The sequence below is a fragment of the Paenibacillus nanensis genome (assembly GCF_003583765.1).
GTDB classification, from domain to species: Bacteria; Bacillota; Bacilli; order Paenibacillales; family Paenibacillaceae; genus Pristimantibacillus; species Pristimantibacillus nanensis.
The window spans coordinates 1-57671 of the sequence record NZ_QXQA01000015.1 but is presented as its reverse complement, the minus strand read 5'-3'; the positions used below and the strand labels follow the sequence as shown (position 1 = coordinate 57671).

Genomic DNA, 57671 nt, shown 5'->3' with positions numbered 1-57671 from the left:
GGCTTGCTCCCTATGTTCACAGCGGGCAATTGACGATATGGAGGCGGTATGTGCCGGTAGGAGCCGAAACATCAGGCGACGAGATCGTTTCTGTCACGGTAAAAAGTTTAGACACCGGGAATACCATTACGCTTAAGGCGCCGTTCTTCCTCGATGCGACCGAATGCGGCGACTTGCTGCCGCTCGCAGGCGTGGAATACGTGACGGGAGCCGAGTCGCGGCAGGAAACCGGAGAGCCGCACGCGGTGGATGGGGAAGCGCTTCCGCAGGACATGCAAGGCTTCACGTACTGTTTCGCCATGGATTACTTGGAAGGCGAAGATCATACGATCCCTAAGCCGGAGCAATATGAGTTCTGGCGTCAATACAAGGCGGAGTTTTGGCCTGACCGATTGCTGAGCTGGACCGGCGTGAAGCCTTCCACGAATGAGCCCGTCCAATATGAGCTGTTCCCAGGTACGGGACGATTTTCTTTATTCCAATACCGGCAGATCGCGAAGCGGGAGCATTTTGTTCCCGGAACCTATCAGAGTTCGATCTCGCTGGTGAACTGGCCGCAGAACGACTACTGGCTCGGTTCCATTATCGACGTAGCGCCGGAAGAACGGCAGCGCCATCTGGATGCGGCGAAGCAGCTCAGTCTTTCCTTGCTTTTTTGGCTGCAGACCGAGGCGCCGCGTCCGGACGGCGGTACGGGGTACCCGGGGCTGCGGCTTCGCCCCGACGTTGTTGGAACGGAAGATGGGCTCGCGATGTATCCGTACATACGGGAATCCCGCAGAATCAAAGCGGAGTTTACGGTGCTCGAGCAGCATGTCGCGACGGATTGCCGCCCGGACGGGAAGGCAGAGCGGTTCGGCGACTCGGTCGGCATCGGCTGCTACCGCATCGACTTGCATCCAAGCACGGGTAACCGGCCTTATATCGACATTTCTTCTTTGCCGTTCCAAATTCCGCTAGGCAGCTTGATTCCGGTACGGGTGAACAACCTGCTGGCGGCATGTAAAAATATCGGAGTGACTCATATCACGAACGGCTGCTACCGGCTGCATCCCGTGGAATGGAATATTGGCGAAGCGGCAGGCTACTGCGCCAGCTTCTGCTTGGACCGCGGCTTGAAACCGCGGGACGTTCGCGGCTCTTCGAGCGAGCTCGCCGACTTTCAGAGTCTGCTGACTGCGGAAGGCGTCGAGCTGGAATGGCCGGAGCTGCGCCCGGTTTAATTATAAATCTATTAACGAGGTGAGGAATCCATGAGCGGTACTGTCAGAATCGGCGTAATCGGTTCGGGCTCGATTTCGGAAATGCATTTCGGATCCTATAACAAAAATAAAACCGCGGAAATCGTCGCCGTCTGCGATTTGAACGAAGAGCGGGCGAAGGCCAAAGCGGAGAAATATAACATCCCTCACGTATACACGGATTACCGGGATCTTCTGGCTAATCCGGACATAGATGCGGTAAGCGTCTGTACCTGGAACAATTCCCATGCGGAAATCAGTATTGCGGCGCTGCGAGCCGGCAAACATGTGCTTTGCGAAAAACCGCTGAGCAAAACGTTGGAGGAGGCGCTTGCCGTGGAGCAAGCCGTCAAGGATTCCGGCAAGACGCTCCAGGTCGGATTTGTCCGCCGCTATGCTTCCAATACAAGAATCGTAAAGTCGTTTGTCGATAACGGGGAGCTTGGGCCCATCTATTACGCCAAGGCTTCCTGTATCCGCAAGCTAGGCAATCCCGGTGGCTGGTTTGCCGATAAGGAGCGGTCTGGCGGCGGCCCGCTGATCGACATCGGCGTTCACGTGATCGATCTTTGCTGGTATTTGATGGGCAGACCGAAAGTAAAGTCCATTAGCGGAAATACGTACAACCGGCTAGGTAATCGTTCGAATATTAAAAATTTGAAATTTTATAAAGCGGCCGACTACAATGCCGAGCTGAATTCCGTTGAGGATATGGCCAATGCGCTGATCCGGTTCGAGAATGGCGCTTCGCTGCTGGTGGATGTCAGCTTCACCCTGCATGCCAAGCAGGATGAGCTGACCGTCAAGCTTTTCGGCGAGAAGGGCGGCGTCGAGCTCGAGCCGGAGCTGACGCTGATTATGGAGAAATATGATACCATTCTGAACGCGACGCCGCAGATCGACAATCTTTCCTTCGAATTCGTTCAAGGGTTCCAGGACGAAATCGACTACTTCATTGAAGTATGCCAGGGCAAAAAGACGACGCTAAGCCCGGTGCAGGACGGCGTAGAGATGATGAAAATGCTGTGCGGCGTATACGAATCCGCCGCGCAGGGCCGGGAAATCTGGTTCGAGTAGATTCGATATGCTGCAATCTATCCCGTAAGGAGACAGTCATCCTGTTTCTTTACGGGCTATTGCCGTTCTATCGAGAAGCCTCTTAGTTGAAAACGCTTTATTTTATATTATGCGGTGCAACCTATTGATACGTTCTGTAACCGTTAATAAAATATGAATAACATAGATGAGAGGAGGACATCCATCATGGGCGACCAATCGGAACCCCGGCTGGAGAAATACGACAATCAAATGGCGGCGACGCCGGCTGTTCATGAGCAAAGCGAGGAAATGGATCTTTGCTGGCATGATCCCGCCGGCATGCCGTTTCGCTTAGAAGGATTTGCTTGGTTTCATCAGGATCGTCTCTACCGGCGTCTGCCGCTGCAGCCGAGCGAGCCGATTCCCGAGGCTGTCAACTGGCTGGCCAACCATACGGCAGGCGGCCAAATCCGGTTTATGACGGATTCCGATGTGATCTACATCAAGGCACAGCTGCTGAAGAGAGCCGATATGTACCATATGGCACCGACCGGACAATGCGGGTTTGACTGCTATGCGGGCGTCTTCGGCGAGCAGCAATTTGCGGGAACGGCGGCTTTCGCTCCGCATGAAGACAGCTATACGGCGCTGCTGCATCGGGACAAGCGGCGGCGGCTGCGCTTGATTACGATTTATTTCCCTTTATATCAAGCCGTCAAGGAGGTGTCTATCGGTTTGCGAGCCGGCGCTTCGCTTATGGCGCCACCGCCGTTCGACGACGAGGGGAGAGTCATCGTGTACGGCACCTCGATTACGCAAGGGGCTTGCGCGTCGCGGCCGGGGATGGCTTATCCCAGCCAGCTTAGCCGGCGCGTGAATCTGGAGTTTTTGAATCTTGGATTCTCAGGCAGCGGCAAGGGAGAGCCGGAGATGGCCCGAATGCTTGCGCAGATCGACAATCCCGCTTGTCTCGTGCTGGATTACGAAGCCAATTGCGGTGGGCTCGCTAAGCTGCAGGAAACACTGCCGTCCTTCATCTCGATCTACCGCGAGAAGCACCCCAAAGTGCCGATACTCCTTATATCCCGCATCTTGCCTCCAAGTATCGACTGGGATGAAGAGCTGAAGCTTGAGCTGGAGGAGCGCCGGGCGTTTCAGCAGTCGCTGGTGGAGGAGCTCGCGCGGCAGGGCGATGACCGGCTATTTTTCCTGGATGGCGGCAAGCTGCTCGGCAGCCGTTACGGGGACAGTACGGTTGACGGCGTTCATCCGACCGACTTCGGCTTTGTCCAAATGGCGGACGCGATATTGCCCGAACTGAGAAGATGCCTCGAAATCGGATCGTAAAAGGGGAGACGGCGATATAGCCGAATCATCCGGGCTTTACAGCTAAATAGACGGAGGGGGTACTTATGAAGCGCAACAAATTGATTTTTGTTCATGCTTTAATCATCTTGACTTCCTGTATGGCCGCAGGCTGCGAACCGCTGGATAAGGACGTGCAGGCTGAGCAGAGCCGAGTCCCGATCTCCATGGTCATTAACGACCTGGGCATGGTGTTCCCCGAAGGCCTGGATGAGAACGATAACCCCTATATCCATTACATAGAAGAGGAGACCGGACTGGATTTGCGAGTAAGCATTCCGCCTCAGGAGGTTTACGAGGAAAAGCTGAATGTTATTATGGCTTCCCGCAACCTGCCCGATCTGATTCACAGCTACAATCCGGTATGGTACGACGAATACGTCAAAAAAGGCGCTTTTCTTCCGCTGGACGATTACATTAACGAGTTCGGACCGGATCTCCAAACGTACATTCCCGAAGAAGCTTGGGAACGCATGCGTTATAACGGCCACATTTACGCCATCCCCAGCCTGACGGAGGTGCAGGGCATCGAGCTCATGTATGTGCGCAAGGATTGGCTGGACAATTTGGGGCTCGCCCCCCCGCAAACGCTGGACGAATACTACGAAGTGATTAAGGCCTTTGCCAAAAACGATCCCGACCGCAACGGACTGCATGATACTATGGGTCTTATCCTTACGGAAAATATGGGGCGAACCGCTCCGTTTTTCGGCGCCTTTGGGGTACAGCTGAATTCATGGCTCGAACGGGATGGGAAGCTGGTGAACGGTAGCACGCTTCCCGAAACGAAGGAGGCGCTCGCTTTCCTCGCTAAGCTGTATCGCGAAGGGCTGGTGGACCCGGAATTTCCGCTTAACCGCAACAGCGTATTTATCGAAAAGATCGAAAACGGCAGGGTCGGCATGTTCTCCGCCGCATGGTATGATACGCGCGGCCCCATTGCGCTTAACAAAAAGAAAGATCCGAATGCGGAATGGATTGCGCTGGAATATCCCGTCGGACCAAAAGGCTACAGCGGCGTGTATGATACCGATTTGATACGCGGCTTCAATGTCGTGCCTGCGGGGACAACGCATCCCGAAGAGGTCATTAAGCTGCTCAACTTTATAGCAGGCAAAGGAAGAGAGACTTTGAAATTCGGCTTCCAGAACGAGATTTGGACCATGCAGGACGGCAAGATGGTGACCAATTTCGCCGAGCACGACAAGCATTTGTACCGCGGCATTTATCAGGCTCTCGTAGACGTGATTGATCCCAAGATGGCGAAGGCTAGATTGGATTCGCTCGGCGACTTTCACCTGTACGAAAATTTGCAAATCATCGAGCGGAATTTGATCCGCAATCAGTTTTTCGGCACGCCGACGCCCGCCATGAGCAAATATGCCGGACATCTCGAGGATCTGCAGCAAATTTTTACGGAAATTGTGATGGGCATTGTTCCTTTAGACGAGTTCGACGCTTTTGTGGAGCGGTGGTATATGGAAGGGGGAGCGGAAATTACAGATGAAGTGAATGCGTGGTATGCCGAGCGGCAGAAGGGAGGGGCGAGTCCATCACCATGAGAAATCCCGTGCAGTGGTTCCGAGAGCTCTTCCCCCGAAAAATCCAATTTCGGCTAACCTGTTATTTCCTGCTGATCTTGCTGCCGCTTGTCATTGTCAGTCTATTTGCCGTTGAACGCTCGCGCATCATCCTGCACGATCAAGCGGTGGAACGGTCGGAAGCGGTGCTGGGCTCGGCCATGGACTATATAGACTTGACACTTCAAAATGTCGAGGAGATCTCGACGCTGATTGCGACGGATCCCGCGTTTATCGACCTTCTGGCGGCGAGCGGCGAGGAATTGTCGCCCAAATCGATTGTGGAGTTCTCGCGGCTATTGGAGGAGCTGTCCAATGTCAATTCCATTAATCATATCGTGTCGCAAATATCGCTGTACCACCAGCCCTCCCATATGATGATTTCCACCCATTATGGGGGACGCCGGCTGGCTTCGCCGGAGCAGCAGCAATGGCTGGAAAATACGGCAATTACAAGCGGAACGGAAATTACTTATGTGCTCGCCGAAGATCCGATTGCCGGGGATGAGACGTTCGGAGATTTGGTCCATACGGACAGCGTGTCGCTCATGCGCACGATGGATCTTTATAATACCAAACGTCGTGCGGATATCGTTATCATCACGCTCGACGAGAGCAAGCTGACGAGATTGATGAAGTCGCTTCTTCCATCTCCCTCGGCGACTATTTATTTATATAGCGATTACGGCAAGCTGATTGCCGGTACGGGCAATCAAGAAGGAACGGACCATATCTTGGCTTATGGAGACAGTGTGCCCGGCTCGACGAAAACAACGGACGGTAAAATAACGGTATCGATCGATTCCCCGTATTCCAAGTGGCGGCTTACGCTTGTTCAGCCGGTGAAAGAGCTCTATGCCCAAACGGATCAACTGCAGCTGTACACGGTTGGCATTATCGTCATCAGCGTGCTGCTCGCCATAGGCATTTCATGGATCGTCTATATCGGCATCGCTTCACCTGTCGATAAGCTATACAAAGGGATGAAACGGCTAGGGACCGGGAATATGAACGTACAGCTGCCGAACAAGCGGCAGGACGAACTGGGGTATTTGACGGAAGCGTTCAACAGGATGGTCGTGAACCAGCGGCGCTTAATCGAGGAGCATTATGAGCAGCAGCTCAGATTGGCCAAGACGGAGCTTAATTTTTTGCAGTCGCAGATCAATCCGCATTTTCTGTACAACACGCTTGATTCCATCAACTGGACAGCCAAAAACTACGAGGCGGACGAGATCAGCGAGATGGTGCTTAATTTGTCCCGCTTTTTCCGTCTCAGTCTGAATAAAGGCAAGGAAGTCTTCACGATTGATGAGAGCATCTCTCATCTCCATTACTACATTCGCATCCAGCAAATACGCTTCTTGGACAGCTTCACGGTACAATACAACATTCAAGAGGAAAGCCGCTCGGTGCCGATCATGAAGCTGCTGCTCCAGCCGCTGGTCGAAAACGCGATTCTGCATGGCATGGAGGGCAAAACGGAAGGCGGCATGCTCATGATCTCCAGCTGGATCGAGAAGGGGGAAACCGTCCATATCGAAGTTCGGGACAATGGCGACGGCATGTCCGAGGAGCGCGTGTCCTACATACGGCAGGAGCTGGAGCGTCTCAGCCGGTCCGACTACGACCTCTTTTCGCTTGAGGAGGAGTACAAAGATTTGTTCGGCCTCCGCAATGTTGTAACAAGGCTCAAGCTGTATTACGGCGAAGGCGCAGGGCTTGCCATCGGCAGCGTCAAGGGGGAAGGTACTTCGGTTATCGTCACGCTGCCGCTTGCGCGATGCAAGGAAGGCTTCCGCGCGCCGGAACGGCAAACATGGGATAAAGGGGAGAGATCCGCATGAATTTGATCATTGTCGAGGATGAGATTCGTCTGCGCCAGGGGCTTGCGAACAACATCCCTTGGGAAGAGCACGGGATCGAGGTTGTCGGCTTGGCCGCGAACGGCGTTGAAGCGCTGCGTCTGGCGGAGAGGAAACGGCCGGACATTATGCTGATCGATGTGCAGATGCCGGAGATGGACGGGCTGACGCTCGCGCGCAAGCTGAGAGAGCGTCCGGAGTACGGCTCCATGCTTAAGCTGATCATTTTAAGCGGTCATGACAATTTCGGATATGCGCAAGACGCTATGGCTCAAGGCGTGTCGCAATATTTGCTGAAGCCGGCCGCCGAGGACGAGATATTGGCGGCGGTGCTGGAGGCTGCCCGCCAGCTTCGCGCGGAAATGGAACGGTGGCGGGAGCAGTCGGAGCTGAAGGTCAAATGGCAGGAGCATTTGCCGCATTTGCAAAGCGGATTTTTCCAGCAATGGACGGCAGGCGTCTATGAAACGGAGGAGGTGCTGAACAAATGCAGGGAGTACCAAATTGGGCTGTCTGAGCGGGACCGGATCGCCGTTGCGCTTGTAGATGTCGACTCTTCTCCGCAAGAGGAGGTTCGGTTTAAGGCGGAAAATGCGCCGATGCGGCATTTCTCGCTCCAATGCTTGGCGAAGGAGCTGCTGCCCGCTCCATCATGCTGGGTTTGTCCGGACCGTCATGGCTATACGCTTCTTGTTTTTACGCTGCCTCCGGAGGATAACGAGGACGATTTTGCCTTGCGGGTGCAGGCATCGGTGATGCAGCTGCTCTCCCGGGCTCGGGAGACGCTGGACTTAACCGCAAGCGCCGGTATTTGCTCCGGCGCCGGCAGCGTCGGAGAGATGAGCGAATTGTACGCTCAAGCCTTTCGCGCCTTGCAGGAACGAATCGTGTACGGGCATGATATTGTCATTCCTTACCGCGAGCAAGAACGGAAGCAGCAAGGCGTGCGGTCGCAGCCGGCGCTGGAGAAGGCGCTCGAGATTGCCCTCGAATTGGCCGATGAGACGAAAGCGCTCGAAGCGCTGCAGGACCTATGCGACAAAAGCCTCGAGCCGGCCGAATCCGCCGAAGAGGTGCACGAGGCCGTGCTTTACTTGAGCAGCTTGTTTATCCGCATGATCCAGAAGCAGGGCTGGATGATCAAGGACGTGGCGGGAGATGATACGGCCTTCTTCGGAAATGTCAGGCTGCTGACCAGCAAGGAGCATACGCGCGCTTGGCTGGCGCGAAACGTAGCCCATATTTGCGCGTATTTGCAGCGCCAGCGGAGATTGACCAGCAACGGGCTCATTCGCTCCATTCTAGCGATTGTCGATCAGGAAATAGACCGGGATATAACGCTGCATACGGTGGCGGACCGGCTCTTCGTCAACTCGTCGTACGTTAGCCGGTTGTTCAAGCAGGAGACGGGCGTATCGTTCTCCGCCTATGTGCTGGAGCGTAAGATGGAGCGGGCCAAAGCCGTGCTGCAGGAAGGCGGAAAGGTGTACGACGCGGCGCGGCTGGTCGGCTATAGAGATGTCAGCTACTTTACCAAAGTATTTCGAAAGTACTGGGGAATCACCCCCGGCGGCATTAAGGCGTAACTATACCTGACATATAAATAACGCCATTTATAATCCTGAAACGCTTTCATTTGGAAAGCGGTTCGGGATTTTTTGTTATACGCTCCAAAACCGACATCAAAGTACCAAAAAGAGTAATGGCTGTACCCTATAAACCCTCGCAAATCGGGACTAAAATTTGAGATAGAAAGCAGCAAACCGAGGGGGGATCGCATGAAAAGCGCGTCGGCGAAACGGGGATATTTCGCGAAACTGGCTACTGATCTGAAGCGGGACTGGGATTTATACGCATTGCTGATACCCGGCGTGTCGCTTCTTCTGTTATTCAAATACGCTCCGATGTACGGCATTACGATCGCATTCAAGGATTTCAACATCTTTGACGGTTACGCCGCAAGCCCTTGGGTAGGGTGGAAGCATTTTGCCAAGCTGTTCAGCTCGCCCGACTTCCTGCATGTGTTCGAAAATACGGTGATCATCAGCTTTTTGAAAATCGGCATTCTTTTCCCGTTACCCATTGTTATAGCCCTTATGCTGAATGAACTGAGGCTGATGCTGTTTAAACGCGTCGTGCAGACCGTCATTTATTTGCCTCATTTCTTGTCCTGGGTTATCGTCAGCGGCTTATTTATCGATTTGCTGTCCAGCAACGGCGGTCTCGTGAACAAGGCGCTTACGGCGCTCGGCATGGAGCCGATCTCCTTCTTCCTCGATAACAGCGTTTTCCGAGGCGTGCTTATTACGTCGGCGGGCTGGAAGGAGACAGGCTGGAGCACAATCGTCTACCTCGCGGCTTTCGCCACCATCGATCCCGGTCTGTACGAAGCGGCGAAGATCGACGGGGCGGGAAGGATGAGGCAGCTTTGGCACATTACGCTGCCCGGCATCGCTCCAATCATTCTCTTGATGTTCATCCTGCGCCTGGGGAGCATTCTGGAAGCCGGGACCGAACAAATTCTCGTGATGTACAATCCCACCGTCTACAAAGTATCCGATGTTATCGGGACGTATGTGTACCGGATGGGGATCGGCAATCAAGACTACAGCTTTACAACAGCCGTCGGCGTGTTCGAATCCGTCATCGCGTTTACGCTTGTCATCGCGGGCAACGCGCTCAGCCGGAAATATTTGCAGCGAGGCATCTGGTAATGGGAGGGGAGTGAGGCTATGTCTTTAAAACAGACGTTTTCGGAAAAGCTGTTCAACGTTTTCAACTATACGTTTTTTATTCTGCTCGGATTTTCGACGCTGCTTCCCTTTATTAACTTGATCGCCAAGTCGCTCAGCAGCGAATCAGCCGTCATATCCGGGAAGGTGAACCTGCTGCCGGTTGGCTTTCAGATGGGAACCTACCGTTATGTGCTGGAGAACGACATGTTTTTGAACGCCTTAAAAACGTCTGTCTTGCTTGCCATCGTAGGCACAGCAGTAGGTTTGTTCGTGACAACGATAACGGCGTATCCCTTATCCCGCGTTCAGCTTAGGGGGAGGAAATGGCTGCTGCTGATGTTCATTTTTACGATGCTGTTCAGCGGAGGGCTAATCCCGACTTATCTGCTTATGCAGGAGCTTGGCTTGATTAACAAACTGCCGGTGCTTTTCCTGCCAGCGGCCATCAACGTTTTTAATATGCTCATCATCAAAAACTATTTCGAAGGACTTCCTGATGGTCTTGAGGAGTCTGCGAAGATCGACGGAGCGAGCAACGTCCGGATCCTGTTTTCCATCATCCTGCCGCTGTCGTTGCCGGTATTGGCGACCATCGCTTTGTTTTTCGCCGTCGCATTCTGGAACGATTATTTCACGGCGATGATTTACATCACCGACCAGGATTTGAAGCCGCTGCAGCTGTTCCTGAAGGAGCTGTTGGTATCGTCCAGCGGCGAATTTCTGAAGGACAATGTGGATGCGGCGCTTAACACGACACCGCAGTCGATTCAAGCCGCTTCAATCCTGCTGGCGACGCTTCCGATTCTATTCGTTTATCCGTTCCTGCAAAAATATTTTGTCAAAGGCGTGCTTCTCGGTTCAGTCAAAGGCTAAAAGAAGGCTTATGAGAGGCGGTGATGCTGCTAGGAAGTCCAGTCAACGGGTCTGCCGTTCAATAGTTGGCTTGATCACAAAATCGGGAGGTTAATCTATGAGAAAAAATTCGGTATTAGCCCTAATCGCCGCGTTTACGCTCACGCTTGCCGCATGCAGCGGCGGCGGAAACAATGCGCCATCCTCGTCGCCATCGCCATCCGCCAGCGCGAATTCCGAAGCGTCCGCAACGCCGGACGCTGGGAACGACGGCGGCGAGAAGCCTGAGCTGACGATGCTCATGCAGTACGGCCTGTTCGACCCTAACCAAGATCCGGTAAGCAAATTCATTACGGAAGCGACGGGTTATCCCATTAAATACGAGATGCTTCCTGCCGAGAACGCCGACGAAAAGCTGAACTTGATGGTAGCTAACAAACAAAATTTCGACCTAATGAAGCTGGGAGCCGCCCAATTCTACAAGCTGGCAACCGAGGGCGCGCTCGAGCCGCTCGACGAGCTGATCGAGCAGCTTGGACCGAATATCAAAGCCGCGATCAAAGACGATTCATGGGGAAGCGCAATGATTGACGGCAAGATTTATGCCATCCCGGAAACGGGTTCCGGCATCAGCGTCGGCGAGGAGCTGGTCGTCCGTCAGGACTGGATGGATGAGCTGGGACTGCAGCATCCGACGAACCCCGATGAGCTGTATGAAGTGCTGAAGGCGATCAAAGAAGCGAAAAACATCGTTCCGCTTACGGGAACGAAGGATTCCATCTACGGCGATATTGCAACCGCCTTCGGCGTTGTCAATGAGTGGAACGACATCGACGGCAAGCTTGTACATAAAGCGGAGCTTCCGGAGATGAAGCAATTTTTGGCCTATATGAACAAGCTTTACAGCGAAGGCCTGCTTGATTCCGAAATGCCGATCAATACTAGCGCGAAGGCGATCGAGAAGTTCTCGAGCGGCAATGCGGCGATGTATAAGCTGGCTTGGTGGAGCGCGTCGAGTGCGGAAGCCGCTCTTAAGCAGAACTTCCCCGAAGCGAAGATCGGTATCATTCCTTACTTGAAGAGCAGTAACGGCGAAGCGAAGGTTGGCGTCAATCTCGCGACGACTTGGTTCATTGCGGTGCCGAAGGTGTCGAAGCTGAAGGAGGATGCGATCAAGCTGATCGACGCCAAGCTGGAGAAGGACACGTTCAAGGGACTGGCGATCGGTCAGGAAGGCGTCCATCATGAGCTGAAGGACGGCAAATATTATCCGATCCTGCCCAAGTTCAATGATGATCTGACGAATGCAAGCGTATTCATGACCGGCGTTGACGAGCACAACTATCCGACGTATTGGCAAGCGCGCGTCCGTAAGGATCCGGTCCTGCAATCCTATTATGAAGCGTTCCAGGCGAACGCAGCGAACACAACGATCGTGGTGGATCCGATGTCTACAGCGCCGCCGATCGACGCGGTTTCCCGCAATAAACAGAAGCTTACCAAGCTGCTGGACGATCAAGTGCTGATGTACATTGCCGGATCGGAGAGCATCGACAATTACGACACGTTCCTGGCCAAGTGGAAAGCAGAAGGCGGGGAGGAGTACGTCAAGGCCGCGAACGACTGGTATCAATCAACGAAGCAGTAACGCGAGTCATCGGCAGTTTTACGAGTCATCCTAGAGCACTTCGGCAAAAAAGCGGCCGCGCGGGCGCGGCTGCTTGTTTGCCAAGCGACTTCAAGCAGAACCAATCTGGTTAAGGATGGTGGATGATTTGACAAAGCGTTTTTTTAGGTTATGCAGTTTATGGCTTGTCCTCGCTTTACTTGCGACATCGCTGCCGCAGCTTGCATTTGCAGCGGAGGGCGAAGCGTTGGCGCCGGGGGGAGAGCTTGCTCCGCTTGCCGCTAACGGTACGGTGTATCTGGTCTCGCAGGACGGCGGAACAGAGCTTGCCGTTCAATATGTGAACGAGAATGTCGACGCTCCGCCGCAAAAAAGCAATTATATATCCTTGTTCACAAGCGGCGCGGGAGTGACGAATACCGATAACGTCAACGAAGTTTTTGTCAAGCAAAGCAATCTCGCATTGGAGGTGGATCATACCGGCCTTATTAAGAAGGTGCACGGTCCGAGCCCGGAGTTAGGCAGCAATGGAAAGCCTGCCTCCTGGGAAGCCAGTCACCGGGTAACAATACCGGAAGGAGGCTATGTGGTGCTGGCCAGCGATTCCGACTGGTCGACATCGCAATACCGGAAGCCGGTTTACGAGCATTTCAAAACGGGGGATGTCATAACGTTGATGAGGGACGGAGCTGCTGTTAGCGCCGATGATTTTCTGAACGTGCAGCCAGGGCTGGCTTTAACTTCGCCTGCAGCGGATGCCGTGAGCGTTACGGTACCTGTCTATGAGTTGAAGGGCACGATTCTTAATTTTAGACCGGACCAAGGCTTGCGGGTTACGGTTAACGACACCGATACACAGCTTGGCAGCACCGGAAGCTTCGCTCGTACGCTCTCCTTGGCAGAGGGAGGCAATGAAGTGACGGTGAAGCTGTGGCGGGAACAAACGGAGCTGTCGGCCAAGACGGTGGTCATTACTTACGACAGGGCCGGCCAGGTCGGTGACTATATCGAAGTAGAAGCGGCTCCGATCGATATTACCATTTCGCTTGAAGGACCTCGCAAAGAGATAACGGTTATGGATGTGGCTCCTGCGGAGGCAGGGGTAGCCGATTTCGTTGGCTTGTACACCCGCAATTACGGCACCGTACTGACAGTTCCCGCCACAAGCGTAGCCGTGCAGGTTGGGCCGGACAGCAAAGTGACGCATGTCGTCAATCCATCCATCGGCGGCAATCCGCCGGCCTGGAGCGGCCCGACGGAGCTGGATATTCCGGAAGGCGGCTATGTGCTGTACGCGCAGGATTCCTCCTATGCGAACAATATGATCAAACGGTATTTAGCCACCTACTTCAAAGTCGGCGATGCGATAAAGCTCCGCAAGAACGGAGATGTGGTTCCAGTCTCCGAGCTGATGGGCGACAACGGTTTATTGGTGAGAATGAGCCTGGACAATTATGACATGTACACCGAAACAAAGGATTCGACCACGATATCCGGAAAGCTTAGCAATCTGGAAGAAGATGCCGTTACGCAGCTGAAAGTGAATGGCGCGGAGGTGCCTTTTGCGGCGGATGGTGCTTTCTCTTATGAGCTTCCGCTGGAGGCTGGCGTAAACTACGCGAAGGTCGAAGTCACCAAAAACGGGATCCTGCAGCAGCAAAGAGATCTGGTGATCTACGCGCGCCCCGGCTTTGTAGGGGAGAAACAGGTCATTCTGTGGGTGGATCAGGCGTCCAATGCGAAGAAATTCCAGACGAGCGACAACGTGTACCAGTTCTTGAAAAAGGCAAAGGACAGCGGCGTAACGGATATCGCTTTCGACGTCAAAGGCGTGGAAGGGTTCGTGTCTTATAAAAAAGCCACTTTAACCGGAAGGCCGTATGTCAGCGAAATTAAGGCTTCGGGCAAAGCGGGTGCGAGTCCCGAGCTGGATCTGCTGCAGGAGTTTATCGATCATGGACATGCGCTGGGCCTCAAAATCCATGCGGCGATCAACGATTTCGCAGAGGGCTCCATCGCCAGCCAAGAGTTTGCGGTTCTGAACGATCATCTGGACTGGGAAGAGCGGGTATATAAGCATCAGGACGGCGGCGTCATCAAGCGTCTTCGGGAGAGCTCGGCACAAGGTCTGGTTGCATTCGTAAATCCAGCCAATGATGAAGTGCGGGCGTTCCAGCTGGACACATACCGTGAAGTCATCCAAAACTATGACGTGGACGGCGTTATTCACGACCGCGGACGGTACGATAACGAAACGGCGGACTTCAGCGACGAGACCCGCGCCAAGTTCGAGGCGTATTTGGCCGGCAAAGGGAAGACGCTTACGGCATGGCCGCAGGACGTGTTCCGCTACGAGGGCACAACTCGCGTGAACGGACCGCTTATCAACGAATGGTGGGAGTTCCGTTCCGGTGTGATCAAGAGCTTTTTTGGAGAAGTAAAAGAGATGGTGGACGCGTACGAGGAGCAGTCGGGAAAAGCAATCGAAGTTTCCTCTTATGTCGGTTCCTGGTTTGAAACCTACTATTTGAACGGCGTCCATTGGGGAAGTCCGAACTTCCGCTACGATGAGCGGCTAGGGCTGGGTGACGCTTACGTGTATACGGACGATTACTACAAGAACGGTTATATCGAGCATCTCGACTTCCTTATGATCGGCGCTTATCAGGAAACGGGGCCGCAAGTGGAGAAGTATATCACGTTAGGAAATATCGTTACGAATGGAGAAATTCCGCTGTACGCGGGAATCGCGATGAATAATGTGCAGGAGCCGGAGCTCCAGCGTGAAATTTTCCAGTCCGGCCTTCGGAATTCGAACGGCTTGATGCTGTTCGACGCGTCGCAAGTCAACTGGCCGGTCATCGCGGCTTCGCTGAAGGATCAAGTGTACGTCAAGGATTATCAGCTTGGATTAAGTCTTCCGGCCCAGCCAGAGCAATTTTTGGAAGCGAATTACTTCGACATCAATCTGGTTGAGGGAGACATCAACGTATTTTCGGAAAACTACGGTCCAACGAGCGGCGGCGGAAGATACAATGTGGAGGTCGTCGTGAACGGAGACGGCGAAGTGACCGCGATGCCGAACCGTAATCAAGCCATCACTTGGAACTGGGCCGTGCTGGACGATACAAACAGCGCCATTCCTGCAGGCGGCTTTGTTATATCGACGCTGGATCCTTCCGGCACGAGGACGAATCGTCAGCTAGTCGCTAACGCCTACCAAATTGGCGATACCGTAAAATCGGCGATGCTGAAAGGCTACCTGCAATATGAGGGCATGCAGACGACAAGCAGCTCCGTCGAGATTCGAGGTCAAGCGGAAGTCATCGGCAGCGGAACGGCGGAAGTAAGGGTGAACGGCGTTAAGGTTCCTGCATTGAGCGCAGAAGGGTACTTCTCTTCGGTTGTCCCTCTCGCGCTTGGAGCCAATACGGTTAAGATCGAAATTTACGTGGACGATTACAAGACAAATGAAAAATCGGTTGTTATTACAAGAAATAGCGGCGGCAGCCCTGCTCCGGGTCCAATTGGTACACCGCAGCCTGAACGGGCAAAGCTGGAGTGGGAGACAGGAGCGAACGGCGACAGAACTGCGTTACTTCGCATCAATAAGGACCGAATGGTTGAGGAGCTGGGACAATTAAAGGGCAAGGATGAATCCGATCAGATCTTGGGCTATTCCGTCGGTGAAAGTGACATCGGCGACGCGTTAAGCGTCAGGGCTGTTGTGCCAACGGAAGGTATTGCTCAGGCGCTGTCCGTGCTTCCGGACGGATTAATTGAGCTGGAAACTCCGTTTGGAGCATTCCGCTTGCCTGTTAAAGGATTAGTTGATGCTCTAGAAGATGCGGAAACGGGAAGCCAGCTGCATATCGGATTGCGAGCAGCGGCGCTTACATCTGAGGCAGCGGAACAGCTCGCCTCGCAAGGCGGTTCCCTGCATGGAAGGCTTGCGCTCGCTCTCAAGCTGGAATTGGTATCTAGCGATGGCAAGCAAACGGAGTCTGTCGAGTCTTTCGCCGGTCTTTTTGGCGAATTGCTGTTGAATGCCGATACGAATAAATCGGTGACGGTGGCTAGCGGCGAAAGCTCGGCGAGTAAAGCCGGTCAACGATTGACAGCGATCTCGATTAATGCCGAGACAGGAGCTCCTGCTTTTGTTCCAGCGCGGTTTATTGCTGGCGAAAACGGTGTTCAGGGCAAGCTGCTTATCACGGGGAACGGCTTGTACGGTCTGGCTGAGATCGACAAAAGCTTTGCGGATATGCAAGGCCACTGGGCGGAGGATGACGTGACGCTACTTGCAGGCAAGCTGCTCGTACAAGGCTCGCCGGAAGGGGGCTTCGCGCCTGAAGATGAAGTGTCGCGTGCGGAGTTTGCGGCATTGCTGACGCGGGCGCTCGGCTTGCGGCAAGTTGAAGGGGACGCGCCTCCACTGTTCAAAGATGTGCATGCGGATGATTGGTTCGCGGAAGAGGTTGCCGCAGCTGCCGACGCTGGCTTGATTCGGGGATTCGAGGATGGCGAGTTCCGTCCCGATGCCGTTATTACCCGGGAGGAAATGAGCGTTATGCTGATGCGGGCTCTACAAGCGGCAGGCATAGACACGGCTTCGCTTATCGAGGATGCCGATTTAGCGGAAACATCAGGCGCTTCCGATTGGGCTGACCTTTCGGATTGGGCGGCCGATGCGGCCTTGGTCGCCGTAGAGACGGAGCTGATGACGGGCCGCTCGGGTGGCCGCTTCGATCCGCATGCTCCGACGAGCCGCGCAGAAGCCGCCGTTGTGCTGAAACGTCTGCTTCAGTACGTCGGATATATCAATTAACAGGAGAATAGAAAAAGCAAGAAAGCCGGAGGTGTTGCGCTATGCGCAGGCCTCCCGGCTTTTTTTGCATGGGATGTCGAAATGTTAACTTAAGTTAATTCCCAACCTCTGCCGGGCGTGCTACGATAGAGGGCGGACTACAATCGGAAGCGGGCAAATGAGAGGGAGATTCACATGCGGCGAATGGGGAAATTATTACTTTGTTTCATTGTATTATTCGGAGTCGTTGGCTTCTCGCAAGGATGGCAACAGCCGATTTATGCGAGCGGCGGCTTACAAGTTATTTATGACGGAAATGGACATACAAGCGGGGCTGTGCCGGTAGATGCCGGCGCCTATCAGTCGGGAGATACCGTCGCCATATCCGGAAACAGCGGTAAGCTTGTAAAAGAAGGGTTTGAATTTGTCGGTTGGAACACGTCTGCAGACGGCACGGGGACGACTTATAGTTCAGGCACTGTCTTTGCGATAGGTACCGAGAGCGTAACGTTGTATGCGAAATGGGCGGCGGATACGCCGAGCGTCTGGAAAAACTTGAATTCCAGCGAAATAACGCCGAGCAGGGTCAGTTTCGTTTCTATCGATGTTGATAATGGAACACCCTATTTTGCTTTTTTGGATTTCGCTCAGCACGATGGTAAAGCAACGGTAAAGAAGTATATCGACGGGATGTGGAAAACGGTCGGTATGCCTGGTTTTACGCCCGACATAGCCCATTATTTAGATATGGTTGTTGAGGACGGTACTCCTTATGTTGGCTTCTCGGACCCTACGCACGAGGGGAAGATGACCGTCATGCGGTATAATGGGGCCGAATGGGAGACGGTTGGCACGCCTGGGTTTTCGACAAGCATGGGGACCTATAACTCGATATTTGTCGAGGCAGGTATTCCATACGTCGCATATACAGATGTGAGCACCAGTAAAATGGCTGTTAAAAGATTCGTTGACGGCACATGGGAGGATCTTGGCGCTCATAATGGATTTACCCCGGGACAAGCATTGCTCGCTTCCCTTTATGTGGACAATGGGATTCCGTATGTGGCGTATGAAGACAGGGCCAAGGAGTTCAAAATTACGGTGCAAAAATTCGATGAGAGCACTGGTAGTTGGATGAGCGTAGGCGCTTCCGGTCCGTCTGGCAGCATAAGGGGCAGTTATCCATCCCTTTATGTAGTGGATGAAATACCGTATGTCTCTTATTCAGAAACCGATAACCGATACAAAATGGCCGTTAAGAAATTTAACGGCTCGGAATGGGAGGATGTCGGGACCCCTAATTTTAACGGAGGCGGCCTAGGACAATCATCCTTACACATTGAGCAGGGAATTCCCGTCCTTGCTTATCAAGATTCAGGCGCCAAAGCGACAGTGCGGCGATACGTCAACGGGCAATGGGAGGTTGTAGGAACATCGAATTTTTCAAAAGGCGCGGCGATGTATTTGTCAGCGGCTGTTGACGGCAACCGTCTGTATGCGGCATACGGCGATCGCGGCTCGAATGATATTCCAACTGTTATGCGGTATACGTTCCCGGCTATCGGCGCTCTCGACGATTTGACCATGCAGGAGCTAACTGCGCATTACCCAGCAGGTACCCAGGAAACGAAAACGGTAACGGTTACCCGAACAGGAATGATAAACCTCTCGAATGTGACTGCAGTGATCGGCGGTGTGAACGCGGACGCCTTTTCGATTACGCAGCCCGCTTCCACTAGGCTGGACTTGACGACGCCATTCACGACGTTCTCGGTTAAAGCAAACGATGACTTGGCTGCCGGCCATTATGAGGCGACCATTACGGTCAAGGCAGACCAAATGACTGGTGTCACGTTTCAGGTTACACAGACCGTACAACCAGCGCCGACTTATTCGGTCACGTATGACGGGAACGGAAGCACGGGCGGAGTCGTTCCGATAGATAGCAATGCTTATGAGCAGGGGATGAATGTTACGGTCGCAGGTAATAGCAGCCAGCTCACAAAGACCGGACACACCTTTGCAGGTTGGAACACGGCAGCGGACGGAAGCGGCACGAAATATAATGGCGGCGATACATTTGCAATGCCAAATGATGACGTAACGTTATTTGCAATGTGGATGTTGAATCCGACCTATTCGGTAACTTATGACGGGAACGGAAGTACTGGCGGCACCGTCCCTGCAGATAACAACGCTTATGAGCAAGGCGTAACCGTCACAGTTGCAGGTAATAGCGGCCAACTGACGAGGGCTGGTCACACGTTCGTTGGCTGGAACACGGCAGCTGACGGAAGCGGCACGGACTACGCAGGCGGCGAAACATTTACAATGCCAGCCGACAACGTAACGCTGTATGCGAAGTGGACGACAAACCCGACCTACTCGGTGACTTATGACGGCAACGGCAATTCTGGCGGAGCTGTTCCGACAGATAACAACGCTTATGAACAAGGCGCGACAGTTACGGTCGCAGGTAATAGCGGCCAGCTCACGAAATCCGGTCATACTTTCGTTGGCTGGAACACAGCAGCTGACGGAAACGGCACGGACTACGCAGGCGGCGAAACATTTACAATGCCAGCCGACAACGTAACGCTGTATGCGAAGTGGACGACAAACCCGACCTACTCGGTGACTTATGACGGCAACGGCAATTCTGGCGGAGCTGTTCCGACAGATAACAACGCTTATGAACAAGGCGCGACAGTTACGGTCGCAGGTAATAGCGGCCAGCTCACGAAGTCCGGTCATACTTTCGTTGGCTGGAACACGGCAGCTGACGGAAGCGGCACGGACTACGCAGGCGGCGAAACATTTACAATGCCAGCCGACAACGTAACGCTGTATGCGAAGTGGACGACAAACCCGACCTACTCGGTGACTTATGACGGCAACGGCAATTCTGGCGGAGCTGTTCCGACAGATAACAACGCTTATGAACAAGGCGCGACAGTTACGGTCGCAGGTAATAGCGGCCAACTGACGAAGGCTGGCCACACGTTCGTTGGCTGGAACACAGCAGCTGATGGAAGCGGCACGGACTACGCAGGCGGCGAAACGCTAACAATGCCAGCCGACAACGTAACGTTGTATGCGAAGTGGACGGCAAACCCGACCTACTCGGTAACTTATGACGTCAACGGAAGTACTGGCGGCGCCGTCCCAACTGATAACAGTGCTTATGAGCAAGGCGCGACAGTTACGGTCGCAGGTAATGGCGGCCAGCTCACGAAGTCCGGTCATACTTTCGTTGGCTGGAACACGGCAGCTGACGGAAGCGGCACGGACTACGCAGGCGGCGATACATTTGCAATGCCAAATGATGACGTAACGCTATTTGCAATGTGGTCGCTGAATCCGACCTATTCGGTAACTTATGACGGGAACGGAAGTACTGGCGGCACTGTTCCGACTGACGGAAACACTTATGAGCAGGGGATGAATGTTACGGTCGCAGGTAATGGCGGCCAGCTCACGAAGTCCGGTCATACTTTCGTTGGCTGGAACACGACAGCGGACGGAAACGGCACGGACTACGCAGGCGGCGAAACGCTAACAATGCCAGCCGACAACGTAACGTTATTTGCAATGTGGACGCAGAACCCGACCTACTCGGTAACTTATGACGGCAACGGAAGTACTGGTGGCTCCGTCCCTACAGATAACAACGCTTATGAGCAAGGTGTAACCGTCACAGTTGCAGGTAATAGCGGCCAACTGACGAGGGCTGGCCACACGTTCGTTGGCTGGAACACGACAGCTGACGGAAACGGCACCGACTACGCAGGCGGCGATACATTTACAATGCCAGCCGACAACGTAACGCTGTATGCGAAGTGGACGACAAATCCGACCTACTCGGTAACTTATGACGGCAACGGAAGTACTGGTGGCGCCGTCCCAACTGATAACAGTGCTTATGAGCAAGGCGCGACAGTTACGGTCGCAGGTAATGGCGGCCAACTGACGAAGGCTGGCCACACGTTCGTTGGCTGGAACACAGCAGCTGATGGAAGCGGCACGGACTACGCAGGAGGCGATGCATTTACGATGCCAGCTGATGACGTAACGCTGTATGCGAAGTGGACGGCAAACCCGACCTACTCGGTAACTTATGACGGCAACGGCAATTCTGGCGGAGCTGTTCCGACAGATAACAACGCTTATGAACAAGGCGCGACAGTTACGGTCGCAGGAGATAGCGGCCAACTGACGAAGGCTGGCCACACGTTCGTTGGCTGGAACACAGCAGCTGATGGAAGCGGCACGGACTACGCAGGCGGCGAAACGCTAACAATGCCAGCCGACAACGTAACGTTGTATGCGAAGTGGACGACAAACCCGACCTACTCGGTAACTTATGACGGCAACGGAAGTACTGGTGGCTCCGTCCCTACAGATAACAACGCTTATGAGCAAGGTGTAACCGTCTCGGTTGCAGGAAATAGCGGCCAACTGACGAAGGCTGGCCACACGTTCGTTGGCTGGAACACAGCAGCTGATGGAAGCGGCACGGACTACGCAGGCGGCGAAACGCTAACAATGCCAGCCGACAATGTAACGTTGTATGCGAAGTGGACGACAAACCCGACCTACTTGGTAACTTATGACGGCAACGGCAATTCTGGCGGATCTGTTCCGACAGATAACAACGCTTATGAACTAGGCGCGACAGTTACGGTCGCAGGAAATAGCGGCCAACTGACGAAGTCCGGCCGCACCTTTGCAGGTTGGAACACGGCAGCGGACGGCAGCGGCATGAATTACGCTGTTGGCAGTACGTTCGTAATGCCAGCCGACGACATAACGCTGTATGCGAAGTGGACGCTGCAGACCGATCCGGGCGGCGGCACTGGAAATGGCAACACGGGAGACAATGCCCCGAGCCTGCCGGTTACACAGGAAGGCCTGCAATTCTCGGTAAACGGGAAGCTCCAGCAAAATATGGTCACTCACACGACCACGCAAATTGGCGGGCAAACCGTAGTTAAGGCGGAATGGAGAGCAGACCAATGGCAGAGCGCGATTATGCAAGCTGGCGCCCATCCCGTCATTGTGCTTGAAGCAAGGGAATCGGTTGATCGTATTTCCGCCGTGTTGACGGGGGAGATGGCGAAAGAATTGGCGGATAGAGCCGGACAGCTCGAAATCCGAACGGTAAGCGGTATCTACCGGCTTCCGGCCACAGCGCTCGATATAGCGAGTCTCTCACAGCGCTTTGGCACACAGCTGAAACCCGCAGATCTAACGATTCTAGTCGAGGTGGGGAAAGAAGCTGGAAATAGCCTCACTCTTCTTGAGCAGCTCGAGCAAAACGGGGAGCTTAGAGTCATCTCGCCTCCAGTCGAATTTGATGTGAAAGTTTCCTATAACGGCATTACGTATTCGATGAACCAATTTCAAACTTACATTGAACGTGAACTACCGCTGAATGAAGGCGTGAGCAATAATCGTGCAACGACTGCGGTTGTCATAGAGCATGATGGGACAATACGTCATGTTCCGACACGGTTTATTGAGCAAGACGGAAAAAGATCAGCCGTTGTGAACAGCTTGACCAACAGCGCTTATGCTCTGCTTGAGCTTCGGGTTACGCTGGAGGATACTCGGACGCATTGGGCCAAGGATGCGATCCATAATATGGCATCAAGAATGATTGTTGGCGGCGTCGATGGGAAACATTTCAGGCCGGATGCTTCGATTACAAGGGCGGAATTAGCGGCAATCGTAATTAGATCGCTCGGTCTGCCGAGTCTAGGGGGCGCTCAGGGGGCGGAAGCCTTCGCGGATGTCGCTCCGGAGGCCTGGTACAGCGGTCTAGTCGCGCAAGCGGAGGCATACGGCTTAATAACGGGATATGCGGACGGCACATTCCGTCCTTCGCAAACAGTGACACGCGAGGAAGCGGCAGTGATCCTGATCCGAGCGATGAGACTTGCCGGACAATCAACGATTGTAGACGACTCGGAAACGGAAACGCTACTTGCAAAGTATGCCGATGCTGGCGAGGTGCATGCCTGGTCGAAGCAGGATGTGACCGAGGCCATGAAACATGGGCTGCTGCAAGGCACCTCCGGCAACAAGCTGAATCCTGCCCAGGAGTTAACAAGAGCAGAAACGGCCGTGCTGGTACAACGTATGCTGCAGCAAGCCGGGCTCATTAACTAGAATGTAGCTTGTCATTATGAAGGAAGAACAGCCGCCGGCGCGAACGTAAGTTGCGCCGGCGGCTGACTTTTTGTACCCCAGCCGTTTATGGCTTACGAGCAATCAGGGAACCGCCAATTGACATGAAAGTCAATAATGTTGCCATACCGGTCAGATTCGATATGGCAGCAGCTCGTCAACAATTCCTTCAGCATCTCGCGTCCGCGCTGAACTCTTGATTTCACCCCGGAATAGGAAATGTTCAGCCGTTCACTAATTTCCCTCTGAGTGAGGCCTTCCACTAAGGAAAGCTTCAAGGCTTCCTTGTATTTCTCCGGTAATTGCTGAATGGTCGATTCAAAGCAGGCGATGACCTCTTGGGCAAGGTCCGGCTCTTCGTATTGATCCGTTGCAGGCAGCTCAGGCGGAAGCTCGTCAGCCCACTTTTGTTTTCGATAATGGTCAACCATGCAGTTGCGAGCGATTTGATAAATCCAGGATGACAACTTTTTCTCATCGCTTAATTGATCTAGATGATTATTAATTTTCATAAATACTTGTTGGACAATGTCATCCGCATCAGCTTCATTCTGAATGCGATTGGAAACGAATTTTTTAATTTGAGGATAATAATCCTCCCATATTTCATTTACGCTTAACATGTAAACCACCTTGAAAAATTTATTTCTTTTTTTGCGTCCATTACGAATTTCGTTCGTCTACTTAAGCGTAGCAAAATATATGGAGGAGATGGTCAAATGTCTGTCAAAAAAATTTTGTTAATCGGCGATTCCTATGAGGGAGCATGGCATCCTCTTGAAGGCGTTCAGCCCGAGTTGGAAAAGGTTCTGGGCGGTAAATATCAGCTGTCGGTGACGCACAATTACGATGATTTAGCGACACTAAGCATTGCGAATTATGCGGCATGCATTTCGTATGCCGATATCTGGAAGCGGCCGATGACATCCGAGCAAGCTGCCGGCTTGATGAAATTCGTCGCGGGTGGCGGTGGACTGCTTGCCATTCATAACGGCATTTCGATCGCAGGAAGGTACGAACTGCTGCAGTTAATCGGCGCCCGTTTTGTCACGCATCCTCCTTATCAGAAACTTTCGTTTTTCCCGTCAAAAAATGAGCATCCTTTGCTGGAGGGGGTGGAGGCGTTTACGGTCGAAGAGGAGCCTTATCAGTTCGAGTTTGATCCTTTCACGCCTCGCAATGTCATTCTTGAATACGAATACGAAGGAAAAAGATGGCCATCCGCATGGGAACATCCGTATGGGAAGGGGAAGGTCGTCTATATACACCCAGGACACACTAGAGACTCGTTGATACCGGAAGCAATTAGAAGGCTCATCGTCAATTCTATGGACTGGCTAATGCACACAGAGCCGAATTAATGGAGCTATTGAAGGATTAAATGGAACGAAGTATCGCCATAGAATAGGGGATACTTCGTTTTTTTGAAGCAGCTATGAATCAATCAATCTTCAAAACGATTTTACCGCGGCCATGCCTGCTTTCAATAGCGCTGTGCGCTTCACCTGCTTGATCTAGCGTGAATACCTGCCTGATGTGAAGTTGCAGCTTGCCTGCTGTATGAAGCTCTACCAGCTCAGCAAGCCGGGCTGACGAGCGTTCGCCCCGCACGACGCGGAGCCCGAGCTCCTCAATGAGATCATAGGCATAATAAGTGCAAATGCGCTTTTTGTCAGGCACTAGCGCTGCCGCCGCAAGCAGTCCTTCGCCGCCTGCCGTATCAAATGCGCAGTCGATCCCTTCAGGCGCTAGCTTCCGAAGCCGCTCAACTAAACCTTCCTCGTACGTGACCGGAATGGCGCCAAGCGACCGGACGAAGTCGTGATTATATGCGCTAGCCGTACCGATCACCCACTTGGCGCCCATTATTTGGGCCAATTGAACGGCAATAGAACCTAGCGAGCCGGCCGCGCCGTTAATGAGAACGGTATCTCCTGAGCGAACTCCAATTGCGTTTAGTGCAATATGAGCGCCTTGCCCGTTACCGGTCAGCCCGCCAGCTTCTTCCCAGGACATTGTTGCTGGTTTCATCACGATTTGGTCGGCGCCGACCACCACGTATTCCGCATAGCAATTCAGCAATGCGAATCCAAGCACTTCGCTGCCAAGCGCAAAGGCTGACACGCCGTCTCCGATCTCATCAACGATCCCCGCGAATTCATTGCCCGGAATTTGAGGTAACCTTACCTCCAAGCCATATGCAGGTGTCCAGCCGCTTCGTATCGCGCAGTCAAAATGCTGCACACCCGCCGTTTTAACGCGTACGCGCACTTGCCCCGGACCTGCATGCGGTTCCGGGACCTCCATGACGCGCATGACCTCCGGTCTTCCGAATGTTGAGATTACTGCAGCTTTCATATGTTCTCCTCCTATTATTAAGGGTTATTTTAAGTGGAAGGTTGCCGCCGGTTTGCTGTTCGTCCTACAAAAACGTGATAGCCGATAAAAATGACCGCATGCAAAAGCGCGAGTATGAGATATATATTGCTGTAAGGGATGGCGGCCGGGTTTGTTTTAAAATCGCAGTTGCGGCGGCGGCTAGGATCATGATATAGCCGACCATTTGCACGGCTAAATGATGAACCTGAGTCAGTAATTGCGGCCTTAAGAAAGCAAGCGAGTAGCCGATGCCAGAAATCAGAAAGGCGATCGCGAGCACAAGCGAGTAGTTTTTATGCCGAAACAACCCAAGGCAGATGAAAGGACTTGCCGCAAAGTAACTTCGGAGGATAAATAGGATGAACAGGGCAAGGAAGCCAATCCCCAAAAGCCAGGATTTGTTCGTGATGGCCAGCAGCAGCATTGTGACGGTTCCAGCCACTAGTCCGCCGCCTAACAGTCCGTCTGGCTTGCTTTTTTGCTTTCTTCTTTCAAATATTTGCGTTAGAACGGGAGAGCGATTAGAGTCAGCAGCGGGATACAAAACAGAAAGCGCCAGTAGGCAACGCTCATTACCAAAGCCGCTAATAGGGGACCGACTGCCCCGCCGACGGCAAGGCCAGTCATCGTGATGCCCAGCGCCCTCCCTCTGCGTTCCGGCGACGAATACCGAATCGGCTCAGCGCCAATCTCCACTTTCTCCACCTTGCTTTCTGTTCACCGTTCAGAGAGTCATGATAATTGCCTCTTCCCGGGAAGGATGCATGTCGCTTGCATATATGTATTGTATAGCGGATAATCGATATATAAAAATACATCTTTCGATATAAGATTCATTCCGTCGAGTATATAAGGAGGCCGTTTTCAAATGGAGCTGCTGCAGCTGCAATACTTTCGTACGGTTGCCAGATTGGAGCATATGTCAAAGGCGGCGCAGGACTTGCATATCGCACAGCCTGCGTTAAGTAAGACGATTGCCCGGCTGGAGAAGGATTTAGGTGTACCGCTGTTCGATCGGGAGGGCAGGCAAATTCGGCTCAATCCATTCGGCAAGGCGTTCTTGAATAAGGTGGAGGCAGCGCTTGCGCTGCTGGAAGAAGGGCAGCGGGAAGTCGCTGATCTTGCCGGGATGGAGCATGGAAGCATTCATTTGGCGGCGCCTACGGTGGACCGCTTGTCAGATCCGCTCAATGCTTTCGTCGCGCTTCATCCGAATGTTCAATTTCGAATTACGCAAGCATCCGTGCACGAGATGGCGCATCTGATCGAATCGGGCCAGGTCGATTTATGTTTTACTCCCTTTAACATGGATAGACCGCATTTCAGCTCGTTGCCCGTCATGCAGGAGGAGGTTTATCTGGCTGTTCCGCCCGGACACCGGTTAGCCGGCCAGCGGAGCGTGCATCTAAACGAAGTGGCGAATGAGCCTTTTATCGGATACAAGGAAGGATTCCATTTTCAAATGATGAATGAAAATTTCCTGCGATCTGCGGGTATCTCGCCCAACTTTGTATGCAGGGTTGATGACGCGGCCTCGATAGCTAAGCTGGTCTCCGCAGGACTTGGCGTGGCGCTTGTCGGCAATTGCGGAGGGTCGGAGTCCCGGCTTCATTTGTTGACGATCGAATCAGCAGTTTGCAGACGTCAATTTCAATTCGTATGGCATAACCAACGTTACCTTTCCAAGGCCGCTCATTGTTTTATCGATTTTGTCAGCCGGCATTTTAAGCGGTCAACTGAATAAACCACCCTGCGGGGTGGTTTTTTATTTCCGCTAAAACAATAAGCGTTTTACGTTTGATCGTTGACACATTGTATACACTTGTATACAGTAAAAAGAACGATACTGTATACAAATGCATACAAAGGAGGAATGCGGCATGAAAGAAATCGATGGAAGGCTAAGAGGCGGGAAGCATCACGGAGGCGGTCACAAAGGCGAAAGACACCATCATCATGGAGCGCAGACGTTCCGCAGAGGACGGGCGCTGGAGTTTCTCGAGCGATTAACGATAAAGCGAAACACGTTAAGGCAGCAGCTATCGGCACCGGAGTTCCAGGAGATCAAGCCGATGCTTCAAGGCGAATTGAAGGCGTTGGAACTCGTCATGGAGGAATTCGTTCGTCACTTTGAGCTTCACGAAATCGTGGATTCGAGCCAACAAAAGAATCAAGAGAAGGGGCAGTCGTAGTCATGTGGGAATTACGAGACTACATGAGGCCTTATTGGAAGTTCATGCTGTTAGGACCTCTGTTTATGATAGGCGAAGTATTTTTTGATCTGCTCCAGCCTCGCTTGGCAGCCCATATTGTTAACGAGGGAGTCGTAGAGAACAATTTCACGGTCATTCAGAACACCGGGCTGATGATGGTCGCAGTAACGCTGTTTTCGTTAATGACCGGAGTCGCCTGCAACTTGTTCGCCAGCCGCGCGTCGCAAAACTTCGGGGCTGATATTCGGGAAGCGTTGTTTACGAAAATACAGTCCTTCTCGTTCGAAAATGTAGACGCGTTCAAGTCCGGTTCTCTTCTTACCCGAATGACGAACGATGTCGTGCAAGTGCAGAACCTGATGCAAGTGCTGCTGCAAGGGCTCGTACGGGCTCCAAGTCTATTAATTGGCAGCGTAGTGATGGCGCTTCTTATGAATGTGAAGCTGGGCCTAATTCTTCTGGGGACGCTGTTGATATTGGTTTTGGTACTCTTTGTGCTCATCCGATTCTCCGCGCCGCTCTTCACGGCAGTTCAGGCCAAGCTGGATGCGGTTAATAAACGGATGGAGGAAAATCTTGCGGGCATCCGCGTTGTCAAAGCCTTTGTCCGCTCTGATTTCGAGACGAAACGGTTCACCGTTGTTAACCGGGACTACACGGACATTTCCATCAAATCGGCGCGTTTCATCGCGATAAACTCGCCGATCGTTCATTTGATTATGAATGCTTGTCTTGTGGTGATCCTGTTCTATGGCGGCCATTTGGTCTGGTTCGAGTCCATGAAGGTCGGGGATTTGGTCGCCTTTGTAAACTATGTGGTCCAGGTCCTGTCATCCCTGTTGATGGTAAGCGGACTTCTGATGAATCTGTCGCAGGCTAATGTGTCTGCTCGGCGTATTCGGGAGGTACTTACATCACAGCCCAAGATTACGGATGGAACAAGGGGCTCGGAAGCGTCCCTCCCGGCACGGCAATTGAAATTCGACAATGTGTCCTTCTCTTATTCGGGTTCCGCCGAAACGAATGAGCTGGCACTGCATGGAATTCATCTTGAGGCCCGGCGTGGCGAAAAGGTGGCGATAATCGGCGCAACTGGATCGGGGAAATCGACCTTGGTTCAGCTAATCCCCCGGCTTTACGACGTGACCTCCGGCTCTATTCAGCTTGACGGCATGGATATCCGCGATATCCCGTTAAACAGCTTGCGGCAACGAATCGGAATGATTCTTCAAGAATCGTTCCTTTTCAGCGGATCGATTAGGGACAATATCGCATTCGGCAAGCCGGAGGCGACGCAGGAGGAGATTGAGGCAGCGGCTGTTACTGCCCAAGCGCATGATTTCATCTCGCGTCTGCCCGACGGATATGATACGAGGCTGGGGCAGAAGGGCGTTAATTTATCCGGCGGGCAGAAGCAGCGTATCTCCATTGCAAGAGCCTTGCTGACTAAGCCGTCTATCCTCATTATGGATGACTGCACAAGCGCGCTCGATCTTGGAACCGAGAAGAAGCTTCGTCAGGCGCTGCAGGATCTGATGAAGAACAGCATGACCTTCCTGATCGCGCAGCGCATATCATCGGTGCTAGACGCGGATAAGATCCTGGTCCTCGAAGACGGCAGGATCGTAGGAAGAGGAACGCATGCGGAGTTAATGAACAACTGTGAGGTCTACCAGGATATTTACCGGTCGCAATATGGAGAAAAGGAGGCTCGCTATGTCGGGGAACAATCAACCCGCTCAATCTGACGTCAAAAAGGGAGCGCCGGCATTCGCCCAAATGGGCTTCCAGCATGGTCCGGGTCATCGGCCGGGGGAAGTGCAGAAGGTCAGGTCGAAGGATGCCAAAGGGACGCTGCGCCGTATTTGGGGTTATCTGAAGCTGCAGCGGCACGCGCTTATCGCCGTTGTTGCTTGCACCGCGCTGACTTCGCTTTTTGCGCTATTAGGACCCTATTTCATTGGCAAAATCATCGATGATTATATCGTTCCTCGTCAATATGACGGGATCTTGCGCATGGGGTTGATCCTGCTGTGTATATATGCGCTCGGGGCGATTTTTACGTGGATCCAGCAATATACGGCATCCAGCTTATCGCAGAACACGGTCCGGGATATGCGTCAGGATCTGTTCCAGCAGTACCAGCGTTTGCCTGTTCCGTTTTTTGATCAGAGAACGCATGGCGAACTGATGAGCCGAGCCACGAACGACATAACGAACGTCTCTAACACGCTGAACCAGACGGTCGTTCAGCTGATATCAAGCCTTTTAATGCTGGCGGGCAGTGTGGCGATGATGCTGAGCTTAAGCTTGTGGATGACGCTTGTCACGCTGCTTACGGTTCCGTTGATCGCCTATATCACGAAGCGGATTACGAAATATACAAAGACGTTTTTTTCGGAGCAGCAAAAATGTTTAGGCGAAGTGAACGGCTTCGTACAAGAGAATATATCCGGGCTGAAAGTCGTCAAAGTATTCGGCAGGGAATCCGGCTCGGTTGAGCGGTTCCGCGAGATCAACGAGCGGCTGCGATCCGTCAGCATCAAGGCCCAGAGTCTCTCCGGCTCGATGGGACCCATCATGAACGCCATGCGGAACTTAAGCTTTGTCATCATCGCGGTTTTCGGCGGGATCTTCGCTTACCATGATCTCATTACGATTGGCATCATCGTCAGCTTTTTGAATTATTCCAACCAGTTCAGTCAGCCGATCAACCAGCTGGCCAACCAATACAATTTGCTTCAATCGGCTATCGCCGGCGCAGAGCGGGTATTTGAAGTGATGAACCAGGAGCCTGAGACGAGGGGAACGGACGAGCGCGGGACGGGGTACCACGTGAAAGGCGATGTCGTATTTGAAAAGGTTACATTCGGATATAAACCGGAGGTGGAGGTACTAAAAAATGTGAGTCTTCACGCTTCGCCTGGTCAAATGATCGCCTTAGTCGGACCAACGGGCGCCGGCAAGACGACGGTCATCAATCTGCTGACACGCTTCTATGACATACAGGACGGCCGGATCCTGATCGACGGGAGTGATATTCGGCATATCGACAAGCATTCGTTAAGGCAGCAGATCGGCCTTGTTCTGCAGGACGCGTATGTGTTCTCGGGCACTATCCGGGAAAACATACGGTACGGCAGGCTGGATGCGTCGGATGAGGAGGTGGAGGAAGCTGCGCGGCTCGCGAACGCCGATACGTTCATCCGCAAGCTCCCGGACGGGTATGACACGGTCCTTAACGCGGAAGGCGGCAACTTGAGCCAAGGACAACGGCAGCTGCTTACCATCGCGCGCGCTGTGTTGGCGGACCCGGCGATACTTATTCTAGACGAGGCAACGAGCAGCGTGGATACCCGTACGGAGCTGCATATCCAGGAGGCGATGAAAACGCTGATGAAAGGGAGGACGAGCTTCGTCATTGCCCATCGGCTCAGTACGATCCGCGAAGCGGACACGATTCTTGTCATGAACAACGGCGAAATCATTGAGCAGGGTTCACATGAGGAGCTGTTAAAGAGGAAAGGTTTTTATGCGGACTTGTACTTAAATCAATTTATGCCTGGCCAAGCGATTTGATCTATATTAAATCGTTATAGTCAAGAGTTATAACCAGCTATAGCATATTGGTAGATCATTATAGCGATTCGGATATGATATCTTACTTTTATCATTAATTTACGATAAAAGGAGATAAACCTATGACCCTTCTCACCGAGCCCAACCAACGAACCGTTACTCCATTTCGATATGATATAGTCGGCAGCTTCTTGCGTCCCCGCGCATTGAAGGATGCTAGGCTGCAGTTCCAGAACGGGGAAATATCCGCCGCGCAGCTAAAGAATGTGGAGGATGCCGAAATCGTAAAGCTTGTACGAAAGCAAAAAGAGATTGGACTTAAAGCCGTAACCGACGGAGAATTTCGCCGCTCGTGGTGGCATCTTGACTTTTTCTGGGGACTGGACGGGGTAGAGCGGGCGGTCATCGACCAAGGCTATTCATTTAACGGAGCGCAATCCAGACCAGAAACGGCGCGCTTGACCGGCAAAGTCGGCTACAGCAGTCATCCGTTTGTTTCGCATTTCGCGTATTTGAATGAGGTTGCGGGCGACGACGTCGTCGCGCGTCAATCCATTCCAGCTGCAGCGCAATTTTTGTTCGAGCTGGACCGGACGGAAAATAAAGATTCCACAACGGCGGTCTACCCGAATAGAGAAGAGCTTGTTGCGGACATTGCCAAGGCGTACAAATCGGCAATTCTTGATTTCTATGCAGCAGGCTGCCGCAGTATCCAAATCGACGACTGTACTTGGGGAGCGCTTTGCGACAAGCAGTTTATGGCGCTCATGGAGCAAATCGGCGTAGATGTTGCCGAGTATGCGAAGGAATTCGCGAAGCTGAACGAAGAGGCCGTTTCCGGCCTGCCGGACGACCTTGTGATCACGACACATGTATGCCGCGGCAACTATGTTTCGACTCATGCGGGAGTAGGAGGAGGCTATGAGCCGATCGCGAAAACGCTCCTCGATATCGATCATTATTCCGGCTTCTACCTGGAGTTCGATACCGAGCGCGCAGGCGACTTCAAGCCTCTTCGATACCTGAAAAATAATCAGCAGGTCGTGCTTGGCTTATTCTCGTCCAAATTTGGGGAGCTTGAAAGCAAGGAATCGATTCTGAAGCGTATCGAGGAAGCGAAGCAATTCGTTGATCTTGACCGGATTTGCTTGAGTCCGCAATGCGGGTTCGCTTCCACGGAGGAAGGGAACCTTCTGACCGAGGAAGAGCAGTGGCGCAAGCTTGCGTATATAAAAGAAATTGCTGAGGAAATTTGGAAATAGCCATTACAGAAGCAAAAAAACCGTGGATTCCACGGTTTTTTCATTTTTTGGACGAAAGAAGCCAAGAGGTACTACTTGTAATAACGCGGTCTGTGACGCACAAATTTACTCATGGCCGCTAGTCCTTGCTTCAAAGTGTCCGTCTTACCTGCGCAGCCAATCCGAGCGTAGCCTTCAAGGCCGAAAGTGGAGCCCGGAACGAGAAGCACTCCCGTTTCTTGCAGAAGCTGCTTGCAAAACGACTCCGATTGCCCGGCGGCGTGCAGCTGCAGCAATGCAGCCGTACCGCCTTGAGGCGGCACAAACGTGTACGCTTCTTCCGCGTCCGACCATTCTTTCAGGAGAGCTAGATTGTTCCGAAGCAGCTCCCGGTTTTTGCCCAAAATGATGTCTTGCTTCGCCATCGCAATGGCGCCGATACGATCCGTCAGAACGCTGCTGCTAACTGTCGTATAATCACGGAGCTTCATGCATGTATGGATGATGTTCTGATCGGCGCTTGCGATCCACCCGATCCGCAGCCCTGCAAGCGAGAGCACCTTGGACATGCTGGAGGTTGCAATCCCTCTCTCGTACAGATCGGCGATGGAGGGAATGCGTTCGGTTACTGTGCCGGGCCGTAGACGCATGCCAATCTCATCGCAGAGAATATACGCCCCGCAGCTGCGGGCTATGGATACGATGTCATCCAGCACCACGCCGGAAAGCAGTGTTCCGGTTGGGTTATTGGGATTATTGAGGAGAATCAGCTTTGTTCCCGGAGCCGCGGCACTCCTTAATTCCTCAAGATCAGGCTGGAAATGATTCTCCGGCCGCAGCGGAACGAAGCGAACCTCGGCCTGTAGAGAATGTGGAAGGGCATAGAGCTGCTGGTAGGAGGGATGGAAGGCTACGACACGATCACCGGGCTCTACCAGCGAAATTATAGCAAGCGCGTTAGCGGAAGCCGCGCCATTCATCATAATAATCTGATCCTCAGTCAAGCTGGAGTATTGCTCCGCAATCAGCCGGCGCAGCAGGCTCAAGCCCTGAATTTCGCCGTAATCAAGCTTCTGCTCGAGCAGAAGGGACAACTGTTCGTCCAACGTAGTGTCGCCTAACGACAGCAGCTGCTTGAGGGTCAAGGGATCGGCGCATGTATCCGCCAAGTTATATTTCGCTTCTTTACTGTATTTGTTTTGCCACTTTTCTAATGCGAAAGGCGGAAAATTCACGAAGGATTCACTCCATTCTAGTCATGCCATACGGTGCACCTCACCCATTCTTCCCATATTCATTAAGAAGATGCCGGTTTGAAAAATGTCGTTGACACGACACCAAAAGGTATCCTATAATCAAATCGTCACCAAATGGTGTCATATCGTGAATCTATCAAACGATGTGCGATACGAGGATGGAGGAGGAAGAGGAATGAGTTTAGTCCTAACGTTAGATTTTCAGTACACAACAACGATTGAGAAGCTGTGGTCGGCTTTAACCGATTCGAAAATGCTGGCCAAGTGGGTTTTGGAAAATGATTTCAAGCCCGTTGTTGGACACAAGTTTCAATTCCGCGCCGAGCCGAACGAATACTGGGATGGTCGCATTGACGGCGAGGTGCTTGTTGTGGAGCCGCCTAGCCGTTTGTCCTATACATGGGGCGTCGGCGAGGAGATCCATACGGTCATTTGGACGCTGCAGGAGCTAGGGGACGGCAAAGTCAACCTTCACCTCGAACAAACCGGATTCTCGCATGCTCACGGACTTGCAGGCGCTAAGCACGGCTGGATGAATTGGTGCGGCGAGCTGGAAAAGCTGTTGGCGCAATAATCGAATTGATGCTGATTCGGATAATCCGACACGATTTTGTTTTAACCGGGATAAGCCGATACTCCCTACCTATAAATGCCCAATAAATGCTAGAATGTAAATCGGAGTAAAAACTTATCGCGATTGGAAGGAAGGGGAGCATGAACGAATCGAATCAGGAATATATCGTTATTTCGGGCGCGAGGGAAAACAACTTGAAGAACGTATCCTTGCGTATCCCGAAACGTAAGATCACGATTTTTACCGGTGTATCCGGATCGGGCAAATCCTCCATCGTGTTCGACACGATCGCTGCGGAATCTACGAGATTGCTCAATGAGAATTTCAGCATGTTCGTGCGTACTTTCCTGCCGCGGGTTCCGCAGCCGGACACCGATGCAATCGAGAACTTAAGCATGGCCGTAATTGTGGACCAGAAGCGGCTGGGCGGAGGTTCACATTCCACGATGGGCACAATTACCGATATTTCGCCTATTCTCCGGCTGCTGTTCTCCCGAGCGGGACAACCGCACGTCGGTCCCGTGAATCTGTTTTCATTCAACGATCCGCAAGGCATGTGCCCCGAGTGTAACGGGATTGGCCGTAGACTAGGTGTCGATATGGGCAAGGCGATAGATATGTCCCAGTCGTTGAATGAAGGAGCGATTAAGCTCCCTGGGTACGGAGTGAACGACTGGGAGTGGAACATGATCATGCAGTCCGGCGACTTCGACCCGGACAAGAAGCTGAGCGATTATTCGGATGAGGAGCTGGATCAACTCCTCTACGGCAAAGCAAAGAAGGTTCAAGTGGACTTTGGCGGCAAGGCAATGAATATTACGGTGGAAGGCGTCATTGAGAAGTTCACGAATAAATACATTAAGCAGGATGTTAAGACGAAATCCGAACGCACGCAAAAAACCGTCATGCCTTTCATTTCCGAAGGGCCATGCTCCAGCTGCCGAGGCGCAAGACTCAGTCAGGCGGCGTTAAGCTGCAAAATCAATGGCTACAATATTGCGGACTTCTCCTCCATGGAGGTCGGAGAGCTCATTCGCGTCATTCGCGAGATTGACAATCCCGTCGCCGCGCCAATCGTGAAGTCGCTTGCGGAACGGCTGCAGCATCTCGTGGATATCGGACTGGACTACTTGACGCTGGATCGTGAGACGGATACTTTATCCGGAGGCGAATCCCAGCGCGTCAAGATGGTGAAGCATCTTAGCGGCAGTCTGGTCGATGTCACCTACATATTCGACGAACCCAGCGTTGGTCTGCATCCCCGTGATGTGCACCGGTTAAATGAATTGCTCCAGAAGCTGCGCGACAAGGGCAATACCGTCATCGTCGTCGAGCATGATCCCGATGTTATCAAAGTGGCGGACCATATCGTTGACGTTGGTCCTCATGCCGGCAGCCGCGGAGGCACAATCGTGTACGAAGGAAGCTTCCAAGGTTTGCTTGAGGCGGACACTCTGACCGGAAACCATATGAAACGGCCGCTCGAGCTGAAGCAGGCTTGCAGGCAGCCTTCCGGCAAGCTGTCCATCCGAAACGCTACGCTTCATAACCTGCGCAATGTGAGCGTCGATATTCCTACGGGAGTGATGACCGTTGTGACCGGTGTGGCCGGTTCAGGCAAGAGCACGCTTATTAACGAAGTTTTCTTGAGCCAGCATCCGGATGCCATTGTGATCGACCAGTCGGCGGTAGGCGTGTCCACCCGATCGAATCCCGCAACCTACACGGGCATCATGGATGATATTCGCAAAGCTTTTGCTTCCGCAAACAAGGTGAACCAAGGCTTATTCAGCTTCAACTCCAAAGGAGCTTGCGAGAACTGCCAAGGGCTTGGCGTCGTGTATACGGATCTGTCCTTTCTTGACAGCGTCAAGCTGCCATGCGAGGTTTGCGGAGGCAAACGATTCAAAGAAGAGGTGCTCGAATACAAGCTGAACGGCAAAAACATCGCAGAAGTGCTGGAGATGACCGTGGAGCAGGCGCTTGAATTTTTCGAGCTTAAGGAAGTTGTGCGCAAGCTACAGGCGATGAGTGATGTCGGGCTGAATTATGTGACGCTCGGCCAGCCGCTCAGCACGCTCTCGGGCGGGGAATGTCAGCGCATCAAGCTTGCAAGCGAGCTTCATAAAAACGGAAGCATTTACGTAATGGACGAGCCGACGACCGGCCTTCATATGTCGGACATTGGCCAGCTGCTGGGGATAATGAACCGCCTGGTCGATGCCGGTAATACGGTTGTCGTCATCGAGCATAACCTCGATGTCATCAGCCAAGCGGATTGGATTATCGACATGGGGCCGGACGGAGGCAGCAAAGGCGGCCAGGTCGTATTTGAGGGATTGCCTACACAGATCATTCATGCGGAGCAGTCTATTACGGGCAAATACTTCATGTAACGAAAATGGGGGATGAGGAATGAGTTTTTTTCGAGATCTGCCGAAAATTTTCAAAAAAAGAGAAATTACTTTCATAGAGAGCTATAAAGAATCGGATGACGCCTATACCTTCTTGTTTGAAAAAGAAAAAGATGTCACATGGATTGCAGGGCAGCACGGTCTGTTCCGCATCATGCACACGAAGATCAAAAATCCTTTGAAACCGTTCAGCGTCGCATCCGCGCCTTCGGAAAACGTGATCCGATTAACGATGGGCATCGGCAAAGAACCGAGCGAGTATAAGAAAGCGATGCTTGAATTAAAGCCGGGAATGAAAATCTATTTGAGCGGGCCGGTCGGGGGATTCCATCTTCATGACAACAGCCCTGCGGTTCTGATTGCGGGAGGAATCGGCATTACGCCATTCCGTTCGATCTTAAAGCAACTGGAGTCTGAAGGGAAGCTGAACGGCCAGCCCGTGCATCTTCTCTATCTGGACAGCAAGAAATCGTATCTGTATAAAGACGAGCTGGACGCGATGGCCAACCATCCTTCAATCCAAGTCACTTACCTGAGTTCTAGGGAAGACCTGCACCAGGAAATCGATAAAGTATCCGCCATCCATAAGAACGATGGCAAATACTATGTTGCGGGACCGCAATCGATGGTGAAATCGATCTCTGAATATTTGCAAAACAAACAGATTTCGAAACGGAACATTAAAAAGGACGCTTTCTTTGGTTATTAATTGATTTAAGGGCATTTCACGGCAGTCCGTCGGATCCATCCGGCGGGCTGCCGTTCACTTTTGCTGGAGAAGCGAGCATTTCTAGAAACGCCGAGGAGCATTTTACAGTATGTAAGGCTAAAAGAAATTTCAACGAGGTGTCCGATCCATGACGACGAATATAGAAACCGAAGAAAAGCTAAAGGCAGAGCTGAAGCTAATCGAACAATGGGAACAAGAACAGAAGGATTTATTTTTTTGGGAAAAGCTCGGCAGGCTGCCTTTTGCAATTCTTGACCGTATCACGCCAAAATTCATTCAAGATAAAATCGGCATAGCGCTTGACGAGCTCGGAAGCTACGTCCAAAGCGGCGGGCGCTATCTAATCAGCAAAGAACAGATGTACCGCAAATTTTTCCCGGATGGAGGGAAGGATGATGCAGCGGCATTGGACCGGATCGGCCGGCTTCCGCTTCGCCAAATGGATGAGATAGCGGACGGCATCATTGAATCAAGCCGGAACACGGCGACGGTGCAAGGCGCAACGACGGGATTTGGAGGCATTTTTACGCTAGCCATCGATATCCCGCTGCTGCTTGGCCTATCGCTAAAAGCGCTGCAGGAAGTCGCAATCAGCTACGGGTATGACCCTACGGAGAAATCGGAGCGGGTCTTTATCGTCAAATGCCTGCAGTTTTCCTCCTCCGACATCGTCGGCAAAAAAGCGATTTTGGAAGATCTGGCCGCGTACCATTCCGGCGAGAAAAGCGGTCAGGTGATGTCCCAGCTGCAAGGCTGGCGCGAGGTCATGCTGACGTACAGGGACAACTTTGGATGGAAAAAGCTGTTTCAAATGATTCCGATCGCAGGCATGCTGTTCGGCGCTTATTTGAACCGTTCCACCCTCCAGGATGTCACGGAAACGGGGAAAATGATGTACAGGAAGCGGAGGATTCTCGAAAAATTGAAACCGTCATCTTAGCCTGTATCATTAAAAACAGCGAAACGCCTCGCAAAGCGTATCGCTGTTTTTTGTTGCCCTCAGACTGGCTTCTTTTTATCATTAAACCATTCTTTCATGAAGGGGTCGCTTGCCATTAGTGTCCTTGTATTCGGGCAATTGTTCTCAGCGGATTCGATGACCCAGCCGGCGACTTTGGTGCCGATCCATACAGCTTGATTAAGCGGGATTCCTTGCGCTAAGCCGGCAACAACGCCTGAGAAGAAGGCGTCCCCTGCGCCGCTGGAGTCCACCATATCTACAGGGAACACAGGCTGGTGACCTTTAACGCCGGAGAGGCTGTCGTAAAAGACCGAGCCCTTCGCCCCCAAAGTGATCACCATCGAGCGCAATCCGCGAGCTTCTACGAATTGCGCCATCGCTTCAATTTGCCCATCGATTGACAAAGCGTCGAACGAAACGGCCATTAATCTGCCCGCTTCTACATGATTGCAGACGAAGCAGTCCAAGCCTTCAAGGATGTCCGGATGACTCATTATAACGCTCATATTCCCAGGCAAGCCGTAAATTGGCTTGCGGTAGCTTGCAGCAAGCTCTATCGTTTTTCTTGCTATCGCTTCGGTGAGGTCGATGGACAATGCCAAGTGGGAGGACGCTTCCGCGATTGCATGGCCGTGATTTGCAATCCCACCATACAGCCCGCCAAAATCCGGCTGCTGCGAAATGCTCCCGACGAGATTCCCTTGCTCGTCCATAGTTGCCAGCCACATCCCCATCCCTTGGGGGTAAGCGGACATAAAGCGGGTATCGACGCCCCTCGATTGCAGACGCCGTACCACTTCATTCCCAAGCGCGCTTTCGTCAACCGTGCTGACCAGACAGGACGGCATGCCCATAAGGGCAAGATTCTCGGCTATGTTACGGCCGACGCCCCCATGGACGAAGCGGATTTGGCCGATGTTTTTCGCTTGCGGATGATATTGCTCTGAAGCGAATCCTTTAATATCCATAAATACGTTTCCAATGACCGTAATTAGTTGGCTCAAGATGTGTGTCCTCTCATGCTCAGAATCTATAATATCCTTCCCAATTCTATCGCAAGCTTGGGGGTTGCCTCAACCCGCTGTTTGCAGAACTCGATCATGATGAAAACAGCCCCTAAAGAAATATCGGCAAATTTCTGCTAAGATGAGCTTGAGGAAAGTGTTCAAATGACCATTAACAAGTCGAATGAGCGGGTTACGACTTCCAGTATTATTTCAATGTGCACACGGATACGGCAGCCGATTTCCAGCTGCTTGTTTCAGGGAGGAATAGACTTTCTCGGCAGTTGATCCCTTCGTACATTTTGAGGATTATTTACACTAACATGACGATTGGAGGGGCTGCTATGAGCGGGAACAACCAAACGCGGGATGTGTTTGACGCAATCGCTGACCCAATGAGGCGCGAATTGATTCGTCTCTTAGCGGAAGCAGAGGAAGTGCCTCTTCACGAATTAACTTCACAGTTTTCAATGGGCCGTACAGCGGTATCCAAGCATTTAACCGTACAGAAAGAAGCGGGATTGGCGCTGGACCGGAAAGTGGGCAGAGAAACCCGGTTTCGACTAAACGCTTATCCGCTTCAAGAAGTGCAAGATTGGGCGGCTTTCTACAGCAAGTTCTGGCGTGTGAATATGCTTCGCTTGCAACAGCTGTTAGAGGAGGAAGAAGAATAAGCTCTCTATTGCTTGCATGACTTTCCAGTCAAGATTGGGTATATCATAAGGGAAATTGAGGCTGCCGGCACGTACGGCGGCCTTTGTTACGTGAGGGAGCAGGATCTTGTTGAAAAAAATGAGCGGCAGCCGGAAATAAAGAAGCGTCTATGGAGTATTCGCTTGAGTAGAGAATATCAAAAAAATCCAGACATTCTTCTTTCCGCTCCATTGTGAAACGAGGGTCCGGTGCGTAATAATGAAGGGGAATCGCACAACTTTGGGAAGGATGATGGACTTTGCGCAAAATAAAGATCGGCGTCATCGGATGCGGCATGATTAGCGGAATCTATCTTAAAAATTGTACAGAAATGTTTGATTACATCCTGGAAGTGAAAGCGGTTGCGGATTTGGTTCCGGAGCTCGCCCGCAAGCGCGCGGAAGAATTCGGCGTCGGTACGGTTTACACCGTGGAGGAGCTGCTGGCCGATCCGGAGATCGAAATTGTGCTTAATTTGACGGCGCCTGCAGCTCATGCGCCGATTAATAAACGCGTATTGGAAGCCGGAAAACACGTCTATACGGAGAAGCCGTTCGCCTTGTCCCGCGAAGAAGCGGATGAGGTGCTGGAGCTGGCGGAAGCCAAGGGACTGCTCGTCGGCTGCGCGCCGGATACGTTCCTCGGAGCGGGCGTTCAGACATGCCGGAAGCTGATCGATGACGGTTGGATCGGACAACCCTACGCCGCCGATGCATCGATTATTATGGGGAATGCCGGCAACGGTATGCACCCGAATTTCCAAAATTTCTTGAAGCTCGGCGGAGACCCCGTTATGGATATGGGGCCGTACTACTTGACGGCGCTTGTCAACATGCTGGGACCGGTGCGGCGGGTGACGGGTTCTGCTCAGCAATTAAATAAAGAAATTACAGTGACGAATCCGAGATCGGCTAGATACGGGGATACGGTGCCCGTTGAAGCGCCGACCAATGTGACGGCGACCCTCGACTTCCATAGCGGAGCTGTCGCAAGCCTGCAAGCATGCAAAGAAGCGTTCGGTTATGAACCGCGAATGGAGATCTATGGAACAGAGGGCATTCTGTATGTGCCTGACGCTAACTTCTTCGGCGGAACGATCCGGTTGAAGTCGGCTTCCGGCGAGCTGAAGGAAGTCCCTTATTCGCATGGCTTCGCCACGGAAAGCAGAGGAATCGGCGTCGCCGATATGGCGTACGCGATTCAGAGCGGTCGCCAAAATCGTGCGAGCGGTAGACTGGCGCGGCATATTCTGGACATCTCGCTCGGCATTTTCGAAGCGTCCGAACAGGAGCGCCATGTGACGCTGCAATCCACGATCGAACGGCCGGAGCCTCTGCCGCTGGGGTTGAAATATAACACGCTCGGATGAGCACGGAAGGAGAAAGCAATGAAGACGTTTCCTATAGGGGTACAGCCATACACGGTTAGAGAGGCGTTAAGAGCCGATTATACAGGAACGCTTCGCCGTCTGGCGGAGATCGGATACAAGGGCATCGAGCTTGGACTGCCGCCGGAAGGCATAACGGTTGCGGAGCAGAAAACGCTGCTGAAGTCGCTCGGTCTTCATGTCGTGAGCGCGCACGCTGGATTCGATACGCTTTCCTTCGATGCGGAAGCGATCATGGATTATTTGGATGAAGTGGAGGGCGGCCGGCACATCGCGATTTCGCTAAAATTCGCGGACAAGGAAGACGTGCTGCGCAAGGCCGCCGAATGCAATCGGATCGGCGCAAGGATGAAAGAGCGCGGCTTCAAGTTTCTCTATCATAACCATGATTGGGAATTCATGACCTTCGACGGCAAATACGCAATGGATTGGTTCCTCGAAGCCACGGATCCTGCTTTCGTCGGGATGGAGCTGGATACGTATTGGGCGGCTAAAGCGGACGTTTCGCCGGCCGATTATTTACGGACGCGCTTGCAAGGCCGCTGTCCGCTGCTGCATATTAAGGATATGGAAGCAGGGGAGCAGCGCTTCTTCGCTGAAGTGGGCGAAGGCGTGCTCGACTTCAAAGATATTGCTGCAGCAGCGGCAGAGGCCGGCGTCGAATGGATGATCGTGGAGCAAGACGAAAGCCGGCGCGATCCGTTCGACAGCTTAACGATTAGCTACCGTAATTTGGAGGCTATGGGGCTGCTTAAGCGTTAAACATAAAGGGAGGGCTGGAACATCGAAAACCAACCGGATCAAATTGTCGGGTTGCCGGCGATTAGCGTTGCGGGAGATATCGTCAAGCGGGCGGGAACGGGCCTGGCAGAGAGGACGCTTCATGACTACGAGCTGCTGTATTTTCCTTACGGTACCCGCAGTCTCTACGTTCTCGAAGACCATGAGTTTTTGCTGAATGAGCCTAGTTACATCGTGACCCGCCCGGGTGAGCGGCACGAATACCGCTACGACCCAGGCCAGCCCTCCAGGCACTTGTTCGTACACTTTACATTCGGAGAGGCGGAATCGGAAGCTCCGCCTCTTCGAATTTTGACGAAAGGCGGCCCACCGGTCATTCGATCCGGCGACGAGCTGCCCGCAAATATGATGAAGCAGCTGATGCTTGTCTTGTACAGACATCCGGAAAACTTTCGCAGACGCGCAGGCTTGCTGCTGCTGACCTTGCTCGAGGAGCTTGAGAGTCTAGTCGCCGACAGCCCGTCGGATTGTCCAGCGGATCCGATCCCGTCCCAAATCGCCAAGGCGCTAGATTATATCGACCGAAATATCGGCTCGCCATTATCGGTGGACGAGCTTGCCGCGAGCGTAGGCTGGACGCATGAGCATCTGTCGCGCAGCTTTGTGCGCTACACGGGAAGATCGCCCAGAGAAACAATCAGCCATCGCAAAATAGAGCGGGCTTGCCAATTGCTGCTGCATGAGGATCGTAGCGTAAAGGAGATCGCTTATTCGCTTGGATATGCGGACGAAAACTATTTTTACCGGGTGTTTAAGCAAGTGAAAGGGATCACTGCGCTCGAATATCGGCGTAAATATTTTAATCCATGGTACAGCGAGCTGCATCCTATCGGAGAAGGCGATGCCCCATACCCGCAAAACCGTATATTATTCAACGCCGCAATGCTGAATGACAGGCAGGAACAATAGAATCAAAGTTAGGAAGATTCAAGCTTTTGAAAGAAAGGAGAGGTCGCATTGACACAACAACCGCTAAAAGTTGGATTGATCGGATATGGATTTGCAGGGCGGGTTTTCCATGCTCCCGTCCTTACATCCGTGCCGGAGCTTCTCCTCACAAAGGTTGTCGAACGCAGCTCGGAAACGTCGAAGGAACGGTATCCTTATGTGGAGGTAGTCAAGAGCGTGCAGTCGCTTTATGACGATCCCGACATGGATTTGATCGTCGTCGCTACTCCAAGCACGGATCATTATACGTTTGCGAAGGAAGCGCTCCTTGCCGGCAAACATGTTATCGTGGAGAAGCCGTTTACAGCGACGTCCGCGGAAGCGGATGAGCTTGTTGAGCTTGCCCGTCGCCAAGGGAAAGTTATCAGCGTATTCCATAACCGCCGATGGGATGGCGATTACCAAACGGTCCGGCAGGTGCTGCGGTCCGGCTGTCTCGGCCGCCTAAGCGAAGCCGAATTCCGTTGGGACCGCTTCAGTCCTCACGTCACGTCCCGAAGGTGGCGCGATGCAGGCGAGAAGCTCGGGTCCGGCGTCTTTTACGATCTCGGCGTACATCTCATCGATCAAGCCTTATGCCTCTTCGGCAAGCCCGAGACGATTACGGCCGATATTCGCACGCAGCGGGACGGGGCGGGCGCGGACGACGGATTTGAGGTCACGCTGGGGTACCCCGACCGGCTGAAGGTCAGGCTGCGAGCTTCGCTTCTCGCGCGACAGCCGGGTCCTCGTTATTCGTTGTATGGCACGAACGGGTCTTTCGTCAAATATGGAGAGGATCCGCAGGAAGAAGAGCTGAAGGCGGGTCGGTCTCCGCTCGATGCCGATTACGGCATCGAACGGGAAGAACGTTACGGCAAGCTGGACACCGTCATGGACGGACTTCGTTTCATCGGCAGCGTTCAAACGCTTCCAGGCGGTTATCAGCATTACTATCGTAATGTTGCTGAGCATATACTCGGGAGGGCCGAGCTGGAAGTGAAGCCGGAGGAAGCAAGAGACGCCATCCGTTTGATCGAGCTTGGCCTTATCAGCAGTAAGGATGGAAGGACGGTACAAGTTACATGGTAGCAAACGGCAATGCGGAACGGCTGTTCCCGTTCAAAACCTCATTAAATGCTTCGACGCTCATGCCATTCCGTCTCGGGCTTGACCAGCAGATGCGGATCGCAGCCGAGGCGGGCTACGACGGATACGAGATATGGGTGCGTGATGTAGATGCCTTTGTGGCAGATGGAAAATCGCTACGCACGCTTCGAGAGGAGATTGGAGCGCTCGGCATCGCCATTCCGAACGCCATTGCCTTCTTCCGCTGGGCGGACCGCGACGAGCGCGTGCGCGAAGAAGCGCTTGCCCAGGCGAGACGCGAAATGGCGCTGTTGGCCGAGCTAGGCTGTGAAGCGGTTGCGGCTCCGCCCTTCGGCGATGTAGAAGGCGTGCAGCCGCACGAATTCGCGCAGCGTTTTGCGGAGCTCGTCAAGATTGGAGCAGAGACCGGCGTCGAGCCTTTCCTGGAGTTTTGGGGAAGAGCAGCAAGTCTGAGCACCTTGGAGGATACGCTGAAGGTGCTTCACGCACTCGGGAACTCGGGTGCGAAGCTTCTCCTCGATCCGTTCCATATGTATACCGGGGGCTCCAAGCTGGAGTCGCTGCATATCGTGAAAGGACGAAATGTCGGTATCGTTCACGCAAACGATTATGGCGAGCTTCCGCCAAGGGAGACCATTGCCGACCGCGACCGGCTATTCCCTGGCGACGGCATCGCCCCGCTTAATCAGCTGGCCGACACGCTTCATCGCAATGGATACAAAGGTTATTTGTCGTTGGAGTTATTCATGGACAACTATGGCGATCTTGGTCCTGCAGAAGTCGCCAGGCACGGGCTTAACAAGCTGAAGGCAGCGTTTTCGATTTCACCGAGTTAGGCGGTTATCACGAACGATATGGCAAAAGATCGACGCGTAAGCGTCCATCGATTTGGCTGTAAAACGAAGGTAAACATACACTCTCGTCCTTCTTATGGGCGGGAGTGTTTTTTATCTCCAGTCATAGGCGCCTTTTTTGACACTTATCTTTGTGCCGGGTGAGTGCTACAATAGATCGTGCAGCTTAGAATTGAATTTAACGTAATCGAGGGGAAATTATTATTATGCTGGACCGTACGGTATATTTAAAATTATGGGGCGTCTCTCTGTTGTGGGGCGGCAACTATGTGGCGAGCGCGTACATGCTGCGCGATTTCTCGCCAATTTTTCTGTCTTTTGCACGACTGGTCGTCATGTCGCTTTTCCTGATTTCCGTGGCGATCATGAACAAATCGATCCGGCGGCCGACTAAGCAGGAATGGGGTCTCCTGCTCATGGCAGGAATTACCGGCACCTTGATTAATCAGCTTTTTTATTTTACCGGCTTGCAGGAGTCGACCGCGGGGAACGCCGCACTCATCGTTGCGCTTTCTCCAATCGCGACAACGCTGCTGTCGCGTATTTTCTTAAAGGAGAACATCACGGGGCAAAAGCTCATCGGCGCCATAATCGCGTTTGTCGGTGTTGTCTGCATCGTACTGTATGGCGGCAAAGATTTGGGCATCTCCCATGGAGACGTTTATCTGCTCATCGCCATGCTAGGCATGTCGGTGAGTCTGCTGTTCATTCGAAAGCTGACGTCGGCCATGACTTCCTATGAGGTGACTATATTCTCTACGGTGATTGGCACAATCCTCATGTCGCCGGCCGTCGCGGTAGAAGCAGTAAGCGGCGACCTTCACGCCAGCCATCAGTTGGCCACATGGCTGCTGCTCGTCTGCGTTGCCGTCATCGGCCAGGGGCTGGCGGGTTTCTGGTGGAATTCCGGCATAGCGGTTGCCGGTGCGTCTACTAGCGCCATGTTTATGAATATTCCGCCGTTCATCGCGATCATCGTCAGCCATTTCGTCTTAGGCGATCCGATCCTGCTTGCTCAAGTTGGCGGAGGGGTACTGATATTGGCCGGAGTGGCGATCACGAACATGAAGAGGAGGAAGCCGCCGGAGCTGAAGTCCGAATTGGGTATGTAAAGTGCTTAATAGATATGAAGTTCTACTGATACAATTTAGAAAGGATGATCGCCAATGGAGGCTTCTCTCAAAGAGAATGCGGTATCGTTTTTGCAAATGGTTGCTTCGGGCGAAGTCCGTGAGGCATACCGGAAGTATATGGCTCCGGATCTTGTCCACCATAATGCTTTTTTCCCGGGAGATGCTGTATCGCTTATGCTTGCAATGGAAGAGAATGCCGCCAAGAATCCTCATAAGATTGTTGACGTCAAGCAAGCGATTGAAGAAGGCGAGAAGGTCGTCGTGCACTCTCACGTCAAACAAAACGAAGCCGACCTAGGGGCAGCTGTGATCCATATTTTCCGCTTCCAAGACGGTCTCATCGTTGAGCTTTGGGATGTGGGACAGCCTATTCCGGAGAATTCTCCCAATAAAAACGGCGCCTTCTAAAGGAGATGGAGGAGAAAAGTACATTCAAAACCGCGTATACCGCGGTTTTTTTGTTGTGTAGCATAATGGTGCATACAGGTAATCAGCAATACTTGGAGGCCAGGAGTACTCCCCCTATCACGGTAACGCGCTTTATTTCTCAACAAATATGCCGCAGATGAATGTTCGAGAATTTAACATCTTAGTTTTGAGCGGAACGGTTGGCAGTACCGCCTCTCAGTTGACAGTCGAATAGAGAATCAAGCTGCAATGGATTACCTAATTGAAATTGCAGAGTCGGTTAACGGATGGATAAGAACGAATAAGATTTCGTCATTCACTGGTAAAATGTAGTATGATAGATGAGGAATAGATCAACGGTAGAGAAGGAGGCCACTTATGAATCTCGCTAATAAAATTACGGTTGCAAGAATCATGCTAATTCCGATCTTTATTTTATTTTTCCCACTCTTTCCAAGCTGGCTCATTCAGAAATCCATCGTATTTCAGCACATCGATTCCTATGGCCTTTATTATGCCGCAGCCGTATTTGTTATTGCCTCCGCGACCGATAAACTAGATGGTTATATTGCGAGAAAGTACAATCTTATAACCAACATGGGAAAGCTATTGGATCCATTGGCCGATAAATTGCTCATTTCAGCGGCGTTGATATTGCTGGTAAGCCAACATTTAATATATGCATGGATCGCGCTTGTCATAATAGCAAGAGAAATCATTATTACGGGAATTCGAATCGTGGCCTCCGCTCAAAAAATTGCTTTGCAAGCCGATCAATTTGGAAAGATCAAAATGGTGGCACAAGTTATAGCCATTACAGCCGTTTTGTTAAATAACGGACCAATCCGCCTTGCAAATGAAATCCCAATCGATCAAATGCTTATGTACGCCGCCTTGATGATGACCGTTTTTTCAGGCATTAACTACATTAGGAATAACTATCACGCACTAAAGCTTCATTCATAAAAAGTCCAGTTAACGCCATAATGAGTGGGAGGATGATATGGGAATGAACTTTACGGCTTACTTAGGCCATCATTTAAATGCTTCTTTGTTATTTTCATCATTCTATGAGATGGAGAACGTTTCTCCTGGATGAGGAATTACAGCTGCGTCTTAGGAAGACAACCTTTAATCTAGCGGTATATTTCTCTTCTTCATTGGCAGTGTATGTTCCAGATAATGGAACTACAGAATCAGAAGTAGTAGCTTTTATTTGGAAGGATGAAAATAGGGATATTGATTATTTAATAAGCTGGCTACTTAATCGATGTGAACCCAAGGGAGAAATTATCCACATATTGAAACAATATGAAGATGAGTGGGAATCAGACGGATACTACATCGATTATTTTACGGATTTTAAAGCAAATCAATAGTTTAACTATCGTTTCAAGGGAGTTGAACATAACGGTTAGCAGCCGTTCTGCATGATCGGCTGCTGTTTTCATTGAAAGGTCAGTCTGATGAATCCCAATATGTGGTACTATAACATTAGCATTGCTTGGGATCGAACAAATGAAGTGAGGAGGGACTCGGCATCATGGAGACCGAGTTAACACGCAAACTCAAGATTGAATACCCGATTATTCAAGCGCCAATGGCCGGTGGTCCGACGACGCCAGAACTTGTTGCGGCCGTTTCGAACGCCGGAGCGTTAGGAAGCCTTGGGGCAGGTTATTTATCGCCTGAGCAAATCAGAAATGCGGTTCGGGAGATTAGGCAAGAAACAGATCGACCCTTTGGCGTTAATTTGTTCGTGCCCGAGCAACCGGCTTCAACTGAAGCCGACATTGCTGAAATGAATCTTTATCTGAATAAATATCGGGTGAAGCTTGGTATTGCGACAAATCCAGCAATCCCAAAGTTTGCGGAGTCGTTTGAAGAACAAGTACAAGTCTTGCTAGAAGAAAACGTCTCTGTTTTTAGCTTCACCTTTGGCATACCGCCGCAGAACATCCTTCAATCGATGAAACAAAAAGGGATTTTCGTCATTGGAACAGCAACAACGGTCGATGAAGCCATTGCTTTGGAAACCGCCGGAGTCGACGCGATTGTGGCCCAAGGAAGCGAGGCGGGCGGACATCGCGGATCTTTTCTGAATAGCAGAGCAGATGCTCGGATTGGCACGATGGCTCTTGTTCCGCAAATTGTAGATCATGTGAAGATTCCCGTTATCGCATCGGGCGGAATCATGGATGGGCGCGGGCTTGTTGCAAGTCTCGCATTAGGGGCATCCGCGGTGCAGATGGGTACCGCCTTTTTGGCTAGCGTTGAGAGCGGCGCCCATCCCGTCTATAAGCAGAAAATCATTTCATCAAACGAAGCTTCAACCGAGGTTACAAGTTACTATTCCGGCAAAGCAGCGCGTGGTATTCTCACGGAATTTATGGAGGATATGCGTTTTTATGAAAGGCCTGTTCCAGCTTATCCGATTCAAAATGCCCTAACAAGAGATATTCGTCAAGCGGCCTCTAAAGCACGGAATCCTGAGTATATGTCGCTTTGGGCCGGTCAAGGTCTTAGGTTAGCTAGAGACTGTACAGCGAAAGAAATCGTCAAACAAACCGTTGATCAGGCATATCGTCTAATCAATAATGTGGGGAAGCTTAGGAATTGAGATGGAGGTGCTTAAATGAATATTACATTTAAAACGATTAAGCAATCCGACTCGAACGTGCTTCACCATTTATACAACTATTATTTATATGAGCTGTCTGCATACTCGATGGAGGATGTGACACCGGAAGGGAAATACATCATAGAGGATATTTCTCCTTATTATTTGGACCCTAGACTCTATCCGTACCTCATTATGGCCGATAAGATGATTGCTGGTTTCATTCTCGTCACTTCACCTCCATATGTTTCTTCCGGAATTGATTATTCGATTCAGGAAATGTTTATTTTGCCGAAATATAGAGGGAAGGGTGTTGCAAGGGAAGCGGCGTTGCATATTTTCAAACAACATCAGGGTCACTACGAAATAGGGATGTTTCAGCACAATGTAAAGGCAGTTACATTCTGGTCAAAACTCTTATCATCATTGAACATTAAGGCAATTACCGAGACTGGTGATGTGCGGATAGCCGGAAACCAATTACCTACAAAGTCCTTACGTTTTTTCATATCGGGTGAAACGATTCAGTCTCACGTGTCAAATGAAATTGTTTAGATTCATCAAAGGGGGAGAGACAATGTCTCCGAATTCAGAAAAGCTTCAACGGATCGTTCGGGATGCGGGCCTGGATAATATACTCCAGCTTTTGACAGAAAGCGTGTCAAGTTCGGATCTAAACACCCTATTGTTGGAAGTGTTTCGGGAAAGGATACGTGCGTCTACAGCCAGCGACTTAATGAAAAGGTACCAATCGAACCGGTTTGTCCATCCCGCTGTCGTGAACCCCATCGAGATGAAACGTCTTGAGATTGATGTGCTGGAAATTGCCGAAAAGCATGCCTACACCCCAATTCAATTGTCTCCCGTAGCTCCATTAGGCTCTTGCTCCATCATTGCTCCTGCTGATCAAAACAAGATTATATCCGCACTAAGAGGGACGGAAGCCGTTGCGGATGCGACGAATCTTCTTGCGCTGCACATATGCGACCTTATCAAATCCAGCAAAGCCAGCAATGAAGGGGATTTTCTCCGGTTTTCTACGACGCATCGCCATGTGAGGGCACAGCATTTCGGCGATGCATCGGGCTTGTTTTCGCATTTTCATGTGTTCTGCATGGTGACGTCTGGAAAGGATAAAGGGTCTTACCGCTTCGAAAAACAAGCGATATGGGAGCATATGCACGTTTATCAAGAAATTTTTCAATCAATTTGCAATGCGGAGATCGAGATAACATTGAATACCCGACGAAGCGGATACAAAGATCCGGACGGGTTAATTCAAAGGGTTATGGACGATAAAGGACAATCGTCCGTTCAGGTAGTTGCTTCCGGGAGCAGAGACAATGAAGAGAACCAATACTACCAAGGACTTCAGTTTAACATTTCCGTGAATATAAAAGGGCAATCCGTTCGTATCGGGGACGGAGGCTTCGTTGATTGGCCGCAGCAGCTGCTGCAAAACAAGAAGGAGCGGATGCTGATCAGCGCAATTGGTCTAGACATGATGCTTCTTAACGGGATGAAGTAAGCTTAAAGTACAAGACGTAAGGCAGCCGACTGTAAGAACGGCTGCCGTTTTGGCATTTGAAGTAATTTTCGGCGGAGTTCCGCCATGATAAGGTTACTGTCCATGATGCGCGTTGTCAGAGGGGCGGTGTGGTCTATTTTTTCTTTTTGCGAGAGGCAACCCTTCTCCTTAGAACAGTCCTCCCGCCAAACCGGAGAATTCGGCTGATTTGATTATAAGAAACAAAATACACGCCCGACTGGCGTCCAAGCCCGAACAACCTGAAATTTTGGGGATTAAGCCGGATTTCGTAATTGAACAGCTCGTTAAAGCCAGCCCTGATCGTTCTAACTCGAAGCTGCTTGCGCGTGCCTCCGCCTATTACCGTAATTGCGGTCCTGTCCGGCAAGTAGTAACCGAGCCTTGCTTTGAGGCCGTCGCCAATGCCAATCTGATTCACGAGATAAGCCGGATCTGAAACGACACGAACGCGCTCCGTCGAAACCGGTTTTCTTCGAATCTGTATCATATTCGTTAGGCTGTCATAGGTGAAAGAGTATCTCGCTCCAGCCGTTAGCCGAAGCCTTCGAGCTACACTTTGTCCGGCAGTAAACCCATTATAGTTGCACTCAAATGTTCCTTCAGGCTCACGAACAATAGCCCTCACTCGAGTGTTTCCCCGAACCAACGTCACTGGGGTGCGGTCAGGAATCGCATTCACATCAAAGCTTGTTTGCGGAGCCCCTCCGCAATGCTCCAACTGAATTTCATTATTATTTCTGGACTGTAGGGCAAAATCAATTCCGCCTCGCACAATAGCCCTTATTCTTTTTTTCAAGGTGCTCACTCCCCAATTCAAGGATAAAATATGCTATGTTACACCTGGGGCATAAGCGTGGTTGCTTAACCAGAACCGATCGTCCAATTAGAAATCGCTGGTAATCGGAAAGACTTATTGCGCAACAAATTTTGGGTACGAACCGTTTACTATTTGTGGAGAATTTTGCTCCTATCTTATGAAGAATGTCTCCTTAGGGAGGAGTCAGATGCCAGTGAAAAAGCCGTTATTTCTACTCCTCATCGTCCTATTTGTAGGCGGAGCCGGCTGGGCTTATTATGCTAACAAGCCGTCGGTTCATTACGTGATGTATGCTTCCGCAGATGGGATGAATTCGGAACTGCGTATGGCGCTTCTCAGTCGTCTTAAAGCGAACAATATTCCTTATCAGACGGATAAATTCGGCAGCATTTTGATCCCTGAAAAGGAAGTCGAAAAGGCGGTAAGCTGCTGTTCATAATGAATAGAAATAATGAAATTAGCCGCTGCGCTTGAACAGAAGTATTACGCTTGAGGTCTAGACATTCTATCTTTCTTTTAACAGGATATTCAACGATACAACGGGTGATTAAATGAGAAGCTTGTTATGGATGCCATTTCTTATTAGCGTTTTCCTTTTATCCGGATGCAGCAGCGAGACCAATCTTACTAATCATGCAGCATCCAATCATTCCTCCTCAATGAATAAAAAAATAGTGGAGCTTCCTATCAAAAAGGTAATCAATAATCAACAAATTCGTGAGAACGCTAGTTTTACTGCAACTTCAGTTGTTAAAAAAGTGAATGTTTCTGGGGGAACCGTATATCTTTACTCGAAAAAGGACGATCTTGAACATGTCTACGGAGCCTATGAGACAACGGAAAACCAATATGATTTAGGTATCGTCGGCGGGCTTTATTCGCACATGGACGACGAGATCCTTTCCATTAAAGAGTTAACACTAAATGGCAGAACACTGTTGTGCATTAAAGGCACTTTCGGCGCGAACGCCCCCGTACAAAACTATTATCTACTCGAGCAAAATAAAATTTATCCATTCTTAACGGTAGACACAGGGCATGCCGAGATCCTGGATCTCGACAAGAATGGTGTTCAAGAAATCGTTTCGACCCATGGCGCTCCTATGCAAGTCCATCTATATACGTTTGATAACAGCGACATATGGGTGACGAACGTAAATGAGGCATTACATGCAACAAACGTAAATGTCGATAATACAGGTATTTTCCTCGTGTCCCATGAAAATTCAAAGTTAATAGAGGAATACAGGTATGATGCCGGGCAATTCGCGTTTATTAATAACATTAATTAATTAATTATGGAGGAAATCGAATGATAACGAAGATTGTTCCGTATCACGCACATGATCATGACAAGCTGGTAGATATTTGGCATCGGGCTGTCGTTCAAACTCATTCCTTTCTGACGGAAGCGGATATTGCATTCTACTATGAAATGGTTCGAAATGGAGCATTACAAGAGGTCGAGATATGGGTTGAATTAAACGAAGATCAAGAGCCGGTTGGATTTATCGGAATTGACGGATCAAAAATAGAAATGTTATTCGTGGATCCTAATTACCATGGAAGAGGTGTAGGTCGCCGGTTAATCAAACAAGTTGAAACGCTAAAAGGCGGAAATATTAGAGTTGATGTGAATGAGCAGAATACAGGTGCGTGCGGATTCTACGAACGGCTTGGTTTTGTTCAGATTGGGAGGTCGGAACTTGATTCTTCTGGCCGTCCTTTCCCTCTGCTGCACCTTGAGCTGAAGAAGAGCGGCAATACGGATATCGGCAAAAGAGCATAACCAGGGATGAAAAAAATTTTCATTATTGGAATCGTTGCTAGCGGGAAAACAACATTGGCCAAACGCTTATCTCAAATCATAAACGTGCCTTGGTATGAGCTTGACTCCATCGTCCACTCGAATACGCCAATGGGGCGCTATAAACGTACTGCCGAAGAACAGCTCAACGTAATCATGGAGATTGATAAAAAAGGAACTTGGATATTTGAAGGAACAGATAGAGATTCCTATCAATGTTTATATGAAATGGCGGATACCGTCATTTTTCTGGATCCTCCATTATGGAAACGAAAGATCAGAATTTTTATAAGGTTTATTAAGCAAAAACTAGGTATTGAGAAATGCCACTACAAGCCGGATTTCACGATGTTGAAGCTGATGTATAAGTGGACGAAAGATTTCGAGCAAAGTAGAAAAGACTTTGAAGCCAAGTTGACACGATACAATGAGAAAGTGATCAGGTTAAGAGATAGTGGCAGCCGAATAGACGGGGTGCCTCGTTCTGATTTTGGGCAGAAAAAATAATCCTCGATTTCCCTAACATATTGGGGGTGTTTTCGGTGATGAATGGGTTAAGGGCGTTTCTCGCGGCATGTGCCTTGGTGACCGTTATTTCGGGATGTTCAAGAAATGAGCCAAAGCCACTGGAGATTATGTTTTATGGCGAAAGTGAAAATTGGACATTTCAATACCATACGGATTCAAAGCGATCGGGGAACAATACGGTTTCAGTGGACTTCTACTATAAAGGCAAGATTACTGAATTGCTGGAAACCAAAAGAATCGTGTTTTCGTACGGCACGTCAATTGGGAGCATTGCAGAAACCCTTCATTTTGATCAAATCGATACAGCCTATTTTAATGTTGAATTTGATGAAGATCTCATACAAGGCATTGTTGGAAAACCTGAAGAAAAAATGCGGGTCATCTTGGAATGGGAAGACAAAAGGGAGACCATGAACATAACGCAATATGAAAAGTAAAAGAGGTGCTTCAAGCGTACATGCCTGGCAAGTGGATTCATTCAACACTACTAAGGTAGATGATTGAGGTATACGGTTGAAACGGAATGGGGGAAGCGCGATGAAGATGGTCGGGTTTATTCTTTTAGGTATGGTCATTGCGTACCTTCTTTTATTTCTAGGTGAAACAGGGCTTGTTTTGCTGGGCGGAGCCATTTTTGGACTCCTCTTGTACATCGCCAAAATGCTTTCAAGTAAAAATAATAATAGGCGGGAGTGATCCAGTGAGTAATATGAAAACCACATTTACTGTTTTTTTGATGGTGCTGTTATGCACATTTTTGTTTGCTTGCGGTTCGGATGCAGGAAAAGCAACTTTCAAAGGGACGATTGAAGAAATCAACGGTGCGTCCGCCTTGGTCAATATCGTTGAAGGAGACATTCTAAAATCCGGCAGGAGTGTTTATGTTGACCTTTCGGTAAATAGCGAAGTCGTATTTAAAGTTGGGGACACAATAGAAGTTGAATACACAGGTACAGTACGAGAGACATCTCCGCTTAGCATTGATATAGTCTCTGTCCAATTTGCCGACGAATAGTTATCGGAACGGTATCGCGATAAATAGAAATCAGGCCCGCGTCTTTGTAGAAAGGCACGGGCTTCATTATTTGTTTGACCTATTATCAGTAACGTAAAACTTTTGACCGTCTAAACCACTGCCAGCAAAAGACACAGATTAAAGCAATTTCGACCACATCGCCGCCGTAATACATAACCATTCCTCCAATCTCTGCTTGCTCTTGAGTTACTCCTGCCGGAGAATGGACATAAATGTATTTAGATAATATTGCGTGGGCCGAAAATGCTAGTACGAAAACGCCGGCACGGAATATGAAGCTATGACGATGAGAGGGAGGGTCTAAGTAGATGATCGATACCGTGAAAAACAAGCCTGCCAACCAAATATGTACGTGGATAACCAGATAGAGAATTGGATATTGATGCATGTCCCTATATATATTTGTTGTATATAGAGCCCATAATCCTCCTACATTGAGGACGGAAGCTGTAAGTGGATGGCTTACGAACCGCAGCGGCCGGCATTTTAGAAACCGTACAAACCGTCGAGCTGAGTTCACTTTTAACGTTCGTAGGAGCAATGATATTGGCGTTGATAAGGCGACAAAAAGAGGGGAGATCATGCCGAGAAGCAAATGGCATACCATATGGGCAGAAAAATTCGTGTGAGCAAGAAGTGCAAGAGGGCCAAAGACTGCAGAAACTGCGGTCAGCATACCTATTATCCAGCAAATGTATCGGCTCATCGGCCATGGCTTATAGTGGAGGTTTGATCGTGCTACGGCAGCAGTGTAAGCTGTGAAAGCAACGAAAAACAACATGAGGAGGACGAACGAAGTCCAATTCACGTGCACATGCTGTATGTGTTCCATGCTCAAGATTATTTATCTCCTATCTGTTGCCTTTCATTGATCGGGTGATGAATATAACCCCTAGTACAATCATTGCAGCGGCAATTACATTCCAGAGAAGATCATATACAAATACATGTTTTACATAACGGATTTGGTGAAGCTGCATAAGCTTGTGCTGAATGATTCCGTCATATAATTGGAATAAGCCGCCACCTAGTAAGACCCCGCCAACCCATCTTTGAGGTTTCCAAACATTCGATGTGCGAAGCTCCGCTAACAGAAACATACCGCCAATTGATGAAAACCAGCTAAACGCATGAAACAAACCATCGGAAATCAAGCCGATCGCTAAGGTTGATTTGTCAAAGAAATGATGCCAATGAAGCAGCTGATGAAAAACAGCTTCATCAATAAAGGCCACTAACCCCAAGCCGATTAGTATACCTGACCATAGATTCCGGCTTTGGCAGGAACGAGACTGGAACGTTTCTTTTTCGTTTTGAATATTTCGAGTGCTCATTAGTTCGCATTCCTTTTTTCACGCATCGCATTTAATCATTCATATTTACTCTTTCCGTTATGTCTTGCAATAATTCCATTCGTCCTTATTTCATGCATGCATGCATGCATCTGGGACATGCGCATCTCTGCATCACATATTCAGAGCTTTGTGTGCGTTTTTCAGGTCAGTTGCAAGTAGTTTAACCAATTGATACGATGGGTATAGACCGCGTTCATAAGATATTGCCTGAAGGCTTTAACGCATGGATAAGGTGCTTTTGAAGAGCTTTCCTCAGTTGTGTAGTAGCTGCTTCTGTGATGGCAATCGCGATGTTTCGGACAGCAGTTTTAGCAAAATGGAGCAAGTGACCCGCATAATGGGGACAGCATATGCCTATGAGGAAAACATTACCTGTTGCACCTCGGTAGTCAGAATGATATATTATAACTCCGGCCGCGAGACAAGCGGTTCTGAAATGAGAAACGAATCGAACGGCATCAATTTCCAGTTGATTTCATGTAACGATTCGTGATATATTATTAGTCCGGCCACGAAATAGGCGGTCGGCAACGAAAGAAAAGATTGTTCTTTGAAAACTGAACAACGAGCGAAACTGCCCTGTTAATTCGGTAACGAGTTAATAGATATAAGAAGTTTTCGTACTCGGCTTTAGCCGATGCGAAAAGCTTCAAGCAACAAACGTAATGAGCAATCAAACACCTGGATCTTTTCTTATCGGCTAGCGCCGATTGCGAAAAATCCTTTATGGAGAGTTTGATCCTGGCTCAGGACGAACGCTGGCGGCGTGCCTAATACATGCAAGTCGAGCGGAGCATCGTGAAAGCTTGCTTTCACGATGCTTAGCGGCGGACGGGTGAGTAACACGTAGGTAACCTGCCTGTAAGACCGGGATAACATTCGGAAACGAATGCTAATACCGGATACGCGAGTTGGTCGCATGGCCGACTCGGGAAAGACGGAGCGATCTGTCGCTTACAGATGGACCTGCGGCGCATTAGCTAGTTGGTGAGGTAA

50 protein-coding genes and 1 rRNA gene (1 of these 51 running past the window's edge) are annotated in these 57671 nt (G+C 51.0%); 41 read left to right on the top strand and 10 right to left on the bottom strand.

What is annotated here, in order from left to right:
* From D3P08_RS20535 to D3P08_RS20485, 11 genes are all read left to right on the top strand, one after another.
* Positions 1 to 1223: the 3' portion of an FAD-dependent oxidoreductase gene (locus D3P08_RS20535; protein WP_119601994.1), read on the top strand. The gene continues 352 nt to the left of window position 1, outside the view; only the last 1223 of its 1575 coding nucleotides appear in the window; its start codon lies off the left edge, out of view; it ends in the stop codon at positions 1221 to 1223.
* 30 nt (positions 1224 to 1253) lie between these two features.
* Complete coding sequence (locus D3P08_RS20530; RefSeq protein WP_119601993.1) at positions 1254 to 2318, top strand: Gfo/Idh/MocA family protein; 1065 nt, start codon at positions 1254 to 1256, stop codon at positions 2316 to 2318.
* Positions 2319 to 2504: 186 nt separating this feature from the next.
* On the top strand, positions 2505 to 3626 hold the full coding sequence (locus tag D3P08_RS20525) for an SGNH/GDSL hydrolase family protein (RefSeq protein ID WP_240647675.1): 1122 nt from the start codon (positions 2505 to 2507) through the stop codon (positions 3624 to 3626).
* A gap of 65 nt (positions 3627 to 3691) precedes the next feature.
* Positions 3692 to 5206: an extracellular solute-binding protein gene (locus D3P08_RS20520; protein ID WP_119601992.1), complete on the top strand. Its 1515-nt coding sequence runs from the start codon at positions 3692 to 3694 to the stop codon at positions 5204 to 5206.
* Entirely contained in the window at positions 5203 to 7071 is a 1869-nt protein-coding gene (locus D3P08_RS20515; RefSeq protein WP_119601991.1) for a cache domain-containing sensor histidine kinase, read from the top strand. The genes D3P08_RS20520 and D3P08_RS20515 overlap by 4 nt, the downstream gene beginning before the upstream one ends.
* Positions 7068 to 8675: a response regulator transcription factor gene (locus D3P08_RS20510; protein ID WP_119601990.1), complete on the top strand. Its 1608-nt coding sequence runs from the start codon at positions 7068 to 7070 to the stop codon at positions 8673 to 8675. Before D3P08_RS20515 ends, D3P08_RS20510 begins: the two co-directional genes overlap by 4 nt.
* Positions 8676 to 8867: 192 nt before the next feature.
* Entirely contained in the window at positions 8868 to 9803 is a 936-nt protein-coding gene (locus D3P08_RS20505) for an ABC transporter permease (protein ID WP_119601989.1), read from the top strand.
* 18 nt (positions 9804 to 9821) lie between these two features.
* The gene (locus D3P08_RS20500) at positions 9822 to 10697 is read left to right on the top strand and encodes a carbohydrate ABC transporter permease (protein ID WP_119601988.1); all 876 of its coding nucleotides are present in this window, start codon (positions 9822 to 9824) and stop codon (positions 10695 to 10697) included.
* Between the two features lie 97 nt (positions 10698 to 10794).
* On the top strand, positions 10795 to 12324 hold the full coding sequence (locus D3P08_RS20495) for an extracellular solute-binding protein (protein ID WP_119601987.1): 1530 nt from the start codon (positions 10795 to 10797) through the stop codon (positions 12322 to 12324).
* A gap of 118 nt (positions 12325 to 12442) precedes the next feature.
* Entirely contained in the window at positions 12443 to 17131 is a 4689-nt protein-coding gene (locus D3P08_RS20490; protein WP_119602081.1) for an S-layer homology domain-containing protein, read from the top strand.
* Positions 17132 to 17314: 183 nt separating this feature from the next.
* Entirely contained in the window at positions 17315 to 23281 is a 5967-nt protein-coding gene (locus tag D3P08_RS20485; RefSeq protein ID WP_162848546.1) for an InlB B-repeat-containing protein, read from the top strand.
* Positions 23282 to 23373: 92 nt separating this feature from the next.
* Here D3P08_RS20485 and sigZ read toward each other — a convergent pair whose 3' ends face one another.
* The gene (gene sigZ / locus D3P08_RS20480; protein WP_119601985.1) at positions 23374 to 23922 is read right to left on the bottom strand and encodes an RNA polymerase sigma factor SigZ; all 549 of its coding nucleotides are present in this window, start codon (positions 23920 to 23922) and stop codon (positions 23374 to 23376) included.
* Positions 23923 to 24018: 96 nt separating this feature from the next.
* Between sigZ and D3P08_RS20475 the strand changes: the two genes are divergently transcribed.
* A complete protein-coding gene (locus tag D3P08_RS20475) occupies positions 24019 to 24660 on the top strand; it encodes a ThuA domain-containing protein (RefSeq protein ID WP_119601984.1) in 642 nt (213 codons plus the stop codon).
* 79 nt (positions 24661 to 24739) lie between these two features.
* Here D3P08_RS20475 and D3P08_RS20470 read toward each other — a convergent pair whose 3' ends face one another.
* The 3 genes from D3P08_RS20470 to D3P08_RS20460 form a co-directional block, all read right to left on the bottom strand.
* Positions 24740 to 25657, bottom strand: a complete 918-nt coding sequence (locus D3P08_RS20470; protein ID WP_119601983.1) for an NADP-dependent oxidoreductase — start codon at positions 25655 to 25657, stop codon at positions 24740 to 24742.
* A 64-nt stretch (positions 25658 to 25721) separates the two neighbouring features.
* On the bottom strand, positions 25722 to 26120 hold the full coding sequence (locus D3P08_RS20465; RefSeq protein WP_119601982.1) for a hypothetical protein: 399 nt from the start codon (positions 26118 to 26120) through the stop codon (positions 25722 to 25724).
* Between the two features lie 62 nt (positions 26121 to 26182).
* The gene (locus D3P08_RS20460; RefSeq protein ID WP_119601981.1) at positions 26183 to 26374 is read right to left on the bottom strand and encodes an MFS transporter; all 192 of its coding nucleotides are present in this window, start codon (positions 26372 to 26374) and stop codon (positions 26183 to 26185) included.
* A 172-nt stretch (positions 26375 to 26546) separates the two neighbouring features.
* Here D3P08_RS20460 and D3P08_RS20455 point away from each other — a divergent pair, with 172 nt between their 5' ends.
* The 5 genes from D3P08_RS20455 (at position 26547) to D3P08_RS20435 (ending at position 32732) form a co-directional block, all read left to right on the top strand.
* Positions 26547 to 27422 (top strand): LysR family transcriptional regulator, encoded by an 876-nt coding sequence (locus D3P08_RS20455; RefSeq protein ID WP_119601980.1) that lies wholly within the window; start codon positions 26547 to 26549, stop codon positions 27420 to 27422.
* 136 nt (positions 27423 to 27558) lie between these two features.
* The gene (locus D3P08_RS20450; RefSeq protein ID WP_119601979.1) at positions 27559 to 27870 is read left to right on the top strand and encodes a hypothetical protein; all 312 of its coding nucleotides are present in this window, start codon (positions 27559 to 27561) and stop codon (positions 27868 to 27870) included.
* A 2-nt stretch (positions 27871 to 27872) separates the two neighbouring features.
* Positions 27873 to 29639, top strand: coding sequence for an ABC transporter ATP-binding protein (locus D3P08_RS20445; protein ID WP_119601978.1), 1767 nt, complete (start codon positions 27873 to 27875; stop codon positions 29637 to 29639).
* A complete protein-coding gene (locus tag D3P08_RS20440) occupies positions 29608 to 31470 on the top strand; it encodes an ABC transporter ATP-binding protein (protein ID WP_119601977.1) in 1863 nt (620 codons plus the stop codon). The genes D3P08_RS20445 and D3P08_RS20440 overlap by 32 nt, the downstream gene beginning before the upstream one ends.
* Positions 31471 to 31592: 122 nt before the next feature.
* Positions 31593 to 32732 (top strand): 5-methyltetrahydropteroyltriglutamate--homocysteine S-methyltransferase, encoded by a 1140-nt coding sequence (locus D3P08_RS20435; RefSeq protein ID WP_119601976.1) that lies wholly within the window; start codon positions 31593 to 31595, stop codon positions 32730 to 32732.
* Between the two features lie 71 nt (positions 32733 to 32803).
* On the opposite strand, the gene D3P08_RS20430 is transcribed toward D3P08_RS20435, so the two are convergent.
* Entirely contained in the window at positions 32804 to 33946 is a 1143-nt protein-coding gene (locus D3P08_RS20430; RefSeq protein ID WP_119601975.1) for an aminotransferase class I/II-fold pyridoxal phosphate-dependent enzyme, read from the bottom strand.
* A gap of 196 nt (positions 33947 to 34142) precedes the next feature.
* Between D3P08_RS20430 and D3P08_RS20425 the strand changes: the two genes are divergently transcribed.
* The 4 genes from D3P08_RS20425 (at position 34143) to D3P08_RS20410 (ending at position 38625) form a co-directional block, all read left to right on the top strand.
* Positions 34143 to 34541, top strand: coding sequence for an SRPBCC family protein (locus tag D3P08_RS20425; protein WP_119601974.1), 399 nt, complete (start codon positions 34143 to 34145; stop codon positions 34539 to 34541).
* Between the two features lie 140 nt (positions 34542 to 34681).
* The gene (locus tag D3P08_RS20420; RefSeq protein WP_119601973.1) at positions 34682 to 36937 is read left to right on the top strand and encodes an ATP-binding cassette domain-containing protein; all 2256 of its coding nucleotides are present in this window, start codon (positions 34682 to 34684) and stop codon (positions 36935 to 36937) included.
* Between the two features lie 19 nt (positions 36938 to 36956).
* On the top strand, positions 36957 to 37664 hold the full coding sequence (locus D3P08_RS20415; RefSeq protein ID WP_119601972.1) for an FAD-dependent oxidoreductase: 708 nt from the start codon (positions 36957 to 36959) through the stop codon (positions 37662 to 37664).
* Positions 37665 to 37812: 148 nt separating this feature from the next.
* Positions 37813 to 38625: an EcsC family protein gene (locus D3P08_RS20410; protein WP_119601971.1), complete on the top strand. Its 813-nt coding sequence runs from the start codon at positions 37813 to 37815 to the stop codon at positions 38623 to 38625.
* Positions 38626 to 38684: 59 nt separating this feature from the next.
* On the opposite strand, the gene D3P08_RS20405 is transcribed toward D3P08_RS20410, so the two are convergent.
* Positions 38685 to 39650: a carbohydrate kinase family protein gene (locus D3P08_RS20405; protein ID WP_119601970.1), complete on the bottom strand. Its 966-nt coding sequence runs from the start codon at positions 39648 to 39650 to the stop codon at positions 38685 to 38687.
* A gap of 344 nt (positions 39651 to 39994) precedes the next feature.
* Here D3P08_RS20405 and D3P08_RS20400 point away from each other — a divergent pair, with 344 nt between their 5' ends.
* From D3P08_RS20400 to D3P08_RS20340, 12 genes are all read left to right on the top strand, one after another.
* Positions 39995 to 40324 (top strand): ArsR/SmtB family transcription factor, encoded by a 330-nt coding sequence (locus tag D3P08_RS20400; protein WP_119601969.1) that lies wholly within the window; start codon positions 39995 to 39997, stop codon positions 40322 to 40324.
* 278 nt (positions 40325 to 40602) lie between these two features.
* Complete coding sequence (locus D3P08_RS20390; protein WP_119601967.1) at positions 40603 to 41712, top strand: Gfo/Idh/MocA family protein; 1110 nt, start codon at positions 40603 to 40605, stop codon at positions 41710 to 41712.
* Between the two features lie 18 nt (positions 41713 to 41730).
* The gene (locus D3P08_RS20385) at positions 41731 to 42492 is read left to right on the top strand and encodes a sugar phosphate isomerase/epimerase family protein (RefSeq protein ID WP_119601966.1); all 762 of its coding nucleotides are present in this window, start codon (positions 41731 to 41733) and stop codon (positions 42490 to 42492) included.
* A 51-nt stretch (positions 42493 to 42543) separates the two neighbouring features.
* A complete protein-coding gene (locus D3P08_RS20380; RefSeq protein WP_240647674.1) occupies positions 42544 to 43440 on the top strand; it encodes a helix-turn-helix domain-containing protein in 897 nt (298 codons plus the stop codon).
* A 48-nt stretch (positions 43441 to 43488) separates the two neighbouring features.
* A complete protein-coding gene (locus D3P08_RS20375) occupies positions 43489 to 44550 on the top strand; it encodes an oxidoreductase (RefSeq protein ID WP_119601964.1) in 1062 nt (353 codons plus the stop codon).
* A complete protein-coding gene (locus D3P08_RS20370; RefSeq protein ID WP_119601963.1) occupies positions 44544 to 45404 on the top strand; it encodes a sugar phosphate isomerase/epimerase family protein in 861 nt (286 codons plus the stop codon). Before D3P08_RS20375 ends, D3P08_RS20370 begins: the two co-directional genes overlap by 7 nt.
* A gap of 224 nt (positions 45405 to 45628) precedes the next feature.
* Positions 45629 to 46534: a DMT family transporter gene (locus D3P08_RS20365; RefSeq protein ID WP_119601962.1), complete on the top strand. Its 906-nt coding sequence runs from the start codon at positions 45629 to 45631 to the stop codon at positions 46532 to 46534.
* Positions 46535 to 46588: 54 nt separating this feature from the next.
* The gene (locus D3P08_RS20360; RefSeq protein WP_119601961.1) at positions 46589 to 46963 is read left to right on the top strand and encodes a nuclear transport factor 2 family protein; all 375 of its coding nucleotides are present in this window, start codon (positions 46589 to 46591) and stop codon (positions 46961 to 46963) included.
* 378 nt (positions 46964 to 47341) lie between these two features.
* A complete protein-coding gene (pgsA, locus tag D3P08_RS20355; RefSeq protein ID WP_119601960.1) occupies positions 47342 to 47929 on the top strand; it encodes a CDP-diacylglycerol--glycerol-3-phosphate 3-phosphatidyltransferase in 588 nt (195 codons plus the stop codon).
* 574 nt (positions 47930 to 48503) lie between these two features.
* The gene (locus D3P08_RS20350) at positions 48504 to 49583 is read left to right on the top strand and encodes an NAD(P)H-dependent flavin oxidoreductase (RefSeq protein ID WP_119601959.1); all 1080 of its coding nucleotides are present in this window, start codon (positions 48504 to 48506) and stop codon (positions 49581 to 49583) included.
* A gap of 15 nt (positions 49584 to 49598) precedes the next feature.
* Positions 49599 to 50138 (top strand): GNAT family N-acetyltransferase, encoded by a 540-nt coding sequence (locus D3P08_RS20345; protein WP_119601958.1) that lies wholly within the window; start codon positions 49599 to 49601, stop codon positions 50136 to 50138.
* Positions 50139 to 50319: 181 nt separating this feature from the next.
* Positions 50320 to 51111 (top strand): hypothetical protein, encoded by a 792-nt coding sequence (locus D3P08_RS20340; protein ID WP_147381832.1) that lies wholly within the window; start codon positions 50320 to 50322, stop codon positions 51109 to 51111.
* Positions 51112 to 51244: 133 nt separating this feature from the next.
* On the opposite strand, the gene D3P08_RS27110 is transcribed toward D3P08_RS20340, so the two are convergent.
* On the bottom strand, positions 51245 to 51619 hold the full coding sequence (locus D3P08_RS27110; protein WP_147381831.1) for a hypothetical protein: 375 nt from the start codon (positions 51617 to 51619) through the stop codon (positions 51245 to 51247).
* Between the two features lie 517 nt (positions 51620 to 52136).
* Here D3P08_RS27110 and D3P08_RS20330 point away from each other — a divergent pair.
* The 7 genes from D3P08_RS20330 to D3P08_RS20305 all read left to right on the top strand — a co-directional run bounded on the left by D3P08_RS20330 (position 52137) and on the right by D3P08_RS20305 (position 55299).
* Positions 52137 to 52388 (top strand): ACT domain-containing protein, encoded by a 252-nt coding sequence (locus D3P08_RS20330; protein ID WP_119601955.1) that lies wholly within the window; start codon positions 52137 to 52139, stop codon positions 52386 to 52388.
* Positions 52389 to 52518: 130 nt separating this feature from the next.
* Positions 52519 to 53241, top strand: coding sequence for a hypothetical protein (locus D3P08_RS20325; RefSeq protein ID WP_119601954.1), 723 nt, complete (start codon positions 52519 to 52521; stop codon positions 53239 to 53241).
* Between the two features lie 20 nt (positions 53242 to 53261).
* The gene (locus D3P08_RS20320) at positions 53262 to 53738 is read left to right on the top strand and encodes an acetyltransferase (protein ID WP_119601953.1); all 477 of its coding nucleotides are present in this window, start codon (positions 53262 to 53264) and stop codon (positions 53736 to 53738) included.
* Between the two features lie 6 nt (positions 53739 to 53744).
* A complete protein-coding gene (locus tag D3P08_RS20315) occupies positions 53745 to 54263 on the top strand; it encodes a P-loop NTPase family protein (protein WP_119601952.1) in 519 nt (172 codons plus the stop codon).
* A 35-nt stretch (positions 54264 to 54298) separates the two neighbouring features.
* Positions 54299 to 54721: a hypothetical protein gene (locus D3P08_RS20310; protein WP_147381830.1), complete on the top strand. Its 423-nt coding sequence runs from the start codon at positions 54299 to 54301 to the stop codon at positions 54719 to 54721.
* A 100-nt stretch (positions 54722 to 54821) separates the two neighbouring features.
* Entirely contained in the window at positions 54822 to 54980 is a 159-nt protein-coding gene (locus D3P08_RS27390) for a hypothetical protein (RefSeq protein ID WP_162848545.1), read from the top strand.
* Between the two features lie 4 nt (positions 54981 to 54984).
* Positions 54985 to 55299: a hypothetical protein gene (locus D3P08_RS20305; RefSeq protein ID WP_147381829.1), complete on the top strand. Its 315-nt coding sequence runs from the start codon at positions 54985 to 54987 to the stop codon at positions 55297 to 55299.
* A gap of 85 nt (positions 55300 to 55384) precedes the next feature.
* On the opposite strand, the gene D3P08_RS20300 is transcribed toward D3P08_RS20305, so the two are convergent.
* The 3 genes from D3P08_RS20300 to D3P08_RS27755 all read right to left on the bottom strand — a co-directional run bounded on the left by D3P08_RS20300 (position 55385) and on the right by D3P08_RS27755 (position 57000).
* Positions 55385 to 56101 carry a cytochrome c oxidase assembly protein gene (locus tag D3P08_RS20300; RefSeq protein WP_276311184.1) on the bottom strand — a complete coding sequence of 239 codons (717 nt, stop codon included), beginning with the start codon at positions 56099 to 56101 and terminating at the stop codon, positions 55385 to 55387.
* A 70-nt stretch (positions 56102 to 56171) separates the two neighbouring features.
* Positions 56172 to 56654: a DUF2243 domain-containing protein gene (locus D3P08_RS20295; protein ID WP_119601949.1), complete on the bottom strand. Its 483-nt coding sequence runs from the start codon at positions 56652 to 56654 to the stop codon at positions 56172 to 56174.
* A 214-nt stretch (positions 56655 to 56868) separates the two neighbouring features.
* Positions 56869 to 57000 (bottom strand): spore coat protein, encoded by a 132-nt coding sequence (locus D3P08_RS27755; RefSeq protein WP_240647673.1) that lies wholly within the window; start codon positions 56998 to 57000, stop codon positions 56869 to 56871.
* Between the two features lie 398 nt (positions 57001 to 57398).
* Between D3P08_RS27755 and D3P08_RS20285 the strand changes: the two genes are divergently transcribed.
* Positions 57399 to 57671, top strand: a 16S ribosomal RNA gene (locus D3P08_RS20285); the annotation flags it as partial.

What these genes read in the sequence shown, in the direction of transcription:
- D3P08_RS20330 (WP_119601955.1), top strand. Translation starts at nt 52,137, where the DNA reads ATGCCAGTGAAAAAGCCGTTATTTCTACTCCTCATCGTCCTATTTGTA.
- D3P08_RS20415 (WP_119601972.1), top strand. Translation starts at nt 36,957, where the DNA reads ATGAGTTTTTTTCGAGATCTGCCGAAAATTTTCAAAAAAAGAGAAATT.
- D3P08_RS20410 (WP_119601971.1), top strand. Translation starts at nt 37,813, where the DNA reads ATGACGACGAATATAGAAACCGAAGAAAAGCTAAAGGCAGAGCTGAAG.
- D3P08_RS20515 (WP_119601991.1), top strand. Translation starts at nt 5,203, where the DNA reads ATGAGAAATCCCGTGCAGTGGTTCCGAGAGCTCTTCCCCCGAAAAATC.
- D3P08_RS20325 (WP_119601954.1), top strand. Translation starts at nt 52,519, where the DNA reads ATGCCATTTCTTATTAGCGTTTTCCTTTTATCCGGATGCAGCAGCGAG.
- D3P08_RS20370 (WP_119601963.1), top strand. Translation starts at nt 44,544, where the DNA reads ATGGTAGCAAACGGCAATGCGGAACGGCTGTTCCCGTTCAAAACCTCA.
- D3P08_RS20295 (WP_119601949.1), bottom strand. Translation starts at nt 56,654, where the DNA reads ATGAGCACTCGAAATATTCAAAACGAAAAAGAAACGTTCCAGTCTCGT.
- D3P08_RS20340 (WP_147381832.1), top strand. Translation starts at nt 50,320, where the DNA reads ATGAAAAGGTACCAATCGAACCGGTTTGTCCATCCCGCTGTCGTGAAC.
- D3P08_RS20365 (WP_119601962.1), top strand. Translation starts at nt 45,629, where the DNA reads ATGCTGGACCGTACGGTATATTTAAAATTATGGGGCGTCTCTCTGTTG.
- D3P08_RS20520 (WP_119601992.1), top strand. Translation starts at nt 3,692, where the DNA reads ATGAAGCGCAACAAATTGATTTTTGTTCATGCTTTAATCATCTTGACT.
- D3P08_RS20400 (WP_119601969.1), top strand. Translation starts at nt 39,995, where the DNA reads ATGAGCGGGAACAACCAAACGCGGGATGTGTTTGACGCAATCGCTGAC.
- D3P08_RS20315 (WP_119601952.1), top strand. Translation starts at nt 53,745, where the DNA reads ATGAAAAAAATTTTCATTATTGGAATCGTTGCTAGCGGGAAAACAACA.
- D3P08_RS20360 (WP_119601961.1), top strand. Translation starts at nt 46,589, where the DNA reads ATGGAGGCTTCTCTCAAAGAGAATGCGGTATCGTTTTTGCAAATGGTT.
- D3P08_RS20500 (WP_119601988.1), top strand. Translation starts at nt 9,822, where the DNA reads ATGTCTTTAAAACAGACGTTTTCGGAAAAGCTGTTCAACGTTTTCAAC.
- sigZ (WP_119601985.1), bottom strand. Translation starts at nt 23,922, where the DNA reads ATGTTAAGCGTAAATGAAATATGGGAGGATTATTATCCTCAAATTAAA.
- D3P08_RS20470 (WP_119601983.1), bottom strand. Translation starts at nt 25,657, where the DNA reads ATGAAAGCTGCAGTAATCTCAACATTCGGAAGACCGGAGGTCATGCGC.
- D3P08_RS20510 (WP_119601990.1), top strand. Translation starts at nt 7,068, where the DNA reads ATGAATTTGATCATTGTCGAGGATGAGATTCGTCTGCGCCAGGGGCTT.
- D3P08_RS20300 (WP_276311184.1), bottom strand. Translation starts at nt 56,101, where the DNA reads ATGTTGTTTTTCGTTGCTTTCACAGCTTACACTGCTGCCGTAGCACGA.
- D3P08_RS20530 (WP_119601993.1), top strand. Translation starts at nt 1,254, where the DNA reads ATGAGCGGTACTGTCAGAATCGGCGTAATCGGTTCGGGCTCGATTTCG.
- D3P08_RS20445 (WP_119601978.1), top strand. Translation starts at nt 27,873, where the DNA reads ATGTGGGAATTACGAGACTACATGAGGCCTTATTGGAAGTTCATGCTG.
- D3P08_RS20425 (WP_119601974.1), top strand. Translation starts at nt 34,143, where the DNA reads ATGAGTTTAGTCCTAACGTTAGATTTTCAGTACACAACAACGATTGAG.
- D3P08_RS20485 (WP_162848546.1), top strand. Translation starts at nt 17,315, where the DNA reads ATGGGGAAATTATTACTTTGTTTCATTGTATTATTCGGAGTCGTTGGC.
- D3P08_RS20455 (WP_119601980.1), top strand. Translation starts at nt 26,547, where the DNA reads ATGGAGCTGCTGCAGCTGCAATACTTTCGTACGGTTGCCAGATTGGAG.
- pgsA (WP_119601960.1), top strand. Translation starts at nt 47,342, where the DNA reads ATGAATCTCGCTAATAAAATTACGGTTGCAAGAATCATGCTAATTCCG.
- D3P08_RS20450 (WP_119601979.1), top strand. Translation starts at nt 27,559, where the DNA reads ATGAAAGAAATCGATGGAAGGCTAAGAGGCGGGAAGCATCACGGAGGC.
- D3P08_RS27110 (WP_147381831.1), bottom strand. Translation starts at nt 51,619, where the DNA reads ATGATACAGATTCGAAGAAAACCGGTTTCGACGGAGCGCGTTCGTGTC.
- D3P08_RS20345 (WP_119601958.1), top strand. Translation starts at nt 49,599, where the DNA reads ATGAATATTACATTTAAAACGATTAAGCAATCCGACTCGAACGTGCTT.
- D3P08_RS20505 (WP_119601989.1), top strand. Translation starts at nt 8,868, where the DNA reads ATGAAAAGCGCGTCGGCGAAACGGGGATATTTCGCGAAACTGGCTACT.
- D3P08_RS20320 (WP_119601953.1), top strand. Translation starts at nt 53,262, where the DNA reads ATGATAACGAAGATTGTTCCGTATCACGCACATGATCATGACAAGCTG.
- D3P08_RS20385 (WP_119601966.1), top strand. Translation starts at nt 41,731, where the DNA reads ATGAAGACGTTTCCTATAGGGGTACAGCCATACACGGTTAGAGAGGCG.
- D3P08_RS20420 (WP_119601973.1), top strand. Translation starts at nt 34,682, where the DNA reads ATGAACGAATCGAATCAGGAATATATCGTTATTTCGGGCGCGAGGGAA.
- D3P08_RS20495 (WP_119601987.1), top strand. Translation starts at nt 10,795, where the DNA reads ATGAGAAAAAATTCGGTATTAGCCCTAATCGCCGCGTTTACGCTCACG.
- D3P08_RS20440 (WP_119601977.1), top strand. Translation starts at nt 29,608, where the DNA reads ATGTCGGGGAACAATCAACCCGCTCAATCTGACGTCAAAAAGGGAGCG.
- D3P08_RS20525 (WP_240647675.1), top strand. Translation starts at nt 2,505, where the DNA reads ATGGGCGACCAATCGGAACCCCGGCTGGAGAAATACGACAATCAAATG.
- D3P08_RS20435 (WP_119601976.1), top strand. Translation starts at nt 31,593, where the DNA reads ATGACCCTTCTCACCGAGCCCAACCAACGAACCGTTACTCCATTTCGA.
- D3P08_RS27390 (WP_162848545.1), top strand. Translation starts at nt 54,822, where the DNA reads ATGAAGATGGTCGGGTTTATTCTTTTAGGTATGGTCATTGCGTACCTT.
- D3P08_RS20475 (WP_119601984.1), top strand. Translation starts at nt 24,019, where the DNA reads ATGTCTGTCAAAAAAATTTTGTTAATCGGCGATTCCTATGAGGGAGCA.